This window comes from Bacillus manliponensis, from assembly GCF_000712595.1.
Taxonomy (GTDB): Bacteria; Bacillota; Bacilli; order Bacillales; family Bacillaceae_G; genus Bacillus_A; species Bacillus_A manliponensis.
The window spans coordinates 1-41,751 of sequence record NZ_JOTN01000027.1; the positions used below are offsets into that span (position 1 = coordinate 1).

At 36.0% G+C, this 41,751-nt stretch carries 37 protein-coding genes, 4 tRNA genes and 1 pseudogene; 34 read left to right on the forward strand and 8 right to left on the reverse strand.

All coding sequences use genetic code 11. The annotated features are described in order from the left end of the window. Window positions 1-165: 165 nt before the first annotated feature. From gyrA to dnaA, 6 genes are all read right to left on the reverse strand, one after another. Window positions 166-2,637 (reverse strand): DNA gyrase subunit A, encoded by a 2,472-nt coding sequence (gyrA, locus tag BAMA_RS20720; protein WP_034643148.1) that lies wholly within the window; start codon window positions 2,635-2,637, stop codon window positions 166-168. An 82-nt stretch (window positions 2,638-2,719) separates the two neighbouring features. Further along, a complete protein-coding gene (gyrB, locus tag BAMA_RS20725; protein WP_034643150.1) occupies window positions 2,720-4,642 on the reverse strand; it encodes a DNA topoisomerase (ATP-hydrolyzing) subunit B in 1,923 nt (640 codons plus the stop codon). Between the two features lie 39 nt (window positions 4,643-4,681). Beyond that, window positions 4,682-5,806, reverse strand: coding sequence for a DNA replication/repair protein RecF (gene recF / locus BAMA_RS20730; protein WP_034643152.1), 1,125 nt, complete (start codon window positions 5,804-5,806; stop codon window positions 4,682-4,684). Between the two features lie 12 nt (window positions 5,807-5,818). Further along, the gene (gene yaaA, locus BAMA_RS20735) at window positions 5,819-6,031 is read right to left on the reverse strand and encodes a S4 domain-containing protein YaaA (RefSeq protein ID WP_034643155.1); all 213 of its coding nucleotides are present in this window, start codon (window positions 6,029-6,031) and stop codon (window positions 5,819-5,821) included. 122 nt (window positions 6,032-6,153) lie between these two features. Beyond that, window positions 6,154-7,299 carry a DNA polymerase III subunit beta gene (dnaN, locus tag BAMA_RS20740; RefSeq protein WP_034643158.1) on the reverse strand — a complete coding sequence of 382 codons (1,146 nt, stop codon included), beginning with the start codon at window positions 7,297-7,299 and terminating at the stop codon, window positions 6,154-6,156. 176 nt (window positions 7,300-7,475) lie between these two features. Further along, a complete protein-coding gene (dnaA, locus tag BAMA_RS20745; protein WP_034643159.1) occupies window positions 7,476-8,819 on the reverse strand; it encodes a chromosomal replication initiator protein DnaA in 1,344 nt (447 codons plus the stop codon). Window positions 8,820-9,381: 562 nt separating this feature from the next. Here dnaA and rpmH point away from each other — a divergent pair. The 10 genes from rpmH to BAMA_RS20795 all read left to right on the forward strand — a co-directional run bounded on the left by rpmH (window position 9,382) and on the right by BAMA_RS20795 (window position 18,618). Next, window positions 9,382-9,516, forward strand: a complete 135-nt coding sequence (rpmH, locus tag BAMA_RS20750; RefSeq protein WP_000831901.1) for a 50S ribosomal protein L34 — start codon at window positions 9,382-9,384, stop codon at window positions 9,514-9,516. 77 nt (window positions 9,517-9,593) lie between these two features. Beyond that, window positions 9,594-9,959, forward strand: coding sequence for a ribonuclease P protein component (rnpA, locus tag BAMA_RS20755; RefSeq protein WP_034643162.1), 366 nt, complete (start codon window positions 9,594-9,596; stop codon window positions 9,957-9,959). 39 nt (window positions 9,960-9,998) lie between these two features. Continuing rightward, window positions 9,999-10,766: a YidC family membrane integrase SpoIIIJ gene (gene spoIIIJ / locus BAMA_RS20760; protein WP_034643165.1), complete on the forward strand. Its 768-nt coding sequence runs from the start codon at window positions 9,999-10,001 to the stop codon at window positions 10,764-10,766. Then, window positions 10,763-11,380 carry an RNA-binding cell elongation regulator Jag/EloR gene (gene jag, locus BAMA_RS20765; RefSeq protein ID WP_034643166.1) on the forward strand — a complete coding sequence of 206 codons (618 nt, stop codon included), beginning with the start codon at window positions 10,763-10,765 and terminating at the stop codon, window positions 11,378-11,380. Before spoIIIJ ends, jag begins: the two co-directional genes overlap by 4 nt. A gap of 347 nt (window positions 11,381-11,727) precedes the next feature. Then, window positions 11,728-13,104: a tRNA uridine-5-carboxymethylaminomethyl(34) synthesis GTPase MnmE gene (gene mnmE, locus BAMA_RS20770; protein ID WP_034643169.1), complete on the forward strand. Its 1,377-nt coding sequence runs from the start codon at window positions 11,728-11,730 to the stop codon at window positions 13,102-13,104. A 19-nt stretch (window positions 13,105-13,123) separates the two neighbouring features. Then, window positions 13,124-15,013, forward strand: a complete 1,890-nt coding sequence (mnmG, locus tag BAMA_RS20775) for a tRNA uridine-5-carboxymethylaminomethyl(34) synthesis enzyme MnmG (RefSeq protein ID WP_034643172.1) — start codon at window positions 13,124-13,126, stop codon at window positions 15,011-15,013. 21 nt (window positions 15,014-15,034) lie between these two features. Next, window positions 15,035-15,754 (forward strand): 16S rRNA (guanine(527)-N(7))-methyltransferase RsmG, encoded by a 720-nt coding sequence (gene rsmG, locus BAMA_RS20780; RefSeq protein ID WP_034643174.1) that lies wholly within the window; start codon window positions 15,035-15,037, stop codon window positions 15,752-15,754. A 107-nt stretch (window positions 15,755-15,861) separates the two neighbouring features. Further along, complete coding sequence (noc, locus tag BAMA_RS20785) at window positions 15,862-16,722, forward strand: nucleoid occlusion protein (protein WP_034643177.1); 861 nt, start codon at window positions 15,862-15,864, stop codon at window positions 16,720-16,722. 290 nt (window positions 16,723-17,012) lie between these two features. After that, window positions 17,013-17,774: a sporulation initiation inhibitor protein Soj gene (gene soj, locus BAMA_RS20790; RefSeq protein ID WP_034643179.1), complete on the forward strand. Its 762-nt coding sequence runs from the start codon at window positions 17,013-17,015 to the stop codon at window positions 17,772-17,774. Continuing rightward, window positions 17,767-18,618: a ParB/RepB/Spo0J family partition protein gene (locus BAMA_RS20795; protein WP_200874711.1), complete on the forward strand. Its 852-nt coding sequence runs from the start codon at window positions 17,767-17,769 to the stop codon at window positions 18,616-18,618. Before soj ends, BAMA_RS20795 begins: the two co-directional genes overlap by 8 nt. A 16-nt stretch (window positions 18,619-18,634) precedes the next feature. Here the strand turns inward: BAMA_RS20795 and yyaC are convergent, their stop codons facing one another. Then, window positions 18,635-19,231 (reverse strand): spore protease YyaC, encoded by a 597-nt coding sequence (yyaC, locus tag BAMA_RS20800; protein ID WP_034643182.1) that lies wholly within the window; start codon window positions 19,229-19,231, stop codon window positions 18,635-18,637. A gap of 170 nt (window positions 19,232-19,401) precedes the next feature. Between yyaC and BAMA_RS20805 the strand changes: the two genes are divergently transcribed. The 24 genes and pseudogenes from BAMA_RS20805 to BAMA_RS20920 all read left to right on the forward strand — a co-directional run bounded on the left by BAMA_RS20805 (window position 19,402) and on the right by BAMA_RS20920 (window position 40,004). After that, window positions 19,402-20,283, forward strand: a complete 882-nt coding sequence (locus BAMA_RS20805) for a mechanosensitive ion channel family protein (RefSeq protein ID WP_034643185.1) — start codon at window positions 19,402-19,404, stop codon at window positions 20,281-20,283. Between the two features lie 21 nt (window positions 20,284-20,304). After that, the gene (locus BAMA_RS20810) at window positions 20,305-20,502 is read left to right on the forward strand and encodes a DUF951 domain-containing protein (protein ID WP_034643186.1); all 198 of its coding nucleotides are present in this window, start codon (window positions 20,305-20,307) and stop codon (window positions 20,500-20,502) included. Between the two features lie 122 nt (window positions 20,503-20,624). Then, entirely contained in the window at window positions 20,625-21,725 is a 1,101-nt protein-coding gene (gene ychF, locus BAMA_RS20815) for a redox-regulated ATPase YchF (protein WP_034643189.1), read from the forward strand. A 379-nt stretch (window positions 21,726-22,104) separates the two neighbouring features. Continuing rightward, window positions 22,105-22,395, forward strand: coding sequence for a 30S ribosomal protein S6 (rpsF, locus tag BAMA_RS20820; protein ID WP_034643192.1), 291 nt, complete (start codon window positions 22,105-22,107; stop codon window positions 22,393-22,395). Window positions 22,396-22,423: 28 nt separating this feature from the next. Continuing rightward, a complete protein-coding gene (gene ssb, locus BAMA_RS20825; protein ID WP_034643194.1) occupies window positions 22,424-22,936 on the forward strand; it encodes a single-stranded DNA-binding protein in 513 nt (170 codons plus the stop codon). 45 nt (window positions 22,937-22,981) lie between these two features. After that, entirely contained in the window at window positions 22,982-23,215 is a 234-nt protein-coding gene (gene rpsR, locus BAMA_RS20830; RefSeq protein ID WP_034643197.1) for a 30S ribosomal protein S18, read from the forward strand. A 95-nt stretch (window positions 23,216-23,310) separates the two neighbouring features. Beyond that, on the forward strand, window positions 23,311-24,246 hold the full coding sequence (locus BAMA_RS20835; RefSeq protein ID WP_034643200.1) for a YybS family protein: 936 nt from the start codon (window positions 23,311-23,313) through the stop codon (window positions 24,244-24,246). A gap of 104 nt (window positions 24,247-24,350) precedes the next feature. After that, window positions 24,351-26,324: a DHH family phosphoesterase gene (locus tag BAMA_RS20840; protein WP_034643201.1), complete on the forward strand. Its 1,974-nt coding sequence runs from the start codon at window positions 24,351-24,353 to the stop codon at window positions 26,322-26,324. Continuing rightward, a complete protein-coding gene (rplI, locus tag BAMA_RS20845; protein WP_034643203.1) occupies window positions 26,321-26,767 on the forward strand; it encodes a 50S ribosomal protein L9 in 447 nt (148 codons plus the stop codon). Before BAMA_RS20840 ends, rplI begins: the two co-directional genes overlap by 4 nt. A 28-nt stretch (window positions 26,768-26,795) precedes the next feature. Next, window positions 26,796-28,157 (forward strand): replicative DNA helicase, encoded by a 1,362-nt coding sequence (gene dnaB / locus BAMA_RS20850; protein ID WP_034643206.1) that lies wholly within the window; start codon window positions 26,796-26,798, stop codon window positions 28,155-28,157. Window positions 28,158-28,366: 209 nt separating this feature from the next. After that, window positions 28,367-29,656, forward strand: a complete 1,290-nt coding sequence (locus BAMA_RS20855; protein WP_034643207.1) for an adenylosuccinate synthase — start codon at window positions 28,367-28,369, stop codon at window positions 29,654-29,656. A gap of 163 nt (window positions 29,657-29,819) precedes the next feature. Continuing rightward, a tRNA-Lys gene (locus BAMA_RS20860) sits at window positions 29,820-29,895 on the forward strand. Window positions 29,896-29,908: 13 nt separating this feature from the next. Further along, window positions 29,909-29,980 (forward strand) — tRNA-Glu (locus BAMA_RS20865). Between the two features lie 17 nt (window positions 29,981-29,997). Continuing rightward, a tRNA-Asp gene (locus tag BAMA_RS20870) sits at window positions 29,998-30,073 on the forward strand. A gap of 40 nt (window positions 30,074-30,113) precedes the next feature. Beyond that, window positions 30,114-30,186: transfer RNA gene (locus BAMA_RS20875), tRNA-Phe, on the forward strand. Between the two features lie 157 nt (window positions 30,187-30,343). Continuing rightward, window positions 30,344-31,051: a cell wall metabolism DNA-binding response regulator WalR gene (gene walR / locus BAMA_RS20880; RefSeq protein ID WP_034643209.1), complete on the forward strand. Its 708-nt coding sequence runs from the start codon at window positions 30,344-30,346 to the stop codon at window positions 31,049-31,051. A 3-nt stretch (window positions 31,052-31,054) separates the two neighbouring features. Then, the gene (walK, locus tag BAMA_RS20885; RefSeq protein WP_034643211.1) at window positions 31,055-32,908 is read left to right on the forward strand and encodes a cell wall metabolism sensor histidine kinase WalK; all 1,854 of its coding nucleotides are present in this window, start codon (window positions 31,055-31,057) and stop codon (window positions 32,906-32,908) included. After that, window positions 32,905-34,248 carry a YycH family regulatory protein gene (locus BAMA_RS20890; protein WP_034643215.1) on the forward strand — a complete coding sequence of 448 codons (1,344 nt, stop codon included), beginning with the start codon at window positions 32,905-32,907 and terminating at the stop codon, window positions 34,246-34,248. Before walK ends, BAMA_RS20890 begins: the two co-directional genes overlap by 4 nt. Next, window positions 34,235-35,076 (forward strand): annotated as a pseudogene (locus BAMA_RS20895) (two-component system regulatory protein YycI). Before BAMA_RS20890 ends, BAMA_RS20895 begins: the two are co-directional and overlap by 14 nt. Then, complete coding sequence (locus BAMA_RS20900) at window positions 35,060-35,854, forward strand: MBL fold metallo-hydrolase (protein ID WP_034643218.1); 795 nt, start codon at window positions 35,060-35,062, stop codon at window positions 35,852-35,854. Before BAMA_RS20895 ends, BAMA_RS20900 begins: the two are co-directional and overlap by 17 nt. A gap of 63 nt (window positions 35,855-35,917) precedes the next feature. Next, window positions 35,918-37,087, forward strand: coding sequence for a S1C family serine protease (locus tag BAMA_RS20905; protein WP_034643220.1), 1,170 nt, complete (start codon window positions 35,918-35,920; stop codon window positions 37,085-37,087). Between the two features lie 52 nt (window positions 37,088-37,139). Beyond that, on the forward strand, window positions 37,140-37,316 hold the full coding sequence (locus BAMA_RS20910) for a CxxH/CxxC protein (RefSeq protein ID WP_034643223.1): 177 nt from the start codon (window positions 37,140-37,142) through the stop codon (window positions 37,314-37,316). Window positions 37,317-37,375: 59 nt separating this feature from the next. Continuing rightward, the gene (rlmH, locus tag BAMA_RS20915; protein WP_157406048.1) at window positions 37,376-37,855 is read left to right on the forward strand and encodes a 23S rRNA (pseudouridine(1915)-N(3))-methyltransferase RlmH; all 480 of its coding nucleotides are present in this window, start codon (window positions 37,376-37,378) and stop codon (window positions 37,853-37,855) included. Window positions 37,856-37,985: 130 nt separating this feature from the next. Then, window positions 37,986-40,004 (forward strand): GAF domain-containing sensor histidine kinase, encoded by a 2,019-nt coding sequence (locus tag BAMA_RS20920; protein WP_034643225.1) that lies wholly within the window; start codon window positions 37,986-37,988, stop codon window positions 40,002-40,004. A 199-nt stretch (window positions 40,005-40,203) separates the two neighbouring features. Here the strand turns inward: BAMA_RS20920 and guaC are convergent, their stop codons facing one another. After that, window positions 40,204-41,187, reverse strand: coding sequence for a GMP reductase (gene guaC, locus BAMA_RS20925; RefSeq protein ID WP_034643228.1), 984 nt, complete (start codon window positions 41,185-41,187; stop codon window positions 40,204-40,206). Window positions 41,188-41,751 lie beyond the last annotated feature (564 nt).

Sequence of the window (41,751 nt, forward strand, 5' to 3'; positions counted from 1 at the left end):
TCGCGTTTCAGCGACTTTTCTAATATAACATTCCTTTGAATGCTAGTCAACATTTTTTAAAAACATTTATTGTTTGTCTCACTTGCTGACTTGACTCATTATACATACTTTAAAACCTACATGCAAGAGTTATTTACAAAAAAAATAAGGAGGAATTATCCCCCCTTATTCTTCATCACCTTCTTGCAGTTCACTTTCAACTTCATCTTCTTTTTGTGCTTTCGCTACTGTCGCAACTTCTTGATCATCTTCTAAACGAATTAAACGAACACCTTGTGTATTACGTCCCATTTGAGAAATTTGATCTACAGGCATACGAATCAGCACACCAGCTGCTGTTATTAACATAATATCTTCTTCACCGTAAACTGTCTTAACTGCAATTAACTTACCATTCTTATCTGTAATATTACATGTCTTAAGCCCTTTACCTCCACGGCTTTGTAAACGATACTCTTCTATCGCCGTACGCTTACCATAACCATTTTTCGTCACGATTAAGACATCCATATTTTCTTCTACAATCTCCATTCCAACAACTTGGTCATCATTGCCCAATGTAATTGCTTTTACTCCCGCTGCGTTACGACCCATAGAGCGAACATCTTCTTCATGGAAACGAATAAGCATTCCATTGCTTGTTCCAACAATCATATCCTTATCCCCTGTCGTTAAACGCACAGAAATTAATTCATCTTCCTCACGAAGAGAAATTGCAATCAATCCATTGTTACGAATGTTTGCGAAAGATGAAAGTGGTGTTCTTTTTGCAATACCATGTTTTGTTGTAAAGAATAAGAACTGATCATCTCCAAACTCACGAATTGGAATGATTGCATTTACCCACTCACCTTTGTCTACTTCTAGCAAGTTGATAATTGGTATCCCTTTTGCTGTACGACTATATTCAGGAATTTCATACCCTTTTGTACGATATACTTTCCCTTTATTTGTAAAGAATAGAATATGATCATGCGTCGAAGTCGTTAGTAAATGTTCTACAAAGTCATCATCATTTGTGCCCATCCCTTGTACACCACGTCCGCCTCGGTTCTGCGTTTTATAAGTAGAAGCAGGAAGACGCTTCACATAACCGTTATGCGTTAATGTAATAACAATATTTTGTTCAGGGATTAAGTCTTCATCTTCAATTGATTCGACGCCACCAACTGTAATTTCTGTTCTTCTTATATCATTGAATCGTTCTTTTACTTCCGTTAATTCTTCACGAATAATCTCAAGAACTTTTTCTTCGTCAGCTAAAATTGATTTTAACTCTGCAATTAATTCTAGTAATTCTTTATACTCTTGTTCAATTTTTTCACGTTCTAAACCTGTTAAACGTTGCAAACGCATATCTAAAATAGCTTGTGCTTGCTTTTCACTTAAACCAAAACGTTCTACTAATCCTTGCTTTGCAATATCAGCAGTTTTTGAACTACGAATTAAACTAATTACTTCGTCAAGATGATCAAGTGCAATACGTAACCCTTCTAAAATATGTGCACGAGCTTCTGCTTTTTCTAATTCATATGCAGTACGTCTACGAATTACAACTTTTTGGTGCTCTAAGTAGTAATATAGACATTGCTTTAAATTTAAAACTTGTGGTTCACCATTTACAAGTGAAAGCATGTTAATACCAAAACTCGTTTGAAGAGCAGTATGTTTATACAAATTATTTAATAATACATTTGCATTCGCATCACGTCGAATTTCCATAACGATACGCATACCATTTCGATCTGATTCATCACGTAAATCAGTAATACCATCTATTTTTTTATCACGAACAAGTTCTGCGATTTTCTCAATCAACTTCGCTTTATTTACTTGATATGGAAGCTCTGTTACAATAATCGCTTGTTTGCCATTTGATTTCTCTTCAATTTCAACTTTTGCACGAAGGATAATCGTGCCTCGTCCTGTTTCATAAGCTCTTCGAATTCCACTTCTACCAAGAATTTGACCTGCAGTAGGGAAATCTGGGCCCGGAATATGCTCCATCAGTTCTGCAATCGTAATATCCGGGTTACTACTTAACGCTAGGACACCATCGATAACTTCCCCAAGTTGATGCGGAGGAATATTCGTTGCCATACCAACCGCAATACCTGTCGTACCATTTACTAATAAGTTTGGGAAACGTGCCGGTAAAACGATTGGTTCTCTTTCAGAACCGTCATAGTTATCTTGGTAGTCAATCGTATTCTTTGTAATATCACGCAACAATTCCATAGAGATTTTAGACATTCTTGCCTCTGTATAACGCATCGCGGCTGCGGAATCGCCATCTATAGATCCAAAGTTCCCATGACCATCTACTAACATATAACGCTGACTAAAGTCTTGTGCCATACGTACCATCGTTTCATATACAGCTGAATCACCATGCGGATGGTACTTACCGATTACTTCACCGACAATACGAGCTGATTTCTTATATGCTTTATCAGCAGTTATACCTAGGTCATTCATTGCATATAAAACCCTTCTATGCACAGGCTTTAATCCATCACGAACATCTGGTAACGCACGAGATACAATAACGCTCATCGCATAATCTAAAAAAGAAGTACGCATTTCTTGGCTAATATTAATCTCTTTAATTCGCGCCTGTTGTTGGTTGTCTGACATCAACCAGCACCTCCTCTTACATTTACTATAAAAAATTTTATTTATACATAGAAGACAGGAATACTAAGATTCCTGTCATTGCTTAAATATCAAGGTTTTTCACGTATTTTGCATTTTCTTGAATAAAGTTACGACGAGGTTCCACTTTATCACCCATTAAGATTTCAAATGTCTCGTCCGCTTCGATTGCATCTTGCAATGAAACTTGAAGAAGTGAACGAACTTCTGGATCCATTGTCGTTTCCCATAATTGTGTTGGATTCATTTCTCCGAGACCTTTATAACGCTGAATACCCGGTTTTGGCTGAGCTGGAAGTTCTGCTAAAATACTTTCAAGCTCTCTATCATTGTAAGCATACACAATTTTTTTACCTTGTTGTACTTTAAATAAAGGCGGTTGAGCAATATATATATAGCCAGATTCAATAATCTGACGCATATAACGATAGAAGAACGTTAACAATAGGGTACGAATGTGTGCGCCATCAACATCGGCATCTGTCATAATAATGATCTTATGATAACGTGCTTTTTCTATATCAAAATCGCCACCGATTCCCGTACCAATTGCTGTAATAATTGTACGCACTTCATCATTAGATAAAATTTTATCTAAGCGTGCCTTTTCCACATTAATAATTTTACCTTTTAGCGGTAAAATTGCTTGGAAATGTCGATCACGACCTTGCTTTGCAGAACCACCTGCTGAGTCACCCTCTACGATGTAGATTTCACTAATTGCAGGGTCTTTTGAGGAACAATCCGCAAGTTTTCCTGGTAAGCTCGATACTTCTAATGCACTTTTACGGCGTGTTAATTCACGTGCTTTCTTCGCTGCCACACGTGCTCTAGCTGCCATCGTTCCCTTTTCTACAATTTTACGAGCCACATTTGGATTCTCAAGTAAAAACTTTTCAAAGGCTTCTGAGAAAACAGATTCAGTAATAGTTCTTGCTTCACTATTTCCGAGCTTTGTCTTTGTTTGTCCTTCGAATTGAGGATTTGGATGCTTAATAGAAACAATTGCCGTTAATCCTTCTCGAACATCCTCACCTGTCAAGTTGCTATCAGCGTCTTTTAAAATGTTATTCTTCCGACCATAATCATTAATAACACGTGTTAACGCTGTTTTAAAACCAACCTCATGCGTACCACCTTCATACGTATGAATGTTATTTGTAAATGAGAATATATTATTTGTATAACCCTCGTTGTATTGGAGAGAGACCTCTACTTGTATACCGTCCTTAGCTCCTTCTACATATACAGGTTCTTCATGGATTGGTTCTTTAGAACGATTTAAATGTTCTACGTACGACTTAATTCCGCCTTCATAGTGGAATTCTTTCTTTTGTTTATTTTCACGTTTATCTTCAATTGTTAGCTTGATACCACGATTTAAAAAAGCTAATTCTCTTACACGAGTTGCCAATATATCAAATTCATATTCTGTCGTTTCACGGAAAATTTCTGGATCTGGCTTAAAGCGCGTAATCGTCCCGGTACGATCTGTTTCTCCGATTACTTTTAAATCGGCAGTCGGTACGCCACGCTCATACTTCTGATAATGAATTTTCCCTTCACGATGAACAAACACTTCTAATTCTGTTGATAGAGCATTCACGACGGAAGCACCAACACCGTGCAAACCACCAGATACTTTGTAACCTCCACCGCCAAACTTACCACCAGCGTGAAGAACAGTCATAATAACTTCTACTGCAGGGCGCCCCATCTTTTCATGAATACCAACTGGAATACCACGCCCGTTATCTTGTACGACAATGCTATTATCTTCTTCGATGGAGACATTAATCTCATTACAGTATCCAGCTAACGCTTCATCAATACTGTTATCGACAATCTCCCATACAAGATGATGAAGACCTTTTCCGCTCGTTGAACCAATGTACATCCCTGGTCGTTTTCGAACAGCCTCTAGTCCTTCTAATACTTGTATCTGACTTTCATCATATGCATTCTCTTGCATTTGCTTTTGTTCCATTGACACAAAGATCACCTACTTTTCCATTTAAGACAGAAACTATTTTCCGTCTATTTCACAATCCACCGTGCCGCTCGTGACATGAATTGTCTTTGCTTGCTTTAATGTATCATGTTCAATCCCATCAACACTTGTCGTTGTTACAAACGTTTGCACTTTTCCTTGGATCGTGCCCAGAAGATGAGACTGACGATAATCATCTAATTCTGATAACACATCATCTAATAAAAGGATTGGATATTCGTTAACTTCTGAATAAATCAATTCAATTTCAGCTAACTTTAGGGAAAGTGCGGTCGTTCGTTGTTGTCCTTGTGAACCAAAGACTTGAACGTTTTTACCGTTAACGAAGAATTGTAAATCATCACGATGAGGTCCAATTAATGTAGTACCACGGAAAACTTCACGCTGTTTCACTGATTGGAAACTTTCATAGTATACTTCTTTTATTTTCGTCAAATCCATGGATTCTGATACATCTAGGCTTGGCTTATACACAATTTCAAGCTCTTCTAACCCTCTGCTAATTCCTCTATGAATAGGAGCTGCCCATTCTTGGAGTAATTTCAAAAATTCAAAGCGTTTTTGTAAAATTTTCACACCATGTTCAATAAGTTGAAGAGTAAAAACATCTAACATTGCTTCTTCACTTGCATTGCCTTGCATTTTCTTTAACAAATGATTTCGCTGCGTGAGCACTTTTTGATATTGACTTAATTCATAAAGGTAAACTGGTGCAATTTGACCAAGTTCCATATCTAAAAATCTTCTTCTCACTTGGGGACTCCCTTTTACAAGATTTAAATCTTCAGGAGCAAACATTACAACATTCATTTCGCCAATGTATTGACTTAGCTTTTGTTGTTCAAGTTCATTTAACTTTGCTTTTTTCCCCTTTTTAGAAATATTTAATTCTAAAGACATAGAATTACTTCTCTTTTGTACTCGCCCTTTTATTTTACCATATTCTTCGTCCCATCGTATGAGTTCACGATCATTAGAAGTCCGATGAGATTTTGCCATTGCGAGTACATAAATCGCTTCCATCAAATTCGTTTTACCTTGTGCATTTTCACCGATAATGACATTGACATTATCTTCAAAAGAAAGTGCTAGCTTTTCATAGTTGCGATAGTTTTGTAATTGTAACTCTTTAATATACAAAGGGCTCCCCCTTTATGCTTGAACTTGAAATGTTCCGATACCCGGAATTTCAACGATATCATTTGCGTATAATTTCTTTCCTCGTCTATTTTCAAGCTCTTTATTTACATAAACCTCATACTCTTGTAAGAACCATTTCACAGCTCCGCCTGTGTCTAATACACCGCAAAGTTTTAAAAATTGTCCTAATGTAATATATTCTGTCGAAATTTGAATCTTTTCCATAAAAAATCGCTCACTTTCTAAAAGTGTTCATTCTTTCATTGTACTAAATAAACAAGCATTAGGAAAGTAAATGCAACTAACAAAGGCTACTAGTCCTTGTATAACTAGTAGCCTTTGAAATTTTAATACGTACGTACTGGTAAAATAAGCTGAATAATTGAATCATCATTGACTGTACGAATTAAAAACGGTCTCATTGCACCCGTAAAGCTAACCTTAATTTCAGTACTATCTAATGCTTTTAATGCATCCATTACATATTTTGCACTAAATGATATTTTCAATTCTTCTCCTTCAATTTTTTCACATTGAACTTCTTCTACAACTTTTCCGATTTCAGGAGAGTTTGAAGAAATCTCTAACATTTCTCCATCAAGAGTAGATAATTTTACAACATTGTTACGTCCGTCTCTTGCTAATAAAGAGGCACGATCAATCGCTTGTAAAAACTCTTTTGTATTTACAAAAATATCAGTTTTACTTTCAGCAGGAATTAATCTTGTTGTATCAGGGTAATTCCCTTCTAATAATCTTGAGAAGAATAATAAATGTTTTGTACGGAACAATACTTGCTGTTCCGTAATAACGATATCTACCATTTCTTCTGACTCATCAAGAATTTTACTTAATTCATTTAAACTTTTCCCTGGAATTACAACACTAGCTTGAAACTCATTTGAAATATTTTTGCTTTCCAACTTCGCTTTTCTTAATGCTAAGCGGTGACTATCTGTTGCAATACATGTTAGCTCGCTGTTATATACCTTCCAGTTTACACCTGTCAAGATTGGTCTTGTTTCTGATGTTGAAACAGCAAACACAGTTTGTCGAATCATATGTTTCAATAAGTCTGTTGGGATTTGAAATACATGATGTTCTTCAATCTGTGGTAATAAAGGATATTCAGATGCATCTAATCCATTTAAATTAAACTCTGATTTCCCAGATTTTATTTTTGTCATAAAATTATTTTCGATAGAAATCTCAACAGTTTCTTTCGGCAATTTTTTTACAATCTCACTAAAATATTTTGCTTGTAAAATAATACTACCGTATTGTGATATTTCTACAATTTCTTTTCCATTTTCCTCAGTTGGAATGAATGATTCAATTGAGATATCTGCATCACTTCCTGTTAACGTAACACCTTCTTCTGTTGCTACGATCTTAATCCCAGTTAAAATTGGAATTGTTGTACGTGAGGATACAGCTTTCATAACATCTTGAACACTGCGTACAAGATAATCTTTTTGTATTGAAAAATGCATAAAGAGAACCTCCGTCAATATAAGATTTTATTTAATTAATAATAATAAAAAATAGTAGTAATAGTAATAGGTCTTGTGGATATGTGGATAACCCCGTTTAAATGCGGAAAAACAGTCTATCTACATGTGGATAGACTGTGTGTAAATAAAGGGAAGTTATTCACATTATTCGACTATTACTTTAAAATATCGTGAATTTCCTCAAGTTGTTTTTGTAACTGTGTGTCGGTTTTTAATAGTTTCGAAATTTTTTCATGCGCATGAATGACCGTTGTATGATCGCGCCCACCGAATTCTTCTCCGATTTTTGGCAAGGAGGAGTCTGTTAGCTCACGGGACAAATACATTGCAATTTGTCTCGGGAATGCAACAGATTTTGTACGCTTTTTCGCTTTAAAGTCGTCCAATTTTATTTGGAAAACATCTCCTACAGCCTTTTGAATATCATAAATCGAGATAATTTTTGGTTTAGAATTTGGAATAATGTCTTTTAATGCTTCGGCAGCTAAATCAGCATTTATATCTTTATTGATTAACGAAGAATAGGCAACTACACGAATAAGCGCCCCTTCTAATTCACGAATGTTAGAATCAATTTGATTCGCAATATAAAGCATGACTTCATTTGGAATATCAAGTCCATCCGCTTTTGCTTTTTTACGTAAAATTGCAATTCTTGTTTCTAAATCTGGTGGCGTAATATCTGTAATAAGTCCCCATTCAAATCTTGAGCGTAAACGATCTTCTAAAGTAGGGATTTCTTTAGGTGGACGGTCACTAGAAATTACGATTTGTTTACTTTCTTCATGTAACGCATTAAACGTATGGAAGAATTCCTCTTGTGTTTGTTCTTTTCCAGCAAGAAATTGAATATCATCTATAAGTAATACATCTACATTGCGATATTTATTTCGGAAATCAACAGCTTTATTGTCTCGAATAGAGTTAATAAACTCATTTGTAAACTTTTCAGAAGATAAATACACAACTTTCGCATTTGGATTATGCTCGATTACATAGTGACCAATTGCGTGCATTAAGTGTGTTTTTCCTAATCCCACGCCCCCGTAAATGAATAATGGGTTGTACGCTTTAGCCGGTGCTTCTGCAACAGCTAAAGAAGCAGCATGTGCAAAACGATTACCAGATCCAATAACGAATGTATCAAAAGTATATTTTGGATTTAACATACTTTGTGAAAATGGATGTGGATCATCATTGGCTGCAGGTCCCTTAGGAAGTCGAGGTAGGTCAATCTCTTCTTCTGTTTGACTTTGTGGAATGATGAAACGAATGTTCAATTCAGCACCTGTTAAATGCTCTAACGTTTCGGCAATTAGTTCAGAATAATGAGATTCTAGCCAATCACGAGCAAATTCATTTGGAGCTGTAATTGTTAATACATCCTTTTTTAAGGTATGTGCTTTTGTTGATTTTAACCACGTTTCGTAGCTAGGTTTGCTAACTTTCTTTTCTAATTCGGATAAAGCACTATTCCATAAATCTGAGATATTCTCCAAGAGTGTTCCCCCCCTTACTTAAAGTAGTAAAAAATATACGGTATAACATTTATAAAAAACCAAAAATAACATTGTATATTTATTCGAATGACTTTTAAAAATAAAAAGGCAGCTTAAATTATGAAGTAAGATTTTTAATAAAATACACAGTTGTGGGTAACTAATTATTCACATGTTACAAAACATGTCCACAAGTTATTCACAAACTGTGGATAAAAAATAAATGACAAAAACTTATTCAAAGTGAAAACACAACTATAATATCAAAAAAAGACAGGTATAGCAATGACTTTACGAAAGTTATCCACAAAATCAATAACTTGTGGAATAAACTTGTCCACAATACGATATACTGTGTAAAAGTAAAAAAAAGATTTGTGGATATAAAAATGTGGCCAAATTTTTTATCCACAGGTTTGAAAATGATTGTGAAAAAAGCTGTGAATAGATTTGGAAAATGAATATTTGATGAAAATTTGGAGAACCATTGACATTTTCCTAGAAAATTAACTATAATTTATAGGACTGTCTTTAACAGTTATTCCTCAGGGAGGTGTCATATATGAAGAGAACTTATCAACCAAATAAACGTAAGCGCAGCAAAGTACATGGTTTCCGTAGCCGTATGAGCACTGCAAACGGACGTAAAGTTTTAGCAGCTCGTCGTCGTAAAGGAAGAAAAGTATTATCTGCGTAGGCCACTGATCGTTCAGTGGTCTTTTTTCTAGTAATGATGAATTTTCCGCTGATGAAATACAGGAGTGTTCAATTGATATGAAGAAAAGAAATCGTATAAAGAAGAATGATGAATTCCAGGCTGTTTTTCAAAATGGAAAATCAAGTGCAAATCGTCAATTTGTTGTGTATCAGCTGGAGAAAAAGCAACAGCCATACTTTCGAATTGGTCTTTCCGTGAGTAAGAAAATAGGAAACGCTGTAATGCGAAATCGAATTAAGCGCATGGTTCGTCAAGCATTCTTAGAATTAAAAGATGAAATAGATGTTGGGAAAGATCTTGTGATAATCGCAAGAAAACCTTGTACAGATATGACTTATGAAGAATTAAAAAAAAGTTTAGTTCATGTCTTAAATCGCTCTGGGATTAAAGTAACAAAAGGTAGCGCAGCGAAAGGGAAATGAATTACACTATATACATACCGAAACAAGGAGGAGTAGGCTGTGAAGAAAAAGATAGGCTTACTAACCATGGTAATTGCTCTTATGATGATTACTGCTGGTTGTGGTGATTTAGATAAGCCGATTACATCGGAAAGTACAGGTTTTTGGAATGAATATTTCGTCTATCCACTTTCCTGGTTAATCACGTATTTTGCAGATTTATTTAATGAGAACTATGGATTGGCAATTGTTATTACAACTTTGATTATTCGTTTTGCGTTATTACCTTTAATGATTAAACAAACGAAGAGTACAAAAGCAATGCAAGCATTGCAACCTGAAATGGTAAAATTAAAAGAAAAGTATAGCTCTAAAGATCAGGCAACACAGCAAAAGTTACAACAAGAAATGATGCAGATGTATCAAAAACATGGTGTAAATCCAGTTGCGGGTTGTTTACCAATCTTTATTCAAATGCCAATCTTATTTGCGTTTTACCATGCAATTATGAGAACGACAGAAATTAGTCAACATACTTTCTTATGGTTTGATTTAGGACAACCTGATCCAATTTACGTATTACCAATTATTGCGGCAATTACAACATTTATTCAGCAGAAGCTTGCAATGGCGGGAACTGCAAACCAAAATCCGCAAATGGCAATGATGTTATGGCTTATGCCAATTATGATTTTAATCTTTGCGATTAACTTCCCAGCTGCATTATCGCTTTACTGGGTAGTTGGTAATATATTTGGTATCGCTCAAATGTACTTTATTAAAGGTCCAGAAATTAGAGCAAATAGCGCTGGAGGATCGAAAAAGTGAGTATCGTTACTGCTAAAGGGCAAAATGTCGAGGAAGCAGTAGGCGAAGCGTTAAAACAATTGAATGTTTCAAAAGATAAGGTTGAAATTCAAATCATCGATGAGGGAAAAAGAGGATTTCTTGGTATTTTCGGGAAACGACCTGCTATCGTTGAAGTTATGATAAAGAAAAATCCAGTTGAAGAGTCTGAACGCTACTTGAGAAATATTGTACGAGAGATGGGAATAGATGTCGATCTTGAAAGGAAAGTGAAAGGACGAGAGATTCTCTTTTCCTTTTCTGGAAAAGATGTTGGTGTTTTAATTGGAAAAAGAGGAATTAATTTAAACTCTTTGCAAAATTTAACAAATCTTGTTGCGAATCGCAGTACGAAACAATATATTAATGTGACTGTAGATGCAGGAGATTATCGTAATAAGAGAAAAGATACGTTGGAAGGGCTTGCACAGCGACTAGCAAAGCAAGTAACGGCTGTACAAAAGCGTGCCGTATTAGAGCCAATGCCTTCTTTTGAAAGAAAAATTATTCACCAAGCGTTATCTAATCATCCGTATGTTATTACAACATCTGAAGGGAAAGAACCGCATCGTCATGTTGTGGTGTCACCTAAATAAGAAGATAGAGTGTTTGTGCTATTGGATTGGTAAAAAACCGGTTACTCATTGGAGAGCCGGTTTTTTTAATGAGTAAATAACATGTAATTTTTTCCTTTTCGAAGATATTTTTCTTATAAAACTTTTTTGTATTTCTTGTAGATGGATAAATTAAAAAGAATGAGTGTGGATAAGTAAAACGAGCTAAACTTATCCACAGTGAATAAGTTTAGCTCGTTTTGCACACGGACATAATAAAATGAGTTATTCTTCTTTTGCATACAGGTTCCTTATGGTATCCTAATAATTTAGTGAAACAAAAAATTATGTTGAGTATAGAAAGAAAGAAATAAGTGAGGTGAAAGAACATGGAATTTGATACAATTGCCGCGATATCCACAGCCCTTGGAGAAGGAGCAATTGCCATTGTTCGAGTAAGTGGAGATGATGCGATTGAGAAAGTCAATCGTATTTTTAAAGGAAAAGACTTAACGAAAGTGGATTCTCACACAATTCATTACGGTCACATTGTTGATCTAGATCAAGATAGAGTAATTGAAGAAGTTATGGTTTCGATTATGCGAGCACCGAAGACTTTTACACGTGAGGATATTGTAGAAGTAAATTGTCACGGTGGACTTGTTTCTGTAAATAAAGTTTTACAACTCATTTTAGCAGAAGGGGTTCGTTTAGCAGAACCGGGCGAATTTACAAAACGTGCGTTTTTAAACGGTCGTATTGATTTATCTCAAGCAGAAGCAGTAATGGATTTAATTCGTGCAAAGACAGACCGTGCTATGAATGTTGCGATTAATCAAATGGAAGGACGCCTATCTAATTTAATTGGTCGTTTACGTCAGGAAATTTTAGAAACGTTAGCTCATGTAGAGGTAAATATTGATTATCCAGAATACGATGATGTAGAGGAAATGACACACAATATTTTAATTGAGAAAGCAACGCACGTTCGAGGCGAAATTAAAAAGTTGCTAGAAACATCAAAGCAAGGGAAAATTTTGCGTGAAGGTATTGCAACAGCGATTATTGGAAGACCAAATGTCGGAAAATCTTCTTTATTGAACAGTCTTGTTCAAGAAAAGAAAGCAATTGTAACTGACATAGCAGGAACGACTCGAGATGTAATTGAAGAGTATGTGAATGTGCGGGGAGTACCGCTTCGTTTAATTGATACAGCTGGTATTCGCGAAACAGAAGATATTGTTGAACAAATTGGTGTGGAACGTTCAAAAGAGATGATGAATCAGGCAGATTTAGTATTGCTTGTTGTCAATTATAGTGAAGGTTTAACGGCTGAAGATGAAGAATTATTCCATGCTGTGCAAGGAAAAGACTTTATTGTCATTGTAAATAAAACAGATTTAGCGCAGCAAATTGATATGGAACGTATTACGCAATTAGCTGGTGGAGCTCGTATTATTACTACTTCACTTATTGAAGAAAAAGGTGTAGATGAACTGGAAAAGGCTATTGCTGAGCTGTTCTTTGAAGGTGCAATTGAATCGGCAGATATGACATACGTATCAAATGCGCGTCACATCGGTTTATTAACGCAAGCAGAAAAAACAATTGGAGACGCAATTGAAGCTATTTATAATGGCGTACCAATTGATATGGTACAAATTGATTTAACAAGAACGTGGGAAATACTTGGTGAGATTACAGGGGACACTGTACATGAAAGTTTAATCGATCAGTTATTCTCTCAATTTTGCTTAGGAAAATAGTAGTAAGGAGGAAGAAAGAATGGGATATAATGCCGGTTCTTATGATGTAATTGTCATCGGTGCAGGTCATGCAGGCTGTGAAGCTGGTCTTGCTGCAGCTCGTATGGGAGCAAAAACATTAATGTTAACAATCAACTTAGATATGGTTGCTTTTATGCCATGTAACCCGTCCGTTGGTGGACCTGCAAAAGGAATTGTTGTTCGTGAAATTGATGCACTTGGTGGCGAAATGGGTCGAAACATTGATAAAACGCATATTCAAATGCGTATGTTAAATACGGGAAAAGGCCCAGCGGTACGAGCATTACGTGCGCAAGCAGATAAATTTTCGTATCAGCATGAGCTGAAAAAGACAATTGAAGAAACACCAAATTTAACATTATGCCAAGGTATGGTAGAACACTTAATCATAGAAGATGGCATATGTACTGGTGTTGTGACACAAACAGGCGGAGAATATAAAGCAAAAACAGTCGTTATTACAACTGGAACGTTTTTACGTGGTGAAATTATCGTTGGAGATTTAAAATATTCTAGTGGTCCAAACAATCAGCAGCCTTCTGTTAAATTATCAGAACATCTAGAAGAGCTAGGGCTTGAACTAGTTCGTTTTAAAACAGGAACTCCTCCTCGTGTAAACAGTAATACGATTGATTACAGTAAAACAGAAATTCAGCCAGGTGATGATGTACCTCGAGCATTTTCGTTTGAAACGACAAAATTCATTATGGACCAAATTCCATGCTGGTTAACATATACAAGTGAAGAAACACATCGTTTAATTGATGGAAATCTTCATCGATCTGCTATGTATTCTGGAATGATTAAAGGAACAGGACCTCGTTACTGTCCGTCTATTGAAGATAAAGTTGTACGCTTTAATGATAAGCCGCGCCACCAAATCTTCTTAGAGCCAGAAGGACGCAATACACAAGAAGTATACGTGCAAGGCTTATCTACAAGTTTACCGGAAGATGTGCAGCGTGATATGTTACGAACAATTCCGGGACTAGAAAATGTAGAGATGATGCGCACAGGTTATGCAATTGAATATGATGCAATTGTGCCGACTCAGCTGTGGCCAACGTTAGAAACGAAAAAGATTACAAACTTATATACAGCAGGTCAGATTAATGGTACTTCTGGCTATGAAGAAGCAGCAGGTCAAGGACTAATGGCTGGTATTAATGCAGCATGCCGCTCTTTAGGAAAGAAAGAAGTTATTTTAGATCGTTCTGATGCGTATATCGGTGTTTTAATTGATGATTTAGTTACAAAGGGAACGAGTGAACCATATCGTTTATTAACATCTCGTGCTGAATATCGCTTATTACTTCGTCATGATAATGCTGATTTACGCTTAACGCATATTGGTCATGAGATTGGATTGATTACAGAAGAGCGCTATGAACGTTTCACAACGAAGAAAGCGGAAATCGAAGCGGAGAAAGAGCGTTTAGCAAGTATTATTATTAAACCTCGCCCTGAAGTGCAAGAGTTGATTCGTAGTGTAGGTGGAAGCGAACTGAAAGATGGTATACGTGCGAATGAATTACTACGTCGTCCAGAGATGACGTATGAACATATTCGTACACTTGTACCAAGTGAAGTAGAAATTAACGATGACGTAGCAGAACAAGTTGAAATCCAAACGAAATATGAAGGATATATTGAAAAATCCTTACAACAAGTTGATCGTATGAAGCGTATGGAGAATAAAAAGATTCCAGTTAATATTGACTATGATGCAATTTCAGGATTAGCTTCGGAAGCTCGCCAAAAATTAAAAGATGTACGTCCGTTATCTATGGGTCAAGCATCACGTATTTCTGGAGTAAATCCAGCTGATATTTCCATCTTACTTGTGTATTTAGAACAAGGAAAAATTGCGCGAGTATCGAACAAATAAATAGTTAGGAGATATGGCAAGATGAATGTTGAACAATTTCAATCTATGCTGGCTGAAAGAGGTATTTCCCTTTCAGAGCGCCAGTTAGAGCAATTTGATATATACTTCCACACATTAGTTGAGTGGAATGAAAAAATGAATTTAACAGCAATCACAGAGAAGGAAGAAGTATATTTAAAACACTTCTTTGATTCTGTTACAGCTGCGCTTCATCATGATTTTTCAAAGCCATTTTCAATTTGTGATGTTGGGGCTGGCGCAGGTTTCCCGAGCATTCCGCTTAAAATTTGCTTCCCGCACTTAAAAGTTACAATCGTTGACTCTTTACAAAAGCGCATCACATTTTTAAACCATCTAGCAACGCAGCTAGAATTAAAAGATGTTGCATTTTGTCACGACCGCGCTGAAACATTTGGGAAAAAAGAAGGTGTTCGTGAATCATTTGATATTGTAATGGCACGTGCAGTTGCTCGTCTTTCTGTTTTAAGTGAACTATGTTTACCGCTTGTGAAAGTAGGTGGAACATTTATCGCGATGAAAGGTGCAGCTGCTCATGAGGAAATTGAGAATGGAAAGCATGCACTGCAAGTACTTGGTGGCGAGTTAACAGAGATTGCTAAGTTCCAATTACCGTTCGAAGAAAGTGAACGTAACATCTTAACAATCGAGAAAAAGAGAAAAACGCCAAAGAAATATCCTCGTAAGCCAGGGACACCAAATAAATTGCCTATTGAAAAATAAATCTTATTAGACGTAAGATTGAGTTATATGAATAAAGATATAGCTGTTTCACATGAAACGTTTTTTATATAGATCATTCAATAGGGTCCAAAGGTGGTGGAATATGTATGAGAAACGCGTTTTCTCGTTTATTTGGCTTTGGAGATAAAGAAAGCGAATTAGCATTACAAGAAGAAGGCCATGAGGAAGTTCATGAAGAGATTCAGCAAATTCCGTTAGTAAATATTATTCCAAATCGTTATCAACCGCGTACGATTTTTGATGATGCTCGTATTGAAGAGTTAGCATTGACCATTCGTACACATGGATTAATTCAGCCAATTGTTGTACGTCCATATGGAGAAGGAACATATGAAATTATTGCTGGAGAAAGACGTTTCCGTGCGGCGACAAAGTTGGGCTGGGAAGCTGTTCCTGCTATTGTGAAAAATATGAGTGATACAGAGACGGCTTCGGTAGCTTTAATTGAGAATTTACAACGTGAAGAGTTAACCGCGATTGAAGAAGCGATTGCTTATCAAAAATTAATAGAACTACATAATTTAACGCAAGAGGCATTAGCACAGCGTCTCGGCAAGGGACAATCGACAGTTGCGAATAAATTACGTCTATTAAAATTACCAGAAGAAATTAAGCAAGCTCTTTTAGAAAAACATATTACAGAGCGCCATGCACGCGCTCTTATTCCGTTAAAGAATGAAGAGCTACAGATTAAAGTTTTACAAGAAATTATTGCTAATCAATTTAATGTAAAACAAACGGAAAACCGTGTTGCAAAGCTGTTAGAGGAAACAAAGCCAAAGCGAAAAGCACGTCAAAAAGCAGTAAGTCGTGATATGAGAATTGCAATGAATACAATTCGTCAATCTTTACAATTAGTTGCTGATAGTGGCTTGAATGTAAACTCTGAAGAGGAAGAATTTGACGAGTATTACCAAATTACTATTAAAATACCAAAAAAGAAATAATTTTGCTTCGTTTTTAATGTTCAGCATAGACGTTAGCATATTGATAAGATTAAATTCTATTTTTGTTATGTGTGGCGTTGATCTAACAAGAAAATCATTTCTACTAATCTAAAAAGATCTCCTTACTATGGAGGTCTTTTTGTTATATATTTTCTTCTAGAAATAAGAAGGAGTTTCTAAATAAATTTTGAAGTTTAATAACAGATGTAAAAGAAAGAAGATTGTTTCATGTTACAATAAACGTAATGATTTGTAGAAATATGAGAGAAAGGTTGAAAGTAGGTGACATCATGGGGAAAATCATTGCCATTGCTAACCAAAAGGGTGGAGTCGGAAAGACGACGACATCTGTCAATTTAGGAGCTGGTTTGGCGCAAGTAGGAAAAAAAGTACTTCTTGTTGATATTGATGCACAAGGAAATGCAACGACAGGAGTAGGAGTTGAGAAATCAGATTTAGATGATTGTATTTACAATGTTCTTGTAGAGGACACTGATGTTAGTACAGTAATACAAAAGACAGCAACTGAAAATTTAGACGTCCTCCCTGCTACAATTCAACTGGCTGGCGCGGAAATTGAACTTGTTCCAACAATTTCCCGGGAAGTTCGCCTGAAAAGAGCATTGCAGCCGATTCGAAATCAATATGATTATATTATTATTGATTGTCCCCCATCTTTAGGTTTATTAACCATTAACGCATTAACAGCAGCAGATTCAGTTATTATTCCTGTACAATGCGAATACTACGCATTAGAAGGATTAAGTCAATTATTAAATACTGTTCGACTTGTACAAAAGCATTTAAATAAAGATTTAATGATTCAAGGTGTATTATTAACAATGTTAGATGCACGTACAAACCTAGGGATTCAAGTAATAGATGAAGTGAAAAAGTATTTCCGAGATAAGGTATATCGTTCTATTATTCCACGTAATGTTCGTCTAAGTGAGGCACCAAGTCATGGTAAACCGATTATGTTATATGATGCTAAGTCAAGAGGGGCGGAAGTCTATATAGATTTAGCGAAGGAAGTGATTGCAGGTGGCTAAAGCACTAGGAAGAGGTATTAATGCGTTCTTTTCTGATTTAGATGTAAAAGAAGAAGAAACAATTCAAGAGCTTAAAGTGACTGTATTGCGTCCGAATCCATACCAACCACGTAAAGTATTTCAAAAAGAGGCGATTGAAGAGTTAGCATTATCAATTCAAGAACATGGTATTTTACAGCCTCTCATTGTAAGAAAAAGTATTAAAGGATATGAAATTGTTGCTGGTGAAAGAAGATTCCGTGCTGCGAAAGAAGCAAAATTAGAAACAGTACCTGCGGTTGTGCGTAATTTAAATGATCAACAAATGATGGAACTTGCGTTGTTAGAGAATTTACAACGCGAAGATTTAACGCCAATCGAAGAAGCATTAGCTTACGAAATGTTAATGGAACAATTAAATATGACACAAGAGCAATTAGCGAAGCGGCTTGGGAAAAGTAGACCACATGTTGCGAATCATGTACGACTCCTGTCTCTTCCTCCCTTCATACAAGAAATGATTGCAAATGGAAAAATTTCAATGGGGCACGGTAGAACGTTGCTCGCTTTAAAAGATAAAACGAAGTTACAAGACTTAGTAAAACGAATAGAGAAAGAAAGTTTAAACGTTCGGCAATTAGAACAATTGATTCAAAGTATGAATGAGAATGTTTCACGTGAAACAAATAAGAAAGAGACGCAGCGAAATGTATTCTTCGTGGAACAAGAAACGTTTTTAAGAGAAAAATTTGGAACTGGTGTGAAGATAAAAGAAACGAAAAAAGAAAAAGGGAAAATTGAAATCGAGTTTTTTAATAAAGACGATTTTAATCGAATTTTAGAGCTATTATCAGGGGAAAAATAAAACAAACCATCTACGCTTATAGATGGTTTGTTTTATTTATGACGGATAGTTTTTGATCAGTTTCTTTTATACTTGAAGCAATAGTTTCTGCCATTTTCATAACGAGGCTTAAACGTGTATTTTGTAAAACGAAAAATTCCATAAAGCCATTTACATTTACGATACCGTGTATGTGCATTTGACCAACAGTAGGTAAATTTTTATTCATTGCTGCTCCCGGCTTACTAGGTCCTTTTCCAACTGTAACAGATCCTATGTTTTGGGATTTTCCAAGACAAGCATCAATAGCTATGATAAAAGGGTCATGAAATGTTTTGTGTATGTTTTGAATGGTTTCTTCTAAATTTAAGGCGTGGACAGGTTCGTCAAGTGTGCCGTATATGTGGAAGTTACGTAAGTTTGCTTGTTCTAATTTTGAACCAACCAATGGACCGAGCGCATCGCCGGTAGAACGATCAGTTCCAATGCATACGAATAAAATTGGGGTACTATGATTTGTTGGTATGTGTGAGAGAAGAAAGTTACTAATTGTTATTGTAGCTTCTAAGTCATGATGCATCACATTTTGGGACTCTTTTTCAAAAAAAGGTAAACGAAAACTTCCAATATTCAAGGAGCATCCATCCTTTGGCATAATAGTATTAGTATATATATATTCTTGCCAATTTATACCTCACATTCTGATTGAATTAAAAAGAATGTAATAATTTTTTTAGAGAGATGTAAAGAAATTCTGTTACAATAAAAGAATAAAAAGAATTTTTGTTAGAGAGGGATATTTACATGAATGAAGTAAATAGATGGTTTGATCCTTTTATTGATTATATGTCTGATCCAGAGCGCTGGGCAGCAATTGGATCAGCAACATTAAAAATCGCTATTATCTTAGTAGTGGGATCTCTTGTAATTCGTATTGCAAAGGCAGCAATTCGAAATGCATTTCGAATGCGAGAGCGTTCCCCAATTCAAGTTTCTGAGCGACGTACAGTAACAGTTGCAAAGCTCCTTGAGAATATTGTAGCATATGTCGGTATATTTATTATGCTTATTGCAATTTTAGGTGTATTTGATATTAAGGCATCAGGTTTATTGGCCGGTGCAGGGGTTGTCGGTTTAGCAGTCGGTTTTGGTGCGCAAAGTTTAGTGAAAGATGTCATTACAGGATTATTTATTTTATTAGAAGATCAGTTTTCAGTTGGGGATTATGTACGTATTGGTCAGTTTGAAGGAACAATTCAAGAAATTGGTCTTCGTACAACAAAAATTCGAAGCTGGACAGGTGAGATTCACATTTTACCAAATGGTGGTATTCTGGAAGTAACAAACTTTTCGGTTAGCAACAGTGTTGCATTTGTTGATGTATCAATTTCATATGAAAGTGATATTGCACTTGCAGAGCGTGTGATTGAAGAGCTTCTAGAGGAACTTCCAATGAAATATGAACAAATGGTAAAACGTCCAGAATTGCTAGGTGTCCAAACGCTAGGGGCATCTGAAGTTGTCCTGCGCGTAGTTTCAGAAGTGAAACCAATGCAGCATGTCGCAACAGCGAGAGCACTTCGTAAAGAAATTAAAGCACAATTAGATAAGCATGGAATTGAGATTCCTTATCCGAAAATGGTTTTATATAATCGTGAAGAAATGGTTAGCAAGAAAGCTAATTAAAAATTGAGAGGAGATTTGAGAATGGAGCAAAAGCAGTATGACTTATACGATATTGTGGAGATGAAAAAAGCCCACCCATGTGGTGAGAATAGTTGGAAAATTATTCGTTTGGGGATGGATATCCGTGTTAAGTGTGAAGGGTGTAACCATTCTGTGATGATCCCTCGACGAGAGTTTGATCGTAAGGTTAAGAAAATACTTGTAAAGCATGAAGAATAGAGAAAAGAAGGGCAGCTGTAAATTGCAGCTGTTCTTTTTATGATATGGAATGGAACTTGTCATTTTATTCGTTACTATCTATAATGATGGAAGATTGAGACATAGACATAGGAGTGAAAAAAATGGGATTAACGGCTGGTATCGTTGGATTACCGAACGTAGGTAAATCAACATTATTTAATGCAATTACACAAGCAGGAGCAGAATCTGCTAACTATCCATTCTGTACAATTGACCCGAACGTTGGAATCGTAGAAGTTCCAGATTATCGTTTAAATAAATTAACAGAGCTTGTAGATCCGAAGAAAACAGTACCAACTGTGTTTGAGTTTACAGATATTGCAGGTATTGTTAAGGGGGCGAGTAAAGGAGAAGGACTAGGAAATAAGTTTTTATCTCACATTCGCCAAGTAGATGCAATTTGCCAAGTAGTTCGTTGTTTTGAAGATGAGAACATCACACACGTAGCAGGAACGGTTGATCCAATTGCTGATATTGAAACAATTAACTTAGAGTTAATTTTAGCGGACTTAGAATCTGTTGATAAACGTATTGATCGCGTAGCGAAATTAGCAAAGCAAAAAGATAAAGAAGCTTCATTTGAACATGAAATTTTAGTTCGTTTAAAAGAAGCATTTGAAGAAGGAAAGCCAGCTCGTACGGTTGAGTTTACAGACGAGCAAATGAAGGTTGTAAAAGGTCTTCATTTATTAACAACAAAAGAAATGTTGTACGTTGCTAACGTTGGTGAAGATGATATTATGGATCCATCGGAAAACAAATATGTACAAATGGTAAAAGAGTTTGCTGCAAACGAGAATTCTCAAGTTATCGTTGTTTGTGCCAAGATTGAATCTGAAATCTCTGAGCTAGATGAAGAAGAGAAGAAAGTCTTCCTTGAAGAACTTGGAATTGAAGAGTCTGGTTTAGATCAGTTAATCCGTGCAGCTTACGATTTACTAGGATTAGCAACATACTTCACAGCTGGTGTTCAAGAAGTACGTGCTTGGACATTCAAAAAAGGTATGAAAGCACCGCAATGTGCTGGTATCATCCATACTGACTTCGAGCGTGGATTTATTCGTGCAGAAACAGTATCTTACGACGATTTAATGGAGAACGGCTCAATGACAGCTGCGCGTGAGGCTGGAAAAGTTCGTTTAGAAGGAAAAGAGTATCTTGTAAAAGACGGAGATGTTATTCACTTCCGCTTTAACGTATAATTTTTCAAAATGATATATCCAGTTGGAAATTGAGATTTGATTTATCCCACATTAACGGGCTGTAAGACTCCCACCTCAAAACTTAGAGGGTTCAGAGAAGTTTAGGTGGGAGATTAACAGCCAGTAAAAGCCCGATTGGTCGGGCTAACAATCAGTGGGGGATGAAGGAAATCCTCACTGATTGAAGTTTCACTTTATTTCCTAGGAAAAACGGTGTAAAAAACTTGGCGAATTCATTATATTTGCCAAGTTTTTTATGTTTTCGTGAGTTGATTCCTTTAAACTACTATGATATAATCTAAACTCGTGAGTAATTACTATTAATTAATTGCTCCTTGCCCTAACCGGGCCGTTTAGACCAAAAGGAGGTGAAAGTGTAATGAGAAAATACGAAATCATGTACATCATTCGTCCAAACATGGAGGAAGAAGCTCAAAAAGCTTTAGTTGAGCGCTTTGCTGGCGTTTTAACTGAAAATGGTGCAGAAATCATTAACACGAAAGAATGGGGTAAGCGTCGTTTAGCTTACGAAATCAATGACTTACGTGATGGCTTCTACATGATCTTAAACGTAAATTCTAACACAGAAGCTGTGAAAGAATTCGATCGTTTAGCTAAGATCAACGAAGATATCATTCGTCACATTGTTGTTAAAGCAGAAGAGAAATAATTAAAAATATATAGGGAGAGTGGTTCGATTGATGAATCGCGTTTTACTCGTTGGTCGTTTAACTAAAGACCCTGATTTACGTTACACGCCAAATGGTGTTGCAGTAGCTACTTTCACGTTAGCTGTAAATCGTGCATTTACGAATCAACAAGGTGAGCGTGAAGCTGACTTTATTAATTGTGTAATATGGCGTAAACAAGCAGAGAACGTGGCGAACTTTTTGAAAAAGGGGAGCTTAGCAGGCGTAGATGGACGTCTTCATACTCGTAATTACGAGGGACAAGATGGAAAACGTGTATATGTAACAGAAGTGGTTGCAGAGAACGTACAATTTTTAGAGTCGCGTAATAGCGGTGAACAACGTGGTTCATTTAATCAGCAACCATCAGGAGCTGGATACGGAAATCAAGGCTCTCAAAACCCGTTTGGTCAATCTGGTAATTCTAGCAATTCTGGTAATTCTGGATTTACAAAGAATGACGATCCATTCGCAAATGTAGGTCAACCGATCGACATTTCGGATGACGATTTACCATTTTAATGGTATAAATCGGTTATTTTAAATGAAGAATGGAGGGGAATTGAAATGGCAGGACGCAAAGGTGGACGTGCAAAACGTCGTAAGGTTTGTTTCTTTACAGCAAACGGTATTACTAACATCGATTACAAAGATGTAGATTTACTAAAACGCTTTGTTTCTGAGCGTGGTAAAATTTTACCTCGTCGTGTGACAGGTACTAACGCAAAATACCAACGCAAATTAACAGTTGCAATTAAACGTGCTCGTCAAATGGCACTTTTACCATATGTTGGTGAATAATAGCGCGAAAAATGCACAGTAGAGTGAGACTCTACTGTGCATTTTACTATTCTCTTTTATTTAAAATGAATGTTTTGAGAAAGTGAGGCTGCATCATGAGAGGGACAAAATTTATTACAGAGGGTGCAATTTTATTAGCGCTATACATTGTATTCCTGTTAGCGTTTCTTTATATGCCTCTGCTCGGTGGAATTATAATTTTTGCTCTTCCACTACCATTTATTGTGTATACAGTTAGAAATTCATTTCGTCATGCATGCTTATTGCTAGGAATCGCGACTCTATTAACACTTATTGTAAGCACACCTTTTCATATTTTTAATACAGTGTTAGCGGGAGTAACAGGAATTGGTCTAGGTTATATGTATCAAAAGAAAAAGAATGCAATAGAAATTCTTCTTGTTGGTACACTTATTTATATTGTGAAATTTGTACTGCTGTATGTGATTAGTATTAAGTTTTTGGAAATTGACATACTTACAGTCGTCCAAAACTTCTTTGGAGCGCTTGTACAGCAGGCTGAAAAGATGGCAGAAATGAATCAAATGAGTGAAGAACGTCTCGAAAATCTTAAGAGCACAATGGATTTACTTGATATATTATTGCCAACTATGTTTGTAATGATTGCACTCTTTTACTCATGGATGACAATGTTGCTTTCTAACTATATTTTAAAACGCCTGCACTACCCATTGCAGCCATTCAGAAAGTTTCGTGACATAAAAATGCCTAAAAGTATTATATGGTATTATGTTGCGCTTATTGTGTTATCATTGTTTGTTAAGGTAGAAGCCGGGACATACTCTTATATGGCCTTTTCTAACTTGAGTATTGCGTTTAATTTCTTACTTCTATTCCAAGGTTTTTCTTTCGTTGCTTTCTTTACACATCAAAAAGGTTATCCGAAAATGGTTCCTATTTTATTATTTGTAGTCGGTCTCTTTATTCCGCAGCTGTTTCCTCTCGTTACAATCTTAGGTATAATTGATTTAGGATTTTCGTTACGTTCAATCGTGCAATCTAAACAATGATAAAAAGGCTCGGTTATAAGTCTTTTTTGTAACGAAATAAAATTTTTCAACGAATGATCAAGAAAAATAATTGGTCAAAGTTTTATCTTATAGGAGTTGAATATATGCCTGAATTTTATAAGAAACAGCGTATTTTATATCCTGTTTATTTACTGGCATTGTTAACTTTTGTACTTATTACCATTCTCGGTTATTTTCATTGGATTATCGGTATGGTTGCGTTTTTCGTTTTTTGTCTCTTTTTATTTTTTGTTATTAAATTTGAATTGGAATTTCAAAAGAGATTCGAAAAATCTACGCATGATATGATTACAAGAGTGAAGAAAGTCAGTAACGAGGCTTTCAATCAAATGCCAATTGGGATTCTGCTGTATAATAAAGATTATGGAATCGACTGGGCAAACCCATACTTATCTTCATGCTTAGGACAGCATTCTTTAGCTGGCTGGCATTTGTATGATGTGTCCGAAACGCTTCTTTTATTTTTAAAAGGTGAGACGGCAGATGATGTAATTTCTTTAAACAATCGAAAGTTCCGTATATTTGTTAGAAAAGAAGAAAAGCTCATTTATTTCTTTGATGTCACAGAGCAAACAGAAATTGAAAAAATGTATGAAGATCAAAGAGCAGTATTAGCAGTTATCTATTTGGATAACTATGATGAAGTAACACAGGGATTAGATGATCAGCTTAGGACGAATATTACAAGTCTTGTTACATCTCGCTTGAATGAATGGGCATTAAAGTATGGTGCATATTTAAAGCGTGCTTCATCAGAGCGTTATTTCATTGTATTAAATCAAAGTATTTTAGATCAAATGGAGAAAGGGAAATTCGACATTTTAGATCAAGTACGTGAAGAGACGGCGAAACGCAACATCCCGCTTACACTTAGTATTGGGGTTGGAGCAGGTGATTTACCGTTAGCCGAACTTGGTGCGATGGCACAATCGGGCCTTGATTTAGCACTAGGAAGAGGCGGAGACCAAGTTGCAATTAAGCAGCCTACAGGAAAAGTTAAGTTTTATGGTGGAAAAACAAATCCTGTAGAAAAACGTACTCGTGTACGTGCGCGCGTTATTTCCCATGCGTTAAAAGATCTTGTTATTGAAAGTGGCAATGTCATTGTGATGGGACATAGAGCGCCTGACATGGATGCTATCGGTGCTTCAATAGGCATTTTAAAGGTAGCACAATTGAATGAGCGACAAGGTTATATTGTATTAGACGAAAATGATTCAGACAAAGGAATTAAACGTCTTATTCAAGAAATTAAGCAACAAGAGGAATTATGGTCGTATTTTATTACCCCGCAGCAAGCGCTTGAAATGGCAAATGATGATTCACTACTTGTTGTTGTTGATACACATAAACCATCTATGGTCATTGAAGAAAAGCTTCTTCATAAGATCGAGAATGTTGTTGTGATTGATCATCACCGCCGCGGCGAGGAATTTATTGAAGATCCGCTTCTTGTTTATATGGAGCCTTATGCTTCGTCAACAGCAGAGCTTGTAACGGAACTTCTTGAATATCAACCAAAGCGATTAAAAATGAATATGCTCGAGGCAACGGCCTTATTAGCGGGTATTATTGTCGATACAAAAAGCTTTACTTTCCGAACAGGAGCACGGACATTTGATGCAGCTTCATACCTTCGTTCGCACGGGGCGGATACTGTACTTGTACAAAAGTTGTTAAAAGAAGATATGGCGCATTACTTACAGATTGCCAAAACGATTCAAAATGCGTACATTTATAAAAACGGGATTGCGATTGCAAAAGTTGATGACGATGGATATTATGATCAAGTATTAATCGCTCAGGCAGCTGATACACTTCTTACCATGACCGGAGTTGTTGCTTCGTTTGTTATTGCAAAGCGAAGTGATAATGTAATAGGCATTAGTGGCCGTTCTTTAGGAGAAGTAAACGTACAAATTATTATGGAGCATTTAGGAGGCGGCGGACATTTAACAAATGCTGCTACACAAATGCGAGACGTATCAATTGATGAAGCAGAAAATCAAATCCAATCTATTGTAGATGAGTATTTAGAGGGAGGCACAAAATCATGAGAGTAATTTTTTTAAAAGATGTAAAGGGTAAGGGGAAAAAAGGAGAAGTTAAAAATGTACCAGATGGCTACGCAAATAACTTCTTATTAAAACAAGGCCTAGCGGTTGAAGCAACAAGCGGTAATGTAAATGCATTAGATGCACAAAAACGTAAAGCAGATAAAGATGCAGAAATTGAACTTGAAAACTGCAAGAAGTTAAAGGAAACATTAGAAAAGTTAACAGTAGAATTAAAGGCGAAGTCTGGTGAAGGCGGTCGTTTATTCGGTTCTATTACAAGCAAACAAATTGTTGATGCGCTGCAAAAAAAGCATAGCATTAAGCTTGATAAGCGTAAGTTTGAAATGGCTGATGCGATACGTGCATTAGGATATACAAATGTGAATGTCAAGTTACATCCACAAGTAGCGGCAACAGTAAAGGTTCATGTAAGTGAACAATAAAAAATAAGTGAGAAGAGGAGAGTTGCGCATGAGTGAAGTACTTGCTGATCGTACCCCTCCGCATAATATAGAGGCTGAACAAGCTGTTTTAGGTGCCATCTTTCTTGAACAAGATGCGTTAACTTCTGCGTCAGAAATCTTGATGGCAGGGGACTTTTACCGAGTGGTACATCAAAAGATTTTTCAAGTTATGTTAGATCTTTCTGATAAAGGTGAGCCCATTGATTTAGTTACGGTAACATCAGCATTATCAGATCAGGGATTGCTAGAGGAAATCGGTGGAGTTTCATACCTAGCTGAATTAGCAGAAGCTGTTCCAACAGCTGCTAACGTAGAATATTATGCTCGTATCATTGCAGAAAAATCGGTTTTGCGTCGTTTAATCCGCACAGCTACACATATTGTAACTGATGGTTATGAACGAGAAGATGACGTAGAAGGTTTGTTAAATGAGGCAGAGAAACAGATACTAGAAGTATCTCAGCAACGAAATACAAAAAGCTTTCAAGATATTAAGGACGTACTTGTTTCAGCTTACGACAAAATTGAACTGTTACATCACCAAAGAGGTGAGGTTACAGGGATTCCAACTGGATTTACGGAATTAGATAAAATGACAGCTGGTTTTCAGCGTAACGATTTAATTATTGTTGCTGCACGTCCTTCGGTGGGAAAGACAGCCTTCTCTTTAAATATTGCACAAAACGTAGCAACAAAAACGGATGAGAATGTAGCAATTTTTAGTTTAGAGATGGGTGCTGACCAGCTTGTTATGCGTATGCTTTGTGCAGAAGGTAATATTGATGCACAAAGGCTTCGTACTGGCTCCTTAACATCTGATGATTGGGCGAAGTTAACGATGGCGATGGGAAGCCTCTCGAATGCAGGGATTTACATTGATGATACGCCAGGTATTCGTGTAAGTGAGATTCGTGCGAAATGCCGTAGATTAAAGCAAGAACAAGGCCTCGGTATGATTCTGATTGATTACTTACAACTTATTCAAGGTAGCGGAAAATCTGGCGAGAACCGTCAACAAGAAGTATCAGAAATTTCCCGTACGTTAAAAGGGATTGCTCGTGAATTAGAAGTACCTGTTATTGCGTTGTCACAGTTATCTCGTGGTGTTGAATCTCGTCAAGATAAACGCCCGATGATGTCTGATATTCGTGAGTCGGGAAGTATTGAGCAAGATGCCGATATTGTTGCTTTCTTATACCGTGATGATTACTATGATCGTGAAACGGAAAATAAAAACACAATTGAAATTATTATTGCGAAGCAACGTAATGGCCCAGTAGGTACTGTAGAACTTGCTTTTGTGAAGGAGTTCAATAAATTCGTAAACTTAGAACGCCGTTTTGATGATGGACATGCTCCATCGGCGTAGTATAAAAGAGAGAAACATTTCTTATAATAAGATGTGTTTCTCTTTTTTTATTAAAAAGATAAGGTTTACATTAAAAAAAATGACACATCTTACGAACGAAAAATATAAAATATCAAAAAATGTTCGCTTTTAAATTGACTTCTTTTTTCATTTTGGTACAATTATAGTGTTTGAAAAGTTCGTTTGAAAATCGCGGAGGTGCTAAAATTATGTCTTCAGTAGTAGTTGTAGGAACACAATGGGGAGATGAAGGGAAAGGTAAAATTACTGACTTCCTTTCTGAACATGCGGAAGTAGTTGCAAGATATCAAGGTGGAAATAACGCAGGACATACAATTGTATTTGACGGTGTAAAATACAAGCTACATTTAATTCCATCGGGTATTTTCTATAAAGAAAAAATTTGTGTAATCGGAAACGGTATGGTTGTAGATCCGAAAGCATTAGTTGAAGAATTAAAATATTTACATGATCGTGAAGTAAGTACAGAGAACTTACGCATTAGTAACCGTGCGCACGTTATTTTACCTTATCATTTAAAACAAGATGAGTTAGAAGAAGAGCGTAAAGGTGATAATAAGATTGGTACAACGAAAAAAGGTATTGGACCTGCATATATGGATAAAGCTGCTCGTATTGGTATTCGTATGGCTGATCTTTTAGATCGTGATTCTTTCAGAGAAAAACTGGAACGTAATCTTGCGGAAAAGAACCGTTTATTCGAGAAAATGTATGATGCAGAAACTTTAAACATTGATGACATCTTTGAAGAGTATTATGAATACGGTCAACAAGTGAAACACCTTGTGTGTGATACGTCTGTTGTATTAAATGATGCATTAGATGAAGGTCGCCGTGTATTATTTGAGGGTGCACAAGGGGTTATGCTTGATATTGATCAAGGTACGTACCCATTTGTTACATCTTCTAACCCAGTTGCTGGTGGTGTAGCAATCGGTTCTGGTGTAGGGCCTGCGAAAATTCACCGCGCTGTAGGTGTATGTAAAGCATATACAAGCCGTGTAGGTGATGGACCATTCCCAACTGAGCTTCACGATGAAATTGGAGATCAAATTCGCGAAGTTGGTCGTGAATATGGAACAACAACAGGTCGTCCACGCCGCGTAGGTTGGTTCGATAGTGTTGTTGTAAGACATGCACGCCGCGTAAGTGGACTAACAGATTTATCTTTAAACTCTATCGATGTATTAACAGGCATTCCAACATTAAAAATTTGTATTGCTTACAAATACAATGGTGAAGTGATTGATGAAGTACCAGCAAACTTAAATATTTTAGCGAAGTGTGAGCCGGTATACGAAGAGTTACCAGGTTGGACAGAAGATATTACAGGCGTGAAATCGTTAGATGAGTTACCTGAAAATGCAAGACATTATGTAGAGCGTGTATCTCAATTAACAGGTATTTCATTATCTATGTTCTCTGTAGGACCAGATCGTAACCAAACAAATATTGTACGTAACGTATACGGCAGCTAAGCTTGTCTAGAACATAAAAGTACGGTATAGTGAGAAAGGATCCATTTTCGAATGGGTTCTTTTTTCATTTTTTGATAAAAAAGTGAAAAAAAGTATTGCATGAAATCATCTGTATATGATACTATAAATCTTGTCGTCACGAAAAGACAAGATTGGTGAACATGAGCCATTAGCTCAGTTGGTAGAGCATCTGACTTTTAATCAGAGGGTCGAAGGTTCGAGTCCTTCATGGCTCACCATTTTCTTTTACGTGGCCCATTGGTCAAGTGGTTAAGACACCGCCCTTTCACGGCGGTAACACGGGTTCGAATCCCGTATGGGTCACTTTTTATATATTTTGCGGTCCCGTGGTGTAGCGGTTAACATGCCTGCCTGTCACGCAGGAGATCGCGGGTTCGATTCCCGTCGGGACCGCCACTTTTGATTACCACCATTAGTGGTTTTATATAGATATTTTGGCTCGGTAGCTCAGTCGGTAGAGCAGAGGACTGAAAATCCTCGTGTCGGCGGTTCGATTCCGTCCCGAGCCACTTCTAAGGATATTAAGTGAACTTAATATCCTTTTTATTTATGGGATTTTACAAATGAAAGCAGTTCTTTTACAATAGAATGAGGAAGCCTCTAGCAGTTGAAGCTAGAGGTTTTTCTGTAATATGAGCAATAAAAAGAACCCAGGAGGAACTCAAAATGATGGGAAAGAAAATTTTAGTCGTTGATGATGAAAAGCCAATTGCGGATATTTTAAAGTTTAACTTAGAAAAAGAAGGTTTTGAAATTGTAATGGCACATGATGGCGATGAAGCAATTGAAAAAGCAAATGAAGAGCAACCAGACATGGTTTTATTAGATATTATGTTACCAGGAAAAGATGGTTTAGAAGTGTGCCGTGAAATCCGAAAGAATTATGAGATGCCGATTATTATGTTAACAGCAAAAGACTCAGAAATTGATAAAGTTCTTGGTCTAGAGCTTGGTGCAGATGATTATGTAACAAAGCCATTTAGTACACGTGAATTATTAGCAAGGGTAAAAGCAAATTTACGCCGTCATCAACAAGCTGGTACAGCAGAGAAGGAAGAAAATCCTGAGATGGTTATTGGACCGATTGTGATTAACCCGAATGCGTATAGCGTAATGAAGAGGGAAGAAAGCATTGAATTAACACATCGTGAATTTGAACTACTGCATTATTTAGCAAAACATTTAGGACAAGTTATGACACGTGAACATTTATTGCAAACTGTTTGGGGTTATGACTACTTTGGCGATGTACGTACAGTAGACGTAACAGTACGTCGTCTACGTGAAAAAATTGAGGATAATCCAAGTCATCCAACTTTAATTGTTACAAGACGTGGTGTAGGTTATTACTTACGTGATCCAGAGCAGGAGTAAAAAATGAAGAAAGTAAGCTTTTTTCAGTCTATACATTTAAAGTTTGTTTTAATCTACATGGTGTTAATTTTAATAGCGATGCAAATCATCAGCTTATATTTTGTTGGAGAGTTAGAAAAAAGTTTAAAAACAAACTTTAAAAACTCTGTAACGCAGCAAACAAATCTACTTGCTTATAATGTAAAGCAAGAGTATGAGAAAGACAGAGAGAAAACAGAAAAACAAGGTACGTTAGATGAAGCGATTCAAAAATTGCTAAAGGAATATACTTCAGATCGAAAAAATGATATTCAAGAAGTTCGTGTTATTGATTCAAATCTTCGTGTCGTTGCAACCTCCAATTCGTCTAACGCAGGAAAAGTAGGGAAAAAGACAACAGATGTATTTGTACAACGTGCGATTGTGCAAAATAAGCCAGATGATAAGCAAGAGAGAGACAGCTCTGGAAAGCCAGTACAAATTGTTGTAACACCTATTACGTTAGAGGATGAGGATGGAAAAGTAAAAGAAGTAAAAGGTGTTGTTTACACAATTGCATCGCTTGAAGATGTATATAAGCAAATGAAAGACATTAACCAAATCTTTGCGACAGGAACAGTTATCGCTTTAGTCATCACAGCAATTTTAGGAATGTTATTAGCACAGACGATAACAAGACCGATTTCGGATATGCGTAGGCAAGCTATTGAGATGGCGAGAGGGAATTACTCTCGTAAAGTAAAAGTACACGGAAATGATGAAATTGGGCAGCTATCGTTAGCATTTAATAATTTATCGAAAAAGCTGCAACAAGCACGCTCTTCAACAGAAAGTGAAAGGCGTAAATTATCTTCTGTACTATCTCATATGACAGATGGGGTAATCGCAACTGATCGAAATGGAGATATCATTTTATTGAATGATCCAGCAGAAAAGATGTTAAATGTTTCACGTGAAACAGCTTTAGACCAGTCTGTTTTAGAGGTGTTAGGAATTCAAGAAGAATTTACGTTAGATAATCTATATGAAGAGCCAGATTCTGTTTTGCTTGATTTTAGTACGCGAACCGAGCCTTATATTTTGCGTGCTAGCTTCTCTGTTATTCAAAAAGAAACAGGTAAGGCAAATGGTTTAATTGCGGTGTTATATGATGTAACAGAACAAGAAAGAATTGATAGAGAGCGCAGAGAGTTTGTTGCAAACGTATCTCATGAGTTACGTACACCATTAACAACGATGCGCAGTTACCTTGAAGCATTAACAGAAGGAGCGTGGCAAGATCAAAATATTGCCCCTCAATTTTTAGCAGTAACGCAAGATGAAACAGAGCGTATGATTCGTCTTGTAAATGCTTTATTACAGCTTTCAAAATTAGATAGTACAGAGCATCGTTTAATGAAAGAATGGGTTGATTTTACAGAGTTCTTTAATAACATTATTGATCGCTTTGAAATGTCGAAAGAACAAAATGTATTTTTTAAACGTTCATTCTCCAAAAAGTCTCGTTTTATTGAGATGGATGAAGATAAAATTACACAAGTTCTCTACAATATTATTTCCAATGCATTAAAGTATTCCCCAGAAGGTGGAACAGTTACGTACCGCTTACGAGATCGGGAAGATATGTTAGAGATTAGCATTAGCGATCAAGGGATGGGTATTCCAAAAGAAAATGTAGAGAAAATTTTCGAGCGTTTTTATCGTGTTGATAAAGCACGTTCACGCCAATTAGGTGGAACGGGATTAGGTTTAGCGATTGCAAAAGAAATGATTGAAGCACATGGTGGCTCAATTTGGGCGAAAAGTGAAGAAGGGAAAGGAACGACAATTTACTTCACTCTTCCGATGGCACAGGAAGAAGAGGATGATTGGGCATGAATATAGAGAACTTTAAGAGCATCGTTCTTATAAATTTAATTGTTATTAGTTTATTTTTAACATTTAACTTATGGACGTATGTTCCAGAAACAAGTTCATCTTCAGAAGCAAAATATGTACAAGATAATGAGGAAATAGGGGAAACAGAGATTTCTGATGTTATTTTTCCTTCATCCTTCATTGCTAAAAAAGATAATAAAAGCAATACACACTTAATTGTTAAGGATAAAGAGGCTATTAAGGTGTTATATGAAGTATTAAAAGAAGGGGAATTTCATCACTTTCGAGAGATAGGAAAAGAGAAACAAGATTTCCTTTCTTTTGTTAATGATGAAGATAAAATAGAATTTGTATTTCCTACAGCTGTCCCATTCGATTCGATTAGAAGTGGATTTAATTTGAAAGAAAAAAATTTAGAAGGATATAGCTTTAATCGTATATTAGTTGATCTGGCAGCAAGTACCGATGATGATATTAAAACGTATTTTATATTAGATGAAACAAAAAAAATATATGAAATGACGTTAACAGGTGTTGCACTCACACAAATTACAAATAAGCTACAAGCTATTCTTCCAAAGGCAGAGCGGTATTCTATGTATACATTAGAGAGTGGAAGGTTCTTCTTACCAAATGCTCCAACGACGATGAAGGAAATTGAGTATTTTATAAGTTCGCAAGACCCGTTAACATTTAAGAATGTCCTCTTTACTGATCCACGTTATGTAAAGGAGATTAAAGGGGAGTCTGAAAATACGTATACTGATGGCACTCGTTTAATGAAGGTGTTGAAAGAAAACCACATGCTACAATATACAAATTCATCTGTAGATGATAAAAGAGGTTTATCTGGGAATATTCTTGTACAACGAAGCTTTGATTTTATTAATAGTCATAATGGTTTTCCGAATGATGCTTTAAATGATTATCGTCTAGATGATATGAATGCAGGAGAAGGGGAAATAACTTTTCGTCGGTATAAGGACAACAAACCAGTTTTTAATTCAAATGGGATGTCGAAATTAGAGCAAGTATGGGGGACGGATTTAATAAGTTATCAACGTCCGTTATTTAAGGTAACGCATGATATTCATGAATCTAGTAATGTTACCCTTCCAAGGGGAAACGATGTTATAGAATCGCTACAAAAAAAACCTCAAATTTCTTTGAAAAGGGTTAAAAATATTGGGATAGGTTATAAACTTGTACCAGGTAGTGAAGCGAATGATGGAAAGAGTATTGTAACAATCCGCTTAATACCAATTTGGTATGTTGTGTACGGAGATGCTCATCAAGTGTTTGAATGGAAGGAAGGAGGAGAGCTAGTTGGATTGGAATAGAATTAAAACTATTTTTATCATTAGCTTTCTTGTACTAGACCTCTTCCTTGCTTTCCAGTTCATTCAAAAGAAAGAAAATAATCAATTAGATTATATGACGGAAACGAAAATTGAGGATCAATTAAAAGCAGATAAAATTACCTATGAAAATTTACCAAAAGATCCTAAGAAAGATACGTTTATTACTGCAAGTAGTAAGAAATTTACTGAAGAAGATGTTAAAACTTTAAAAGATCAGACGGTTAGTTTACAAGAAGAGAAAAATAAGATTGTGAGTAAATTAAAAGAGCCGCTTGGAGATGAAAAGACAAAGCCAGAAGATAATTATGATATGTTCTTAAAATCATATGTCTTAGAAGGGCAAAAATATACATTTGCGAAGGTGGATGGGACAAAAGTGTACTTCCATCAAAAATTTAGAGATAAATCTATTTTTTATAATCCAAATGGGATGATTGTTGCAGAACTTAATGATAAAAAGCAGATTGTTTCATATACACAAACGATGCTCACTGATTTACAAGAAATGGGTGGTTCCAATAAGGAACAAGAGATTATTACAGCTCAAAGTGCATTCGAAACATTATTTGAGAAAAACGAGTTATACCATAATACACATATAAAAGAAGCAAAGATTGGATATGCGACTGTTGTTGATCCTTCTTCTTCAAATGTACAAGTTCTTGCACCGACATGGAATTTAAAATCAGATAAAAAAGAAGACTACTTCGTAAATGCTATAGAAGGACAAGTCATTAAGCTAGGAGTAGAAAAGCAAAGTGAAATTGAAGAATTAATGGAGTGAGCGTAAATGAGTTTGCATTTTAGCGTCCTTGCAAGTGGTAGTACAGGAAATGCGTTATACGTAGGGACAGAGAAAGAGAAGTTGTTAGTAGATGCAGGCTTAAGCGGAAAAGCAATGGACGCTCTGTTTCAACAAATCGATGTAAATATTCGAGACTTATCAGGGATTCTTGTTACGCATGAACATAGCGATCATATAAAAGGCCTTGGCATTTTAGCACGTAAATATAATCTCCCGATATATGCAAACGAGAAAACATGGAAAGCGATGGAGCATTTAATCGGAAATGTTCCATCAGCACAAAAATTTGTCTTTTCTGTTGGTGAAGCGAAGACGTTTGGTGATATTGATGTAGAGGCATTTGGAGTGTCACATGATGCCGCAGAACCGATGTTTTACACGTTCCATCATAGCGGGAGAAAACTTGCTCTTATTACCGACACCGGATATGTAAGTGATCGTATGAAAGGTGTTATTAAAGGGGCAAATGCTTTTGTATTTGAAAGTAATCATGACGTTGAGATGCTCCGTATGGGGCGTTATCCGTGGAGTGTAAAACGAAGAATTTTAAGCGACGTTGGTCACGTTTCAAATGAAGATGCAGCACTTGCAATGGCGGATGTGATTACAGATGAAACGAAGCATATTTATTTAGCCCACCTTAGTTTAGATAATAATATGAAAGAACTTGCGCGTATGTCTGTTACACAAGTTTTAGAAAGTAAAGATCTTGCTGTAGGAGATGCTTTTGAAGTTCATGACACCGATCCAAAAGCTCCAACACAAATTCAGTATGTATAATTCTTTATTTTAGTAAACAATAAAGAAAAATACGATTGTCTTTGGAAGGATTGGTGAGTAACAATGTCCTTTACGGATGAGCAACATTTTCATAAGAGACAAAAAGGAAAACGTAGACGTAAATATGTACTGATATCTAGTGTGGCAGGTGCTATTGCTGGTATTACATTTTTTGTGTTTACATTACCTGATAATACCGTAGTAACAAAAGTACAAGTCAAAGCGGAAGAGCAAGCTATACAAACAATTAATGCAGGTGCGCGTACAAATTTTGTGGATGCAGTAGACCGGGCTTCAGAAGCTGTTGTGGGGATTATTAACATACAGCGTGATAATTTTTCTGAGGCAGATGCAGAAGCTGGGACAGGTTCTGGTGTTATCTATAAAAAAGATAATGGACGTGCTTACATTGTCACAAATCATCATGTGATTGAAGGTGCAAACCGAATTGAAGTGAGTTTAAGTGATGGGCGTAAGGTTGCTGGTAAAGTTTTAGGTAGCGATATTGTTACAGATTTAGCGGTATTAGAAATCGATGGGAAATATGCAAAAAAGGGCATTGACATCGGTGATTCTACAAAAGTTCGCCGTGGTGAACCCGTCATTGCAATCGGAAATCCGCTTGGATTACAGTTTTCAGGGACGGTTACACAAGGTATTATTTCAGCGAATGAGCGCATTGTACCAGTTGATTTGAATCAAGATGGTCATTATGATTGGCAAGTGGAAGTTCTTCAAACAGATGCAGCAATTAATCCAGGTAATAGCGGTGGTGCCCTTGTTAATGAAGCTGGTGAACTAATTGGGATTAACTCCATGAAAATTTCAGCGAAAGAAGTAGAGGGAATTGGTCTAGCGATTCCAGTAGCGAGGGCTATGCCAATTATTAAGGAACTTGAAAAGCATGGTACAGTAAAGCGTCCATACGTTGGAATAGAGCTTAGATCTTTAAATGAAATTCCAAACTATCATTGGGATAAAACATTACATTTGCCAAGTAATATAATAGAGGGCGTATGTATATTAGATGTGAAAAGTCCTTCACCGGGAGCTGATGCAGGACTTCGTGAATATGATGTCATTGTAGCTGTCGATGGACAAACAGTACGTGATATTATTGAATTTCGAACGGCTTTATATGATAAGGAAATTGACGATAAAATGAAACTGACATTTTATCGCGGTACAAAACGTGCAACAACAACAGTAAAGTTAGGCAGTCAACAGTATTAAAACAGGAGGGCGGCCCCTCCTGTTTTCTATTGTGGATAAGTGAGGTGATAGAATGAAACTACTTTGTTGTTTAGAACATGTAGAATTAGCATTAGATATTATTGTGGACGAATGTGAAGTTCCGCCATTTATTCACAATGTGGATAACAACGAAAACACATGTGAATTTTGTCAAAATAAGGCGACATATGTTGTATCGAACGCAGATTCTCATACAACATGTGGATGATACATGTGGATATGTGGATAAGTTATGTGGATAACATGTTTGTAAGGTGGGGAATAAGTGTGAATATCTCTATTATTTCAATTGGGAAATTAAAAGAAAAATATTTAAAACAAGGTATTGCAGAGTACTTAAAGCGTTTGTCTTCTTATGCAAAAGTCGAAGTAATTGAACTTCCAGACGAAAAAGCGCCAGAAAATTTAAGTGAAGCAGAAATGTTAATGGTAAAAGAAAAAGAAGGACTTCGTATTCTTGATAAAATTGCAGATGATGCTCATGTCATCGCATTAGCAATTGAAGGAAAACAAAAATCATCAGAAGAATTTGCAGCAAGTTTAGATCGTTTAGCGACGTATGGCAAAAGCAAAGTAGTCTTTGTGATCGGTGGTTCACTTGGATTAAGTCAAGACGTGATGAAACGTTCAAATGAGGCGTTATCATTTTCAAAAATGACACTGCCCCATCAGTTGATGAGACTTGTTTTGTTAGAGCAAGTATATCGTGCGTTTCGAATTAATCGCGGTGAACCGTACCATAAGTAAGTGAAGTATTCTATGTAAAACAAGGGTAAGAAAAGAATACAGGAGAAAATCGAAAATGGCAGGTGGGTCTTGATTTTCACTGATATTATCATGTTTATTTTATTATGCCTATAATTTGGAGGCTATGTAAATGTTAAGTGATCAGACGAGATATTCTAGGCTTGCGAATATAACAAAAATAATAAATACAAAATTAGAACTACGTGAAGTATTGCAGCGTGTAACAATGGCGATATCAGAGGAGATTATTCAATGCAACGCTGTTGGAATTTATTTACCCCAGGAAGATGGAACATTTAGAGGGTTTGCAGGAAAACCAGAGACCATAAATGGCGTAACGCTCGATACTCAGGTAATTGATCCTGAAATAGACTTACTGGCAAAAGAAGTTATTGAAACCAAAAAAACCATTTATATCTCTGATACCTCAAAAGATCGTCGGCCGGATCCGAGACCAGTTAATGCTTTCAAAATTAAGTCCTTATTAGCCCTGCCTATCTCATTTGAGCAAGAGTTATTTGGTCTGGTTTTTTTATTTGATTATGGAACTCCAATGAACTTAACAGATTCAGAAATTCAAAGTGTTGAAGCTTATGTAAATATGGCCGCGGTCGCAATTCAAAACGCAAATAATTTAACACAAAAGGAAAACCTTATTGCCGAGAAGCAGCTGTTACTAAATGTTACCCGTGATTTATCAATGTGTTCCTCGATACAGGAGAGTTTTGATAAATGTTTTTTTTACTTAGGACAGATTTTAGAGAGTAAAAACATGGCTGCTCACCTTTTAGAACCGCTAGACAAAACAACAATTAAAACAACGAAGTTAAGCAAGGACTGTGATTGGACAGAAGCGAATTGGATGGAGAAAAACTATGAAGCCAAGATCCAAGAGGTTATTCAAACAAAAAATATAGATAGTAAGGGTCTACTAATGATTCCATCGGTTTCAATGGGAGAAGTATTAGGGGTAATCGTCATTGGCAAAGAGGGAAAAGCTCACAATTATGATAATTCCCAAATTCAACTGGCAAAATCCATCGTTGATGCCACAGCTCCTACGTTTTCAAACTTGTTATATATGGATCAACTTGAAAGCATGGTGGAAGAGCGAACGAGAGAACTAGCTGCTGCTAATGAAAAAGTTACAAGTGTGATTGAAAGTATTACGGATGGATTCTTTACTTTGAATAATAAATGGGAATTTACGTATGTAAATAAGCATCAATATTTTCCTCAAAAAAAAACAGCAAAAGATGTATTAAGCAAGAATATATGGGAGGTTTTCCCGAGTAGCGTCGACACAGTTATGTATAAGGAATTTCATCGTGCAATGTCAGAGCGAACTACAGTTCATTTCGAATTTCTTTCTACCTTTGATGAATATTGGCACGAAGTTATTGCATACCCGTATGATGATGGTATTTGTTGTATTTTTAAAAACATAACGGAAAAAAAGCAATATGAGCAAGAATTGAAAAGGTTATCCAACATAGATTTAATAGGGCAAATGGCAGCAGGTATCAGCCATGAGATTAGAAATCCAATGACAACAGTACGAGGGTTTTTGCAGTTATTAAAAGAAGATAACACCTATGAGAAGCAAAATAAGTACTTTAATTTAATGATTGAAGAACTTGACCGTGCCAATTCTATTATTACTGAATTTCTCTCAATGGGTAATACAAGGAAATCGGATTTGCAGATGTTAGATTTAAATTCAATTATCCACGATATTATTCCTTTAATAAAGATTGATACGTATAATCAAAATAAATATATTCAAGTCGATACAAATGACATTCCGGAATTACTTTTAAATCGTAATGAGATACGGCAATTATTAATAAACCTATACCGTAATGGCTTGGAAGCGATGAGCACAGGGAAAGTTCTAACGATTAGCACCTATAAGGAAGGTCAAACTTGTGTGGTGCTTGCAGTGCGGGATCAAGGAAAAGGTATCAGGCCTGAAGTATTGGAGAAACTGGGTACTCCATTTTACACGACCAAAGATAATGGAACTGGATTGGGGTTAGGCGTATGTTATGCCATTGCTGCCCGTCATAATGCAAAAATAGAAATTCAAACAGGATCAGAAGGCACTACCTTTTTTGTTAAATTTAATTATGAAAATAATGAACAATAACCTCATTTAGATTAGTTACGGTGAACCTTACCAGAAGTAAGGGATAGCAATGTGAATTTGTAAATGAAAATTAGATCTAATAATATTTAGTGGACCTTACTAAGCATTATTAGGTTTTGGAGCATAAAACATAATAAAAAGAGCAAGTACTTTATTCAGTAACTTGCTCTTTTTATTGTATTTTAAATGATAATTTTTCTTAGTAAACTTTATCACCATTAAAGATTGAGTTTTTCACGACAACATAATCTACAGTACGAATGGCATCTAATTTATTTCCGCCAGCATAAGAGATAGAAGATTGAAGATCTTGTTCCATTTCAATTAATGTATCTTCTAAAGCACCTTTGTGCTCAACAAACATTTTTTTGCCTTCTACATTTTTCTTTTCGCCTTTTTGAAATTCGGAAGCTGAACCAAAGTACTCTTTGTATAACTTACCATCTCTTTCAATTGTTTCCCCTGGAGATTCTTCATGACCAGCAAATAATGAACCAATCATAACCATAGTTGCACCAAATCGAATTGATTTCGCTACATCACCGTGTGTACGAATGCCTCCGTCTGCAATAATAGGTTTGCTCGCAGCTTTTGCACACCAACGAAGAGCAGCTAATTGCCAACCACCAGTTCCGAATCCAGTTTTAATTTTTGTGATACATACTTTACCAGGTCCAATACCTACTTTTGTTGCGTCGGCACCAGCATTCTCTAATTCTCTTACTGCTTCTGGTGTTCCAACATTGCCAGCGATGACAAAGCTTTCAGGTAAATACTCTTTAATATGTTGAATCATTTTTATTACAGCATTAGAATGTCCATGCGCAATATCTATTGTGATGTATTCAGGTACAAGTTTTTCTTCAGCTAATTGTTGTATAAATCCATACTCTTCTTCTTTAACTCCAACACTAATAGATGCGATAAATCCACGTGAATGCATATCTCTAATAAAAGATGTGCGTTTCTCTGGTTCAAAGCGATGCATAATATAGAAATAGCCATTTTCAGCTAAATAAACTGCAATCTTTTCATCTATAATTGTTTGCATATTTGCAGGAACGACGGGTAATTTAAATTTATGTTTACCTAAAGTGACAGTTGTATCACATTCAGAACGGCTATTTACTATACATTTTGCAGGAATTAATTGAATATCTTCATAGTCGAATACATTTTCCATGTTATACACCCCTAAATACGAATATTTTACTGTTTGTTTCAAAAAACGTTCGCCCAAAAGATAATTTACAGTATTTTATTCAATAAGTCAAAGCTTTTTAGTGGTTAAATATGAAATGTAGAGGTTGAATTTTAATAAAACACATGTAATGACGAATTAAAATGATTTGTTATATTTATATTGTTCGTTTTTAAAGAATAATATTGTTGTAGTCAAAACGAACGGAATTTAAAATTTTTTATGTATAAAAGCTACAAGATCATAAGAAGAAATATGTACAACTAGACGTTCTAATTGAAGAACTTATAGGGAAAAATAGTAAGGTTAAGAGAGCGGATAAAACAAAAAGAAAAAATAATAGTCCTTATGAAAATGAAGAATGGAATCTAAGCTGGAGTACGAAAGCAGATAGCTCTTATGAAGATAGTGAATAATGTATTTAGAAAAAACGCCACTTCATCATATACGACGAACCGTACCATAAATAAAGTGGCATAGTAAAAAGTAAAAAAGACCAAAACAATAGTGTTTGGTCTTTTCATACTGTTGAAAAACAATCTAGTC

What these genes read in the sequence shown, in the direction of transcription:
- gyrA (WP_034643148.1), bottom strand. Translation starts at nt 2,637, where the DNA reads ATGTCAGACAACCAACAACAGGCGCGAATTAAAGAGATTAATATTAGC.
- gyrB (WP_034643150.1), bottom strand. Translation starts at nt 4,642, where the DNA reads ATGGAACAAAAGCAAATGCAAGAGAATGCATATGATGAAAGTCAGATA.
- yaaA (WP_034643155.1), bottom strand. Translation starts at nt 6,031, where the DNA reads ATGGAAAAGATTCAAATTTCGACAGAATATATTACATTAGGACAATTT.
- dnaN (WP_034643158.1), bottom strand. Translation starts at nt 7,299, where the DNA reads ATGCATTTTTCAATACAAAAAGATTATCTTGTACGCAGTGTTCAAGAT.
- rpmH (WP_000831901.1), top strand. Translation starts at nt 9,382, where the DNA reads ATGAAGAGAACTTATCAACCAAATAAACGTAAGCGCAGCAAAGTACAT.
- rnpA (WP_034643162.1), top strand. Translation starts at nt 9,594, where the DNA reads ATGAAGAAAAGAAATCGTATAAAGAAGAATGATGAATTCCAGGCTGTT.
- mnmE (WP_034643169.1), top strand. Translation starts at nt 11,728, where the DNA reads ATGGAATTTGATACAATTGCCGCGATATCCACAGCCCTTGGAGAAGGA.
- mnmG (WP_034643172.1), top strand. Translation starts at nt 13,124, where the DNA reads ATGGGATATAATGCCGGTTCTTATGATGTAATTGTCATCGGTGCAGGT.
- rsmG (WP_034643174.1), top strand. Translation starts at nt 15,035, where the DNA reads ATGAATGTTGAACAATTTCAATCTATGCTGGCTGAAAGAGGTATTTCC.
- noc (WP_034643177.1), top strand. Translation starts at nt 15,862, where the DNA reads ATGAGAAACGCGTTTTCTCGTTTATTTGGCTTTGGAGATAAAGAAAGC.
- soj (WP_034643179.1), top strand. Translation starts at nt 17,013, where the DNA reads ATGGGGAAAATCATTGCCATTGCTAACCAAAAGGGTGGAGTCGGAAAG.
- BAMA_RS20805 (WP_034643185.1), top strand. Translation starts at nt 19,402, where the DNA reads ATGAATGAAGTAAATAGATGGTTTGATCCTTTTATTGATTATATGTCT.
- BAMA_RS20810 (WP_034643186.1), top strand. Translation starts at nt 20,305, where the DNA reads ATGGAGCAAAAGCAGTATGACTTATACGATATTGTGGAGATGAAAAAA.
- ychF (WP_034643189.1), top strand. Translation starts at nt 20,625, where the DNA reads ATGGGATTAACGGCTGGTATCGTTGGATTACCGAACGTAGGTAAATCA.
- rpsF (WP_034643192.1), top strand. Translation starts at nt 22,105, where the DNA reads ATGAGAAAATACGAAATCATGTACATCATTCGTCCAAACATGGAGGAA.
- rpsR (WP_034643197.1), top strand. Translation starts at nt 22,982, where the DNA reads ATGGCAGGACGCAAAGGTGGACGTGCAAAACGTCGTAAGGTTTGTTTC.
- BAMA_RS20835 (WP_034643200.1), top strand. Translation starts at nt 23,311, where the DNA reads ATGAGAGGGACAAAATTTATTACAGAGGGTGCAATTTTATTAGCGCTA.
- BAMA_RS20840 (WP_034643201.1), top strand. Translation starts at nt 24,351, where the DNA reads ATGCCTGAATTTTATAAGAAACAGCGTATTTTATATCCTGTTTATTTA.
- rplI (WP_034643203.1), top strand. Translation starts at nt 26,321, where the DNA reads ATGAGAGTAATTTTTTTAAAAGATGTAAAGGGTAAGGGGAAAAAAGGA.
- dnaB (WP_034643206.1), top strand. Translation starts at nt 26,796, where the DNA reads ATGAGTGAAGTACTTGCTGATCGTACCCCTCCGCATAATATAGAGGCT.
- BAMA_RS20855 (WP_034643207.1), top strand. Translation starts at nt 28,367, where the DNA reads ATGTCTTCAGTAGTAGTTGTAGGAACACAATGGGGAGATGAAGGGAAA.
- walR (WP_034643209.1), top strand. Translation starts at nt 30,344, where the DNA reads ATGATGGGAAAGAAAATTTTAGTCGTTGATGATGAAAAGCCAATTGCG.
- walK (WP_034643211.1), top strand. Translation starts at nt 31,055, where the DNA reads ATGAAGAAAGTAAGCTTTTTTCAGTCTATACATTTAAAGTTTGTTTTA.
- BAMA_RS20890 (WP_034643215.1), top strand. Translation starts at nt 32,905, where the DNA reads ATGAATATAGAGAACTTTAAGAGCATCGTTCTTATAAATTTAATTGTT.
- BAMA_RS20900 (WP_034643218.1), top strand. Translation starts at nt 35,060, where the DNA reads ATGAGTTTGCATTTTAGCGTCCTTGCAAGTGGTAGTACAGGAAATGCG.
- BAMA_RS20905 (WP_034643220.1), top strand. Translation starts at nt 35,918, where the DNA reads ATGTCCTTTACGGATGAGCAACATTTTCATAAGAGACAAAAAGGAAAA.
- BAMA_RS20910 (WP_034643223.1), top strand. Translation starts at nt 37,140, where the DNA reads ATGAAACTACTTTGTTGTTTAGAACATGTAGAATTAGCATTAGATATT.
- BAMA_RS20920 (WP_034643225.1), top strand. Translation starts at nt 37,986, where the DNA reads ATGTTAAGTGATCAGACGAGATATTCTAGGCTTGCGAATATAACAAAA.
- guaC (WP_034643228.1), bottom strand. Translation starts at nt 41,187, where the DNA reads ATGGAAAATGTATTCGACTATGAAGATATTCAATTAATTCCTGCAAAA.